Origin of the sequence: Paenibacillus sp. BGI2013, assembly GCF_002843485.1 — a bacterium.
GTDB classification, from domain to species: domain Bacteria; phylum Bacillota; class Bacilli; order Paenibacillales; family Paenibacillaceae; genus Paenibacillus; species Paenibacillus amylolyticus.
This window is the reverse complement of sequence record NZ_PJFA01000014.1, coordinates 1-57,671: the sequence shown is the minus strand read 5'-3', so window position 1 is coordinate 57,671 and position 57,671 is coordinate 1. Positions and strand designations below refer to the sequence as shown.

The following is a 57,671-nucleotide window of genomic DNA, read 5'->3' as shown; positions in this document are numbered from 1 at the left end:
CATCCAGGATGGCCACCTGAAATGAATCCGGTGCAGACAGGTTGGCATAGGCCTGAGCGATTGATTTGCCTTTGATGTTCATGACCAGAAATCCAAGCGGAGACGTATCATCCAAATCCCGAATGAGGCGAATAAACGACACCACCTCTTGCCCATCATTCTCCCCCGTCGCCGAGACTCCGCTGTCGTTGTTGCCACCATTCAGCCTGAGCAGATATCTTCCGTTATGCTTCAGTGCCTGTTCGTACCACGGCGCTTCCTTCACATTCGCTTCCATAAACGTGGGCCATTCCTGTGTACCAACCGAGAATCGGTGCCCCGAATTATCGTAAATATATACTGAATCGATAATTGGAACCGCTTGCATAAGATTGGTCAAATACGCGCTGACCTTGGACTGTGTCTGTAAATTGGAGTACACGTTGCCCTGCCGCAGCAGGTTCTGCAAGTTGGGATCGGAGAAAATCATTTTCGAATAATTGTTCACGTTCTCGATCATCAGATTAACGTTGGTTTCAATGGATGTAATCGTCTGTAGTGATGCTTCATTGATCTTTCGTTGCGCGTCATTCTCCGAGATTCGATTTAAAACCAACGCACTAAACGCCACCGTTAGCAGAATAATGACAAAGTAGGCAAACGGGATTTTAAAAGCCAGCGTCTTGGGCTTGCGTTGGATAAACTCTTTGAAACGGGGCGTCCAATTGTTCTTCATTGCACTGGTGTTCGCTTTTGCATTTGCGTTTACTTTTGCATCGGTCTCAATATCTGATTGGGTCGTTGCTTTCACTTCTATTTTTCATCTCCCTCTGTTACTGCTCCTTCATCTGTTGTTGCATCTTTTGCTCTTTGATTCACTGTGACCCTCCTTTGTTTCCGAGGTGTGATGGGTTTATCGGCTGGGATCGGATGACCTGTTGTGATATCCACCACTCTCTCGGATTTTATACAATTGTATATTATAGGACTGTGTATGGAGGAGGCTCAACTCTTTTTATCGCTTGGGGATGGCTTGACTGAGTGAAGTAGAATGAGGCTTTGGGAAGACGATTGTTGTGAACGCTGTGAATGCTGTGGGTGGGGGCCCCGTAATTGGAGCCGCAAGGAGCACTGCTTTATAAAATTTTGGAGGTACAGATAATAAGTTGTGGTTTTGCCGGATGGAGAGTGAAGCGGGGGGGAGGGGCAGAGGATCTGAATACACAAAAGACGATGATAAACGTCTACCTTGATATGGCATACTTTTGAGCAAGATTACGATATCTACGGGCATCATTCTTACTACTTACAGAGTGTTGATCGAGTGGTTAAGGTTGGGAAAATCCAATTATCGTTTTCTCGTATGATGAATTTAAGTAGGGAAAGTGTCGGGGGAAAACTGCCCTCGGGCAGGACAAGTAAAGAGTTCATTATGGTAAGAAACAGCGAATCGTGATCAAAGCGAGAATTCGGTAACGCCTTTTTTGGAGGCATATTTCAGCGTGTAGCTTCCTTCTGTGCCATATGGCATCGTAGCGATTTGGATGCGGGTATAATCCAACCGACTCTCTCTCAGCACTTTTTTAACTAGCGCTATGCTCCGATCTTCGTCCGCTACCACACAGAAAATGTTCATTACATATTCCTTCGGATCAGCCACACGGCTGCCCAGGTCACATCCATCCACCTCTCCCAACTCCGCCTGGGTCAGAACAGTTTCCAGATATTCCATCACCTTTTCCTTCAACCAATGATCTCGTTTGCCGCCCTGCGCGCTCTTCAGTGGATATTGCACCACAAGCCAGTATTTTTCACTCATTTAGCTTCACCAACCAATCTTTATATGATAGGACATTACATTATGTGTAGGGCATTTGAACGATAAAAATGCATATGTTAGCCTTACATTCCTCCAGTTCAAAATGGGCTAGATCATTGACCTTACTGCTTTTTGGAATTGTACTGCCCTTCCATTTGCAGGATGAGGAACATGGTGATGTTTAATGAGATGGGAGCTTAACATGTCTGCTGACTTTCTGCCAATAGCCACGATCTGAGCATCAGGATTCAGTTGCATAAGCTGTCTGGCGAATACCACACCATCCTCCAACTCTGCCAAAGTCGGCGTTCGATTCGTCATCTTTTTTTCAGAAGATTGATAAGGATGAAAGGGATAGATGTTCCAAAATATAAAGTCCGTTGGTTTCCACCTTGAACTGGATAACACTTCGCCCCATATGATGGATGCTGTCGGTTCTGCAAATCCATACAGTGCCTGACTCCGGTTAGATTTGACGATATTGGGCAGGCTTGTTCGGACACCCGGCTCACCTGAAAAAATCATCTGGTGATTCACCAGCGAGTGATTCCCGGTAACCATTCGCTCGGACGTCAAGGGTACGCCGGAGAACCTCGCCCCTTGATATCCCACAGCTTCAGCAATAAAAATGTACCGAGCCTTGGACATTCTCGGTTCCAAATACCTGACCAAATGTTCCGAACGAATTTTCACCGCTTCGGGGCCGATATCATAGCCCGTCACATAATCTCTCCAGGGATTAATCACATTTACTGGCGACGCATATGCTTGTATCCCTGCAACAAACTCGCGGATCTGTTGCTGCGTTTGGCTCATGTTTTTTTGCCTCCTTTGGGAGATTACGGAGTAAATTGGGCTTGCTTCAGCTTATTTTACAAAGATTATATCATAAACAGAAAAACCACCAACCAGAACGCTGGTTGATGGTGGATAGAAACTGTAGAAAACTATTGTGGTATAACTTCTTCCCACTGACCATTGGTGGTTTCTTTGTAGGTAAAAATGTTTCCATCATACTTTCCCTGAATAAAGTTAGAACCCGCTTCTTTCCATTCCTTAGTAACAGATAGGACAACTTTAGAATTCTGTGAATTTATTAAAACGTATTTCCCTCTTGATAAATTAATCTCAAAGGCTACTGGATAAAAATCGTACCAGAATAGATTGTCTGATTTCTCTCCCAGTATACCCGCATCACCAACTTTAGAGAAATGAGGACTGATGACTCGAAACCTGAACTCCAACCACTTTCTGGGATCTAAAGGAAATTCGTAATGACTATTGGGCTCCACTATAATATATGACTTTTCAGGAACCGGGTGTTGAACTTGAACTTTGTGCTCGATTATTTCTTTGGATATTACTCGAAAAACTAAATATACCACTATAAATAGTATCGAAATAATTACGGGTAATTTAGGCTTGTTCCTCAAAAAAATACTCAATCCAAGACCAATAATTAACGGAAACCAAATCCATGGATCTCCCAATGTAATGGCCCCCATAATATATGATTTATCGCTAAAGGGATAGAATGCTGGTAAATCATGTCCCATATAGTCTAAAAATAAGTGTCCAAACAAGACAGACAAAATAGAAGATCCCCAGATTAATTTGAAACTTGTCTTTTTATAGAACAGTTTTGTCAAATATGCTATTCCTAAAGCTAAAAGGGGTGTAAACAATATAGAATGGGACCACGGAGCTACACTTCTATCCCCAAAAATATCAGGAATTATTCCACACAGAGCACCCGAACATATACATATTATAAGATTTTTCCATGTATCCCTTGGCAAAAAGCAGTATGCAATTACCGCCCCAAGAAGAGCATGTGATAGAAGATGAAACAACAAATATAAGTACGGATCCAAAATACCTACTCCTTTACTCTATTATTATAAATATTGTATTTAATGTTAAATATTATAAATTATTTTTTCATATAAAAGACCCTGAGAGTCGAACCTTTTCCAAAGGTCTGCAGGGAGTAGTCTCCGTTTGGATGTATCCAATCTACTTTCTTAGATCTAAATTCGCGTACCAAGCCAGCATCTGCTCCACAAAAGTGGGATCCACAAGCTATTAAAAATCCTTATAACAATGGATGGTCCGTATGTATTTTCTATTATCATAATCTGGTCTAGCTAAAGCAGGCTATAGATACCTATATACGTTTCAGAACCTAAATGTACCTGATATACTTTCTGGAAGCTGCTTTCGACCTATATATACCTCTATTTCCTCCATTTATATAATTTAGGTTATTATATCATAAAATAAAAATCCACCAACCAGAACAATGGTTGGTGGATTTTGCTTACTTTAATGGAGGTGAGGGGGTATCGAGCCTTTGACCCGAAGATAACGGCACAAGAGCTTCTACGGGTATAGTCACAGTTTTGATGTCACCCGAGTGTCAGTAACCCACAAGAACAGGATTAGCCCAAGCAGGTATGGACTCAACACAGTAGATCAAATCACCCTGTATGATTTCTGCAACAATTAAAGGCTCGTATGTATTATCAATGATGATAACCCGATCTGCGATGGCTAGAGCCGGTTTAAGGTTCTTCAATGACTGACCATATCGATAACGAATGTCTTCTTCTGCGATCCAATGTCCGCCTTGTTCAACACGAGAGGCTACACGATCTATATGCATTTGAACATCCTCAAGGCCGATATAGTATACGACGATTTCGCAACTTTTTTCTTTAGCAATTTCCATATGTTTTAAAACAAATGATCCGGACAATGTCGTTTCAATAGCGAAGTTTACACCACTTTTAATGAGAGTTCTGATTCTTTTCACAGCTTCCCTGCCAGCAGACAGATCAGCACTGCGCGGATTCTCTGGCTTCAACTCTCTTGCAATTTGATCCGGATCAACCAGTTCACCAAGCCACTCTCTCATTTGCATACTGAGTGTACTTTTCCCTGCTCCATTGGTTCCAGCAAACACAGTCATAACTGGTCTGATTTCACTCATGATACTCAAACTCCTGGCGTTTCCCAGTAGCATCAAATATAATTTCAAATTTATTTCCTTCAGCATCCTCACGAACGCGTTTGTTGTTCTTTATATAATAAATAGAGGCACCTGATTCTTTAGCTTGTTTCCGTGCATGTTGATTGGCTTTATTTAAAATTTCTTGGAGCTGTTCTCGATTTTCCAACATCTTGAGTCCCCCAATCTAAATTTATGCTTATTATATCATAAACATAGAAACCACCAACCAGATTACTGGTTGATGGTTTCTTGACTCTAATGGAGGCGAGGGGAGTCGAACCCCTGTCCGAAGATAACGGCACATAAGCTTCTACGGGTGTAGTCACAGTTTTGATGTCACCCGAGTATCGCCCCGTAACCGGCTATACGTTGGGTCAGCCTGATTGTCTTCTTCAGCACACCCCAGGCGGAGATGTGACAGCGTATCCCACTACTAGTTAGCCCCTATCCCTGTCACATGGGCGATGCAGGGTAGAAGCACGCACACAGTTTCTTAGGCTGCGAAAGCGTAGTTTGTTTGTTGTTTGCCGTTTAATAGGCTTTAGCGTTGATAAAGCGGACGCGTCCCCACTACCCGCTACCCATGCTCGAACTATCCCCGTCGAATCCATAAACGCCCCCTCAATGAAGAAGGGCTCCAGGATTAATCCGTGAATACGGAGCAAAGGTGCTGCACATCTTTTTCCTCCAAGGTAAAAAGATGCTTCTTTCAAACTCGGCATTCCAGTCTGCTACATGAGTAATCATAACACAGGACACATCACCGAAATAGTACAGATTGCTGGAAGACATTCCAGCAGGCTGAGCATGTGTACAAGGTTATCCAATACAACAGGCTCAATCGTCTACATATTATACCGCGTCGCCAATCGGAAGTAAAGTTTACCCAGATCGGCTCACGAACAACTGTACCTTAGTATTTTACCCACGCGCCTGATAAACTACGCAACAGCTGATAATTTAAATTCATCACCGCACTCTCCATGCTCCTGGCAATTTTCTTAGTCACACACAACAAAAATCAGCCAACTGCACACTTCGGCTATTCACATCAAATCACCTTCCCCAAACACAAATAAAAAAAGCCTCAATCTTGCCCATTGCAGGACAAACCTTGAGACTCCTTAACTCATACATCAATCTTCCTAGCTTCATCATAAAAAACTATCTTATACACTTAAAAGTAAAGCATTTACGCCCAGCGCTCCACTTAACGCGCAACCTTCTGCTTCTCGCGCAGTACCCGTTGGATATCACGTTGTGCATCGCGCTTCGCGGCAGTTTCACGTTTATCATACTGCTTCTTACCTTTACCCAGTCCGAGCAAAAGCTTTGCATAACCATTGCGGATATAGATTTTCAGCGGAACAATGCTGTACCCATCCTGTTTCGACAGCCCGAGCAGCTTGTGAATCTGCACTTTATGCATCAACAACTTGCGCGTACGTGTTGGATCAAGCGGATTATTTCGGTTCCCTTGTTCAAAAGGACTAATATGCATATTGTGAATATGAATCTCACCGTTCCGAATCGTGGCAAATGCATCACCAATATTCGCACGGCCGTTACGAAGAGATTTGATCTCCGTTCCGGTAAGCACCATGCCCGCTTCATACGTATCTTCAATGAAGTAGTCATGGGAAGCCTTTTTATTCTGTGCGAGCACTTTACTCTGTCCATCATTCTTACCCATGTCCTCACTCCTTCTCCGTAAAATAAGCCGGTACCATGCTCTATAGCAGCGCACCCAATGTTGCACCAAGGTACCACGTGCCAGACCCTAATTGTAGCAAGTACGGCTGTTAAAATCAAGAAAGAGGCGACCTCTGCCGCCCCTCCTCATTACACCACTTTCAGACTGTGCGAAACAACACACCGGCTAAAGTGACTATTTTCTCCAACGCTTAACCTGGAGGAACGACTTGTAATCCGTTTCTCCAAGTTACGTTAGCTTTATTTTTTCTTTTTCCGTACAAAAGCTGCCGTGCCGTTACCAGCTGCACCTTTGCTCTTCTTCCGCTTGCGTCGTGGTGCTCCGCCTTCCTGAGCGCCACCAGGAGTTGCATTCTCTCCAATAAATACGCCGCTTGGCGAAGTGTTTTTGCGTCCACTTCCGCCTTTGCCACCTTTATTGCCGCCCTTGCCGGATTTAAAGCTTCCTTCACCGCGACCGCTGCCGCTGTTCAGGCCACTTCCTTGTCCATCGGTTGAACTACTGTCCGATCCACCCGATGTAGAGCTATATCCGCCTTTACCTGAGCCAAAACCAAAGCTCACCGCACCTTTGCCTCGGCCAGTTGATCCTCCAGCATCACCAGCACGACGCTCACCTTTTGGTTTGCCGCCGCCTTTACCTGCGTAGCCACCAGATGAGCCTGCGCCCGCGCCTGCACTCGCTGCTCCACCGCGACCGCCACGTCCACCTTTGCTGCTTTCTTCCGTTGATCTGCCACCACGGCTGGCTCCAGCAGCGGATGAGCCTCCTTTGCCGCCACGTGAACCGCTGAAACCACCCGGTCCACCCTTGACACCGCCGCGACCGCCACCACTTGCTGGGCGTCCACCTTTACCGCCACGTCCGCCACCGAAGCCGCCAGGACGTTCACCGCGAGGTTTCATATCTACCATTTCAAAATCAATCGTATACTCTTCCATGCTTACACGTGCCACACGGATCTTCACTTCATCACCGATGCGGAAGACTTTCGAGGTACGTTCACCAATCAGAGCCATATGCTGATCGTCAAAATGGTAATAGTCGTCCGTAAGCGCGCTCAGGCGAATCAGACCTTCAACGGTGTTCTCCAGTTCAATGAACATACCGAAGCTGGTCACGCTGCTGATCATGCCTTCGAACTCTTCGCCTACTTTATCGAGCATGTACTCGGCTTTCTTCATCTTCTCTGTATCCCGCTCAGCTTCTACCGCCACACGTTCACGTTCCGAAGATTGCTGCGCAATATCGGCCATGCGTCCAGCCAGGTACTCCTGACGGTTCTCCGGCAAAGCGCCTTTGTTCTCGATCACTTCGCGAATCACTCGGTGAATGACGAGATCGGGATAACGACGAATTGGAGACGTAAAGTGACTATAGAATTCTGCCGCCAGGCCAAAGTGACCCGACATTTCGGAATCATACTTCGCCTGTTTCATGGAACGCAGCATCATCGTACTGATCACGGTCTGTTCCTTCGTACCGCTAATATCCTCAAGCAACGATTGCAGTGCACGTGGATGAATTGCGTTGCCACGTCCTTTGACTTGGTGTCCGAAATTCGCCGCAAAGGCGAGGAAATTTTGCAGTTTTTCCTGATCCGGGTCTTCGTGCACACGATAAATGAACGGAACCTTCAACCAATGGAAATGCTCTGCCACTGTCTCGTTCGCTGCCAACATGAACTCCTCAATGATTTGCTCCGCTATAGAACGCTCCCGTTTCACGATATCTACCGGTTTACATTCTGCGTCCACAATGATTTTGGATTCTTCAAAGTCAAAGTCAACCGCACCACGGCGCATACGCATGGCACGCAGCTTCAAGGCGATCTCTTTCATCAAATGGAAATCATCCACCAGATCCTTATAACGCTCGAGCAATTCCGGCTCTTCACCTTCAAGGATTTTGCGAACGTTGGAATACGTCATCCGCTCTTTGGTTTTGATTACACTCGTGAAAATGTCATGTTTCACAACCTTCATCTGGTCGTTAAACTCCATCTCACAAGACAAAGTCAAGCGGTCTACCTGCGGGTTCAAACTACAGATCCCGTTGGACAGACGCTGTGGCAACATCGGAATAACCCGGTCCACCAGATACACACTGCATCCACGGTTGTAGGCTTCCTGATCCAGCTTGGAATTTTCCTGCACATAATAGCCAACGTCGGCAATATGAACACCCAGACGATAGTTACCGTTAGGCAGCTTCTCTACATTTACAGCATCATCCAGATCCTTTGCATCTTCGCCATCAATCGTAACAATGTTAAGTCCACGCAGATCACGACGACCCTGTTGTACAATCTCTTCATCCGTGATGGAGTCTGGTGCTTTCTCCGCCTCTTCTACTACTTCATCCGGGAAAGCTTCAGGCAGCTGATGCTTGCGAATAACGGACAAAATATCAATACCCGGCTCATCCTTATGACCGAGAATCTCGATCACTTCACCTTCAGCTGCAGCACGACCCTCTGGGTAGCTGACGATCTTTGCTACGACCTTCTGTCCATCAACAGCCCCTGCAAAGTTGGTACGCGGGATGAAAATATCGCGATTAATCCGTTTGTCATCGGGAATGACGAAGCCGTACACTTCATGGCTTTGGAATACACCAACCACTTGTGTCACAGCGCGATTAACAATACGAACAATCTCACCCTCCAGGCGACCGCCAGATGGTCCTTGCGATGTTACTTTAACGAATACCGTGTCACCATTCATCGCACTCTTCATATCATTGGCATGAATGTACACATCCGGGTGCTCCCGATCCTCAGGAATGAGGAAAGCAAACCCTTTGGCGTGAGCTTGTAAACGTCCGCGTACCAAATCCATGCGCTCTGGCATGCCATAGCGATTGTTACGGGTCAACAAAACTTTGCCGGATTCCTCCAGCGTATTAAGCATAATCAAAAAGGCTTTGAAATCAGCTGCATCTTCGATCGCGAAGTGCTGTTCCAACTCCTGATAAGTCATTGGTTTATAAGCGGTTTCCCGCATAAAGTCGAGCAATTGTTGTTCTGTTATCATTAATATATTCACCTCGGGAAACATAAAAGTGTAATCAAGTCTCATCTCTTTATGTATCGGAATACTTACCATTTTCATGCAATACCATGTCACTGTCGTGAAGAGTGTAGTAGTGCATCCCTACTATCTCATACCCTAGTATACACGAATTCAATCCGGCCCATCCGTACCTCGCAAAAAAACCACAGTTGCCGGGCGCTCCTCTAAAATCACGCTTTCACGTATCTCTACAGCATTTTATGCGATACACGTGCTGTGCGCATCTGGAAAAGGACTACATCCGAAAATTTTCTGTACACATGACATTCATTATAGGGAGTGAGTTCGCGTAACGAATAAGCGAGGGACATACCATACATGATAGGGGTGTGTTGCATGTTAAGGAAGGAAAACCAAACAGAAGTGAGAAGAAGACCGAAAATCATGGAGTCTATAGATTAAATTGTTGGAAAAGTTTGGACGCGTAAGAATTTATTAAAAAACCCCCGTTTCTTCACGAAACGAAGGTTCATCAATTAAGCCATTAGCTTAAGCTATTCATTGAACAGCAGTTCCGAATCTTACTTGGAAACCACCGTAACAACAATAGACAAAATCATAAATCCTGCACCCAGTACCACCGTTGCACGTTGCAGGAAGAGATCCAATCCGCGCGCTTTCGTTTTACCGAAAAGATGTTCCGCACCACCGGAGATGGCACCCGCCAAACCAGCGCTTTTCCCGTGCTGCAGCAATACTACAGTGATTAGACCGATCGAGAAAACAACGAGCAGCAATTTCAAAGCAATATCCATTCTTTCCACCTCCTACCCATGTGGGCATACATCTCACCATAAAAACAGTTACTTTAATTGTAACATAGCTATGGTTGTACTACAAGTAGTACAGTTTATACAATGCCCTAAATTTCACCATCTGCGTGATCCTTACGTTATACCATTACTTCGTTGCAATAAAAAAGACAAGCCGGTTACCCGGCTTGCCCGTAAAAGCTGGATATCCAGCTTATTTTTTAAGGTTGTAGAATCCTTTAAGACCATTGTATTGAGCCAGTTCACCCAGTTGATCCTCAATGCGGAGCAATTGGTTGTACTTCGCGATACGGTCAGTACGGGAAGGAGCACCCGTTTTGATTTGACCAGCGTTAGTTGCAACAGCGATATCAGCAATTGTGCTGTCTTCGGACTCACCGGAACGGTGAGAGATTACAGCTGTGTATCCTGCGCGTTTAGCCATTTCGATTGCATCAAATGTTTCAGTCAATGTACCGATTTGGTTAACTTTGATCAGGATGGAGTTACCGATACCTTCGTTGATACCTCTGCCCAGACGCTCAGTGTTTGTTACGAACAGGTCATCACCAACGAGTTGTACTTTGTCTCCCAATTTCTCAGTGAGCAATTTCCAACCATCCCAGTCATCTTCGGACATACCGTCTTCGATTGTGATGATTGGGTATTTCTCAACCCATGAAGCCAGAAGGTCAACATACTCAGCGGAAGTGTAAGATTTACCTTCGCCAGCAAGTGTGTACTTACCATCTTTGTAGAACTCAGTGGAAGCAACGTCCATACCCAAGAATACGTCAACGCCTGGTTTGTAACCAGCTTTTTCAATTGCTTCGATGATTGTAGTGATTGCTTCTTCGTTCGAACCAAGGTTCGGTGCGAAACCACCTTCGTCACCTACAGCTGTGTTCAAGCCTTTGGAGCTCAATACGGATTTCAAGTTGTGGAAGATCTCTGCACCTACGCGAAGAGCTTCTTTGAAGCTTGGTGCTCCAACTGGAAGAACCATGAACTCTTGAACGTCGATGTTGTTGTCAGCATGCTCACCACCGTTGATGATGTTCATCATTGGTACTGGCAATGCTTTAGCGTTGAATCCGCCCAGGTAAACGTACAATGGCAGGTCCAGAGCGTCAGCAGCTGCGCGAGCTACTGCCATGGATACAGCCAGGATTGCGTTAGCGCCCAGTTTACCTTTGTTTGGCGTACCATCCAAAGTGATCATCAATTTGTCGATACCCAGTTGATCCAATGCATCCATACCGATAACTTCTGGAGCGATTGTTTCGTTTACGTTTTTAACAGCTTGCAGAACGCCTTTACCGAGGTAACGGGATTTGTCACCATCGCGAAGCTCAACTGCTTCGTGGGCACCAGTGGATGCACCAGATGGAACGATTGCGCGTCCGATTGCGCCGGACTCCAGGTATACTTCAACTTCTACTGTAGGGTTACCGCGGGAGTCGAGGACTTCGCGAGCGTACACGTCAGAAATAATAGTCATTTGTGATAATCTCCTTTATAGTTGGGATTTAATTTTGGGACCAACTTGTGTTTGCCCTTATTTCACTACGTCAGCAGAATCGTCTTCTGATCGCTGTTATCCCCTGATTTCTATGAACTTACTTTCATAAGTTGAAATCATGTGATAAAGGCGAGCGCTTTGCTTCTTCAGACTATTTCTGCTGTCTTCGTTCAATGTGCAAACGCCAAACCGTCCAATTATATATGTTGTTGCGCAACTTATTTACGGGTAGAGATAACGGATGTACCTGTCATCTCAGCCGGTTTAGGCAATTGCATCAGGTCAAGGATCGTTGGCGCGATATCTGCCAGGATTCCGCCTTCACGCAGCGTTACATTTGCATCAGTAACGATGAATGGAACCGGGTTCGTTGTATGAGCTGTGAACGGACGTCCTTTCTCATCGAACACCATATCCGCGTTACCATGATCCGCCGTGATCAGTACAACGCCGCCTTTGGCAAGTACTGCATCCACAACACGGCCCATGCACTCATCTGTTACTTCAACCGCTTTGATGGTAGGCTCCAGCATGCCGGAGTGTCCAACCATATCAGGGTTAGCAAAGTTCAGAATGATGGCGTCATGTTTGTCTGCTTCGATCTCGCGAACACATGCGTCAGCTACTTCATAAGCGCTCATCTCTGGTTGCAGATCATACGTTGCAACTTTTGGTGAGTTGATCAGTACACGAGTTTCGCCCGGAAGCTCCACATCACGACCGCCGCTGAAGAAGAAGGTAACGTGCGGGTATTTCTCAGTTTCTGCAATACGCAGTTGTTTTTTATTGTTCTGTACCAGAACTTCACCCAGGGTGTTGTCGAGGTTCTTCGGCGAATAAGCCACATAACCTTCAACCGTCTCGCTGAACAAAGTCAAGCATACAAAGTGCAAGCCCACAGGGAACTTCGGACCACGCTCGAAACCGCGGAAATCCTGGTTCGTGAATACTTGCGACAACTGGATCGCACGGTCAGGACGGAAGTTGAGGAAGATAACGGAATCGCCGCTCTCAACCAAACCTACCGGCTCACCATCCGCTTTGACGATAACCGTTGGTTCAACGAATTCATCAAATACGGATTTCTCATACGATTCTTCAACCGCTTTGAGTGGGTCAGTGTATTTTGGTCCATCTCCATAAACGATGGCACGGTATGATTTCTCAACCCGTTCCCAACGTTTGTCACGGTCCATCGCGTAATAGCGACCTTGAACCGTAGCGATTTTACCTACACCGACTTCTTCAATCTTGGCGATCAGTTTCTGCATGAAGTCTTTACCACTGTCTGGCATAACATCACGGCCATCCATGAAAGCATGAATATATACATCATTCATTCCTTCTTTTTTGGCCAGATCTAGCATAGCAAACAGGTGGTCGATGTGACTATGTACGCCGCCATCAGACAACAAGCCGTAGAGATGAAGTTTTTTGCCGCTTTGTTTCGCTTCGCGAACGGCTTTGACAAGTGTTTCATTGTCGTAGAACTCGCCGTCACGAATGGATTTGGAGATACGGGTCAAATCCTGGTATACGATCCGGCCGGCACCAATGTTCAGGTGACCTACCTCGGAATTTCCCATTTGCCCTTCTGGCAAACCTACAGCTTCACCGCAAGCAGTGAGCGTTGTATGTGGGAATTGGCTCATGAAACGGTCGTAGTTCGGTTTCTTGGCTTGCGCTACCGCATTGCCTTCCACCGTGTTACGCAGACCAAAGCCATCCATGATGATCAGTGCTACAGGTTTTGGAGCTGTCATCTTACTTCGCCCCCTCAACAAGCGCGATGAACGAAGCCGGCTGCAAGCTGGCACCGCCAACAAGTGCGCCGTCGATGTCGCTTTGTCCGAGGTATTCTGTTACGTTCTCTGGTTTAACACTGCCGCCGTATTGAATACGAACTGCATTCGCAACCGTCTCGTTGTACAGATCCTTCACCAGCGTACGAATGTAAGCAATAACTTCATTCGCATCTTGGGAAGTGGAGGATTTGCCTGTACCAATCGCCCAGATTGGCTCATAAGCGATAACAACTTGTGCCGCTTGCTCTGCAGACAGACCTGCAAAAGCAGCTACTGTTTGCACTTTGCATACATCTTTTGTTTGGTTCGCTTCACGCTCTTCAAGCGTCTCACCAAGGCAGAAGATTGGAGTCAATCCGTGACGGAATGCTGCATGCAACTTTTTATTGACAGTCTCATCGGTTTCCGCAAAATATTGACGGCGCTCCGAGTGACCAATAATGACATAATCCACACCCAGGTCTTTCAGCATCACGCCGCTGATTTCACCTGTGAATGCACCGTTATCTTCAAAATGAAGATTTTGTGCACCAATTTTGATGTTTGTGCCTTTAACAGCTTCTACCAGGGATGGCAGATTTGTAAACGGTGCGCAGATTACAGTTTCCACGCCTTCAACTTCCGCTTTTCCTTTAACTTCCTGAATGAAGTCATTGGATTCGGAAACCGTTTTGAACATTTTCCAGTTACCTGCGATAATCGGTGTTCTCATGGGTTTCAACTCCTTCATGCTATAGACTACTAAAACTTACTTGTCGTTCAATGCCACTACGCCTGGAAGTACTTTACCTTCCATGAACTCGAGCGATGCACCGCCACCTGTAGAGATGTGGTTCATTTTGTCAGCCAATTTGAACTTCTCAGCTGCTGCTGCGGAGTCACCGCCACCAATTACAGTGTAAGCTTCTGTCTCAGCGCAAGCTTCCGCTACTGCACGAGTACCGTGGGAGAATGGCTCGATTTCAAATACGCCCATTGGTCCGTTCCACACAACCAATTTGGAGTTTTTGATTACATCAGCATAGATCTCACGTGTTTTAGGACCGATGTCGATACCTTCCCAATCTGCTGGGATACCATCGATGTCAACGATTTGTGTGTTTGCTTTCGCACTGAAATCGTCAGACACTACGATATCTACCGGCAGGTAGAAGTTTTTGCCCAATTTTTTCGCTTTTTCGATAAAACCGAGAGCAACATCAAGTTTGGAATCATCCAGCAAGGATTGTCCAATTTCATGTCCTTGTGCTTTGAAGAACGTGTAAGTCAGACCGCCACCGATGATTACGTTGTCTGCAATGTTCAGCAGGTTGTCGATTACATCGATTTTGTCCTTAACTTTGGATCCACCAATGATAGCTGTGAAAGGACGCTCAGGGTTGGAAATTGCTTTACCCAACACTTCAAGTTCTTTCTCCATCAACAAACCGGACACTGCTGGAAGCAAGTGAGCGATTCCTTCAGTCGAAGCGTGTGCTCTGTGAGCCGCGCCAAACGCATCGTTAACGAAAACGTCAGCCAGTTCAGCAAATTGTTTTGCCAGTTCCGGATCGTTTTTCTCTTCGCCTGCGTGGAAACGAACGTTTTCAAGCAACAATACGTCGCCGTTGTTCAGTTCAGCGATTTGAGCTTTAACAGCGTCACCAACAGAACCGTCAGCTTTAACAACTGTTTTACCAAGCAATTCAGACAAACGCTCAGCTGCTGGAGTCAAACGCAAAGATTCAACCACTTCGCCGTTAGGACGACCCATGTGGCTTGCCAAAATGACTTTAGCGCCTTTTTCAATCAAGAAGTTGATTGTAGGAAGCGTTGCACGAATACGTTTGTCATCTGTAATTTTACCATCTTCGAGCGGCACATTGAAATCTACACGGACAAAAGCCCGTTTCCCTGTCAATTCGATATCGCGTACACTTTTTTTGTTCATCTGTATTTCCTCCGCACCCATGTATTTGGTGGACCAATCAAGAGCTAAAATCCCTCGTCAATCCTGGTGTTTTTGAGAAATTTGCAAAATGTAGATATATAAAGAGCGGAAACAATATAGCATCTGTTTCCGCTCTATGTTATTACAGATATTACTTAATCATTTTTGCAAAGTGCTCCAAAGTGCGAACCAATTGTGCAGTGTAGGACATTTCATTGTCATACCAAGCTACAGTTTTAACCAATTGTTGGTCGCCAACAGTCAGAACTTTAGTTTGAGTTGCATCAAACAGGGAACCGAAAGTGATTCCTTGGATATCGGAAGATACGATTTCGTCTTCTGTGTATCCGAAAGTTTCTGGATCGGAAGCTTCTTGCATAGCTGCGTTAACTTCTTCAGCAGTTACTTTTTTGTTCAGAACAGTTACGAGCTCAGTCAGGGAACCAGTAGCTACTGGTACACGTTGAGCTGCACCATCAAGGATGCCTTGCAGTTCTGGGATTACCAGACCGATTGCTTTAGCAGCACCAGTTGTGTTAGGGATGATGTTTTCAGCTGCTGCGCGAGCACGACGGAAGTCACCTTTAGGGTGTGGAGCATCCAACGTGTTTTGGTCGCCAGTGTAAGCGTGAATTGTAGTCATCAAACCTTGAACGATTCCGAATTTGTCTTGCAGTGTTTTTGCCATAGGTGCCAGGCAGTTTGTTGTGCAAGATGCGCCGGAGATTACAGTTTCAGTACCGTCGAGGATTTCATGGTTTACGTTGTAAACGATGGTTTTCATGTCGCCAGTAGCTGGTGCGGAGATAACAACTTTCTTAGCTCCACCTTTCAAGTGTTTCTCAGCTGCTTCTTTAGTTGTGAAGAAACCAGTACATTCCAGAACGATATCTACGCCCAGGTCGCCCCAAGGAAGTTCTTCCGGGTTACGGTTAGCCAATACTTTAACTTCTTTGCCGTTCACTTTGAAGAAGCCATCGTGTACTTCAACATCGCCATCGAAGCGACCTTGAGTTGTATCATATTTGAGCAAATGAGCGAGCATTTTAGCGTCAGTCAAGTCGTTGATTGCTACTACCTCGATGCCTGCTACATTTTGAATACGGCGGAATGCCAAGCGTCCAATACGTCCAAAACCGTTAATACCTACTTTAATCATGAGTAAGTTCCTCCCAAGTTTTGATTAATTTTTTATGAAACTTATATATTCAAGACAGACGGTGAAGTCCGTCAAGACAACAATAGTTGTGATACAAAGTAAAACCTTATTCCATTTCAGCAACGATGACTTCGGCAGCAGCCTCATCAATAATCAGAATATCTTCCTGACCAAATCGTAACACGGAATGTATAGCAGCAGCTTTGCTTTTGCCACCTGCAATTCCAATCACAACATCGGTTCGTTCAATATCCTGAAGTCGCATACCCAGTGTAAGCATGGTATGTACCACCTTACCCTGATCATTAAAGTAATAACCGAAAGATTCAGATACGGCCCCTTGCTCCTGAAGTTCATCTATAATCTCCGTCGCAAGTTTGCGTCTTTTGGCCATCTCTACGGCATCACCAATTCCATGAATAACAATCCGTGATTGCCTGATCAGCTGCAGAATCTCCTGAACACTAGGGTCCTGGATTAATGATTCATAGGCATGATCACTGAGCAAATCCGGTACATGCAGGAGTTTGTATTGCGCCCCTACCCGTTTTGCCATTGTGGATGCGATCGTATTAGCCTGAATTTCAAGGCTTTCTCCAAGTCCACCGCGTGCCGGTACGAACCAGACACCTTTGAGCGATGTTGGCGGATTTAGTTGTTCTGCGACTTCGGCCGTTGTTGAACCGCCAGTAACGGCGACAACGTCGTTGTCACTCATGATATTGCCGAGAGCCTTCGCTCCGGCTCTGCCCAGTTCCCTTTTGGCAAATGGAGAAACGTCCGAATCGCCAGGAACCACAACTACCTTTTGCAGACCGTAGGCTTGCTTGATGCGCTCTTCCAGCTCGGATAATCCGAACAGCTCTTTGGCTACGGGCTCTAACTGCTGCAGCAAATCATACCCTGCCTCGCTGATCTTCATTCCTGCACTGTCAATTTCAATAAGTCCCTGAGCCTTTAACAGATCGGTCTCAGCCCTCAGAACCCGCTCGGTCATCTGCATGGAATTAGCTAACGTTCTCCGTCCGATCACATCCGATAACATGATCTGTTGCAGAATCGTATACCTCTTTTTCAAGATATCCATGAGATCAGGCAGAAGCTGCTTTTGTACTTCTAAAATCGTTCGCATGCTTTCCACTCCCGCAAGTTCTCGTTCTAAGCTCTCTTTCGTGGCCCTAAAACGTCCCGGGTTAACTTTTTAAGTCCCACGTCTATTCTACCTAAAACTGACGCGACATGCAAGTGTTTCAACGTGTTATTTCGACACGCATTCAGCGTTTGTACGCGCCTATTTTCACAATCTTAGACTTCCATGATCTAGGACTAGCTCACGCATACCATATATAGAAGAAACAAATGAATTCAATCTACATATCGCTCAGAATCACATTTCATACGGCATGTCCAAAACCTCTAATAGCATTTACTTAAATGTACTCTTTATCCACTCTTCTTCATCATGATCATTTTTAGGTTAATCCAAACCAATACCACAACGAACTGCTTGCAATTAAATATTTCATGAGCTATAATCATTATTGCTGTCACATAATGTGCGCCCGTGGTCCAATGGATATGACGTAGGCCTCCGAAGCCTGAGATCCAAGTTCGATTCTTGGCGGGCGCGCCATTTTTATTTAACAGCTCATAACCCATTTAACCAATGAAACCGGAAAGGTTTCTTTTTTTTGCAAGTTAGTTTGACTTTCTTTGACTTTTTGTTTGGAATTGTTTATTATGTGGGTAATACGGTAACAGTTTAAGTATAAACACCAATAACATTTACATTCCAAGGAGGTTTTTCACGTGAGTTTTATTCCAATGGTCGTTGAACAGAGCAACCGGGGTGAGCGCGCCTACGACATCTACTCCAGATTGCTGAAGGATCGTATTATTTTCCTTGGTAGCGATGTTAATGACGTAGTGGCTAATGCCATTATGGCACAGATGTTGTTCCTGGCTGCGGAAGATCCGGAGAAAGACATTCACTTATACATCAACAGCCCAGGCGGATCGATTACAGCCGGTATGGCGATTTACGATACAATGCAATTCATCAAACCGGATGTATCTACCATCTGTGTAGGTATGGCGGCTTCCATGGGTGCATTCTTGTTGAATGCCGGTGCAAAAGGTAAACGTTTTGCATTACCAAACAGTGAAATTATGATTCACCAACCACTTGGTGGTGCACAAGGTCAGGCTTCTGACATCGAAATCCGTGCTCGTCGCATTTTGAAAATGCGTGATACGTTGAACCGCATCATCTCTGAGCGTTCAGGTCAACCGCTGGAGCGGATTGAGAAAGATACAGATCGTGACTACTTCATGAGTGCTGCTGAAGCCGCCGATTACGGTATCATTGATAAAGTTATCGAAAACGTAGGATCACAAGGCATCTAAGTGTGACGTAGACCACGGTCTACGCGTTAACATAATCAACACCTAACGTAATCAGCAACATATAATTGTGTTGTCTATACGAGAAGAAGCCCTCATCATAATTATGATGGGGGCTTCTTTTTTCATTTTATAAGGAAGAAAACTTAAGAGTGCATAATAATGATTTCTTTATTTGGTTCCAGATACATTACTGAAAGGTTCTGTACCTTTAGGGAGAAGCTCTTTATACGTAAATGGCATTTCAGGGAATCCCTCTGCGTACGCCGTATATTCATACAACTGGAAGAACACAACTACACCCGTTGGTGTCACATAGAAATCTTGATCTTTATTCAACCCTTTATAACCGTCGAGGTATCCACCGCGGGCTTTCAGTTGCTCACCCACTTTTTTACTCAACGTCTCGCGCATCGTTTTGTTATTTTGCAGCACATCATCTAACGTAAGCTCCTTGCCTGTGTCCAGTGCAAAGGTGTGTCCCGTACGGTATGTCATGCCATGAGCGCCAGCATAATCCTCATATCGTTGTGTAATGAGTCCCAGCACGCCTTTTTCGTTGTACGTCACTACATAGGAGCTCTCAAATGCATATGGACGGTTGGCTGTTGCACCGCCGAATTCAGATGTCTGTTTCTTGAAGTCAGCTACATAAGCATCCACTTCGTCTTTCAGCACTTTGTTGATCGCCGCTTCAGCTTCTTTGCTGGCAAGTCCACTCACTTGCGGATATTGAACATCTACTTCAGCATTTTTTACAGTAACATTAACTGTTGCCGCTTTAATTTTAACGTTATTTTGTTTCACCTTGCTGAGTGTCAACGTTTTGGTTTTGCCATCCCAATTCCCCTGTACACCCAGATAATCTCTCATTGCCGAGAATGGGATATATAATCGACCCTGAATCAATTTTGCTTCCACTTGAGGATAATAGTTGTTAATTCGAACACTCGGCTCGCCATCCAATAGGCTGATCGTCATTGTGTTATTGGCTGCTGTCAAAGCGTACTCTTTGGTTTTCGCATCATATTTCAGCGTTCCACCTGCCACATCTTTAACTGCCGTAAGAGATACCCAAGTTGAACCACCTTGAAGAAGTCCTTTTTGAGTCAGTGTTTTTCCACCCGACTTCAGGGTCACCTCAGCTGTGGTTGTCACTTTCGAGGATACCGATGCCGCCTGAACCGAACTGTCCTGCCACACCGAACCGCTACCTACAATAATTCCTGCTGCGAGCAATGCACTTGTCCATTTTTTCCATGATGTCATATATAAAACTCCTCTCCGAATTCACAATTAGGGATCATTGCGTATGTAATCCTGACCTGATCGCATATCTCATACGCTCACCTCTCTATTATAATTAACCCGATTTCGGAAAGGTTTACAGCTCGAGTTACAATGTTGATGAATATCAGTAGGAAAATATATGGGGATATGACCTTTTTGTCACGAACAACTATACAAAAAAGATACCAATATACAACATTTCATGTTGCTTCGAATAAAGTTCCCTCCTATCTAACTTCATCAAAGTTTGCTTTTCCAACAAAAAAAGACTCTGTCCACAGGACAAAGTCTTTGTCATTATTTCGTTGTACCCTTCAAATGACACTTATAAAGGTTACTTGAGCTTACAATCCTTAGTTCACTCTTGTTTATTTCATTTCATACGTGATATTCAGGATTGTGCTTACTTTAACCTGGCCTGTTTCAATCTCAGTGCCACCTGCTGTATCTTGTGCTTTGGACATCAACGCCTCGCTTGCATAGAATACAGGCACATTGGCATCACCTTGGCTCACGGAAAGAACAGCACCCAGTTGACGTTTAACTGCTTTTGCAATGGCGCCCGCTTTCACATCTGCATTGGCAACAGCTTTTTCAATCACTTGGGACTCATAACTTTCCGGATTTTCTACAGTAAAGCGCACGTTTTCAATATTGTTGGCACCCGCACCCGAAGCAGCATCGAGCAACTCGCCAATCTTATCCATCTGACGATATGTGACTGTCAGCGTATGATGCGCTGTATATCCTTTAATTTGTTGTCCGTCTTTTTCGCTATACGTATAGTTGGGTTGTACAGAGAACTGACTCGTTTGAATGTCGTCTGCACTGATCTTCCACGTATTCTTCAGCAAGTTGGATACCTTTTGAACCTTGGCAGCATTCGCTTTTTGAGCAGATGCTGCTGTCTCTGCAGTACTGTTCACACCAATGGACAGATACGCGATATCAGGCTTCACCTGAATCTCACCTTTACCCACAACATTAATCACATTCTGCTGTACTCCCTGAACCTCTGCAGCGTAAGCATAGTTACCTGGTGCAACCCATGCTGTTCCTCCAACAAGCAACGTACTTGCCACCAGCACCGCACCAAACGGTTTCATCCATTGTTTACCCATCACGATAGCCTCCTTATGTGTTAACATCTCAAACTTTAAACGATTTGATACCTTAACAGACGGGACAAATTCCATAATGTTGCACTTGACGATAGCATAAACTTGAAAAACGCAAAAAAGCCCCTTTCGGGACTTCTTCATTGGATTGATCATATCTTATTGGTTTTCGAGCTCTTCCTTGCTTACCAGACTAACTAAAGCGTTTACAGCCTGTTCGGCATCCGCGCCTTCTGCACTAATCTGGATTTCCGTACCTGTGCTAATTGCAAGGCTCATGATCCCCATGATACTTTTTGCATTAACTTTTTTGTCGTCCTTCTCGACGAACACTTCAGACGAGTACTTATTCGCTTCTTGAACGAACAGTGCCGCAGGTCTGGCATGGAGACCCGTTTTCAAACGGACAACTACCGGGTGCTTTGTCATGGAAACTTACCCCCTATTATGAAATCTGGACATTAAATACACAATTATATTTAAACAACATTATACCATTAACCCGTGCAGGACACTAGAAGAAAAAACTCAGGGTGCTTTGACGGGCATTATCTTGCCCTATTTCATCTTTTGCACAGCGCGCATCCAATGACCTAAGTAAGTCCCCTAGATCCTTAACGGTTGACTTTCCCGACCTTGTTACTTTACCCTACTCCGTCTTAACCATAACGTTCCGTGCGTACTTTCTCAGCCAGCTCATCAATTTTACGAAGCCGATGGTTCACTCCCGACTTGCTGACTGTACCTTTAAGGAGCTCGCCAACTTCCTTCAAGTTGATATCCGGATGAGCGAGTCGAACCTCCGCCACTTCGCGAAGTTTCTCAGGCAAAGATTCCAGACCAACTTCCTTTTGTAACAACCGAATATTATCGATTTGTCTTACCGCCGCTCCAATCGTTTTGTTCAGGTTGGCGGTCTCACAATTGACAATCCGATTAACGGAGTTACGCATGTCGCGCATAATTCGTACATCTTCAAACTTGAACAAGGCCTGATGAGCACCAATGATGCTGAGCAGCTCAATGATTTTCTCGCCTTCCTTAATGTATAGGATGAATCCTTTTTTCCGTTCTATACACCGGGCATTCAGATGAAATTCATTGGCCAGATCAACCAGTGCCTGACAGTGCTCTTCATACATAGACGAAATCTCCAGATGGTACGAGGAACCTTCCGGATTATTAACCGATCCACCTGCGAGAAATGCACCGCGAAGATAGGCTCGTTTACAACAGTTTTGCTGAAACAATTCCGTACTAATCCCTGGGGTAAAGAGAAAGCCCTCAGATACAATATGAAGACTATTGAGAATCTCCTGTACCATGGTTGGAATACGAACAATATATACATTGTTCTTTTTCAGCCGCATTTTTTTGCGGACCAGTAATTCCGTATGCACTTGAAAATGCTTTTTAAGCAGAGAGTATGCCCGTCTTGCAATCGCGGCATTCTCCGTCGAAATATCCAAGATCACTTTTTTATTCGATAACTGCACTGCACCAAGCATACGGATGAGGGCTGAAAGTTCCGCCTTTTCGCAGCACGGTTCGCTCTCGATCATGGTTAATTCTTTTTTGGTCTGTGCTGCAAACGACATGGGACTTCACCTCTTCCGTAACATCCAATTTTGTACCAGTTGGTAGATGTGATGACTTAACTTGTCAGCATCATGACGCAGATAGGTTTTGAACAGAACAAGGGTATCTGCAACCACCTGATAACCGGCACTTTCGAGTACATTCATATCCAGTACAACCGGTTTTGCTCCTTTTTCCGCATACTTATTTTGCACTTGCAGCGGAATATCACCATTATTTACGATAACATAGTCGAAGAGCTGATGACCTATATGCTCGTGTACCGCCTTAAGGTGGTCACTTACCGTATAGTTATCTGTTTCTCCCGGCTGTGTCATCACATTACAGATAAACATCTTCACCGCATCAGCCTCTACCACAGCTTCTGCAAGCTTAGGTACGAGTAAATTGGGAAGGATGCTTGTATAGAGGCTGCCTGGCCCGATCAGAATAGCATCAGCTTGACGAATGGCCTCTACTGCCTCTGGCAACGGCTCCACGTGATCCGGTTCAAGGAAAACACGTTTGATGCGTCCACCCGCCTCAGGGATTTTGGACTCACCTGTAATAATTGTCCCATCTTCCATCTCGGCATGCAACACAACGGCCTGGCCTGCGGCTGGCAATACCTCACCTCGAACGGCAAACACGCGGCTAAGCTCCCGCACTGCGGTCACAAAGTCGCCCGAAATATCCGTCATTGCAGCCAAAATCAAATTTCCCAAGCTGTGGCCTGCAAGCCCCGCGCCTGTATTGAAACGGTACTTCAACATATCTGAAAGCAATGGTTCTACATCAGCCAGTGCCGTAAGCACGTTGCGAATGTCGCCCGGAGGCGGCATCTGTAGCTCATTGCGCAGGATGCCTGAACTTCCACCGTCATCTGCAACTGTGACGATGGCCGTGATATCCAGCGGCTTCTCTTTCAAACCGCGCAGCATCACGGATAATCCGGTTCCGCCGCCCATTACAACTATTCTCGGACGTTCTCTTCGTGGTCCGGCCTCTTTCATCCCTTCACCCTCTTCAATGACGGTCCCGGTCAGCGTCGCGATGGCTCACGGTAACAGCTTCTGTCTCGCTGCTTCCCAACATCTTGCCCAAATATTCCGATATTGCTACCGAACGATGCTTGCCTCCGGTACAGCCGATTCCAATAATAACCTGGCTTTTGCCTTCCTTCCGGTATTGCGGAATCAGGAAATGCAGCATATCCAGCAGCTTGGTCAGAAACGCCTGTGTCTCTGGCCACTTCATAACATATTCGTACACATCACTATTCTGTCCCGTATTCGGTCGCAAATGATCAATATAATGTGGATTCGGTAAAAAACGTACATCAAACACCAGATCAGCATCAATCGGAATCCCATACTTGAATCCAAACGACGTAATATTCACCGACAGCATTTGGCTCTCGAGATGAGAAAAACGGGATATGATACGTTCTTTCAGTTGAGCAGGCTTCATTGTACTTGTATTCAGTACCTGAGTCGCAGAGTTTTTGAGTTCCTCCAACATCTTGCGTTCCAGTCGGATGCCATCCAGCGGCATGCCCTCAGGAGCCAGAGGATGTCTGCGCCTGCTTTCTTTGTAACGCTGAACAAGTACAGAATCTGTAGCATCCAGGAATAAAATCTCGCAATGAATGGTAAAATGATCTTTAATATAGTTCAAAGACTCGGACAGAGCCGTAAAGAATTCACGCCCGCGCAGATCGATAACCAATGCAACCTTACCAATCTTGCCGTTTGACTGTTCAATTAGTTCCGCAAATTTTGGAATCAATACCGGCGGCAGATTATCCACACAGAAGAAACCCAGATCCTCCAGGCTTTGTACTGCAATGGTTTTACCTGCTCCGGACATGCCCGTAATGATAATGAGCGTGGCGCCTGTGCCTGGTGATCCTTCACCTTCAAGCATAAATGTCCCCTCCTTATCATATTGCTGTCTTCATATATTGTTACGAGGATACTAGGAACGCAAGAGAAGACCTGCTGCACCCACAATACCTGCATTATTACCAAGTGTAGCTTCCAGAATCTGAACCCCATCTTGCAACGGTTCTGGCGTCAGCTTAGCAAACACAGTACGGATTTCATCAAACAAGAAATTGCCCGCTTTGGATACGCCGCCACCGATGATGAACATCTCCGGGTTAATGACAGCTGCTACAGTAGCCATGGACTTGCCCAGGTAAAAGGCCGCACGATTCACAATGCGCTGTGCCACTTCATCGCCTGCCTTGGCAGCATCAAATACTTCTTTGGCTGCAATCTTGTCGACGAGTGCCAGTGACGTATGATCCCCGCGCTCTACGGCATCCTTTGCCATACGGATAATACCCGTTGCAGACGATACTGTTTCTACACATCCCATTTTACCACAACCGCATTTGATGGCTTCCAGATCAGGTACAACACTGATATGACCCAGTTCTCCCGCCATACCGGAGAAACCCTGATAAATGTTACCATTCAGGATCAAGCCTCCGCCAACACCCGTACCGAGTGTATAACATACGCAGTTGTCTACGCCTTTACCCGCACCTGCCCAGACTTCACCCAGTGCAGCCACGTTTGCATCGTTATCTATTTTGATTGGCTTGCCCAGACGTTCTTCCAGAATCGAACGAATGGCCACATTCCGAAATCCGATGTTAGGGGCATGAACGATAATTCCCTCGCGTACATTCGTGAAACCGGCCACTCCAGCACCTACACCCTCAAGCTGTTCCCAACTGTACGGTGATTCGGCTACGATATGTCGGACATACTTCTCGATGTTGGCGATGACCGTGTCTACGCCCTTATCCACTTCAGTCGGTCCTTCATACGTATGCATTAGCTGACCTTGTTCATCGCATATACCGACCTTGATTGCTGTTCCGCCGAGATCGACCCCAACGTAGATTTTCTCAGACATGCTGCAAGCCACCTTTATCTATCTAAAATAGTTTAAGTCCTACGTACCAACTATAATTGAAGGATACGCCTGGGTCAAGACGAGAAGACCTCTAGTACCTCCTGCTCCGCCGGGGTTGTGAACCACATCACGCACCGTTTTTGAATACGTATACATCCTCATTACCTTCATTTATAAACGCACGCTTTATTCCTTCCTCCCCATAACAGAGGAAGCCTCAACTCATGATATTGCATCTTCACTCGTTCCATTCATAAAAGATCAACATCGTCCCCTCATATAGGTGACTCATCTTATGCACCCCGCCACCTGTCATTTTTACGCAGAAAGCTATCTAATGACGGTATTGCCAACAAAAAAAGAGCCTTCCATCCACAGGAAGGCTCCCTTACTTTTATGAAAATCTAAAATTGTAGAAATTGGGCTGACTCAGTTGATTTTTCTACGTTATAACTTCGTTTCCACACGTACCGGCTCTTCCGTCTTCTCCATCTTGTTCACATCCAGAATATCGAGCAGGAAGACAAAGATCGGAATACCAATGATCAGTCCCCAGATCCCCAGAAAGTGTTGCGACAGAATTAGTACGATAAAGGTGTAGAACATTGGCAATTTGGTCTTGTGTGCCATCAGTTTTGGATTCAGGAAGTACGTCTCCAAAGCATGAATAACAATAATCATGATGATCACAATAATGCTTAATTTCAGTCCACCCATCTGATACCCAATCAGACAGAGCGGTACAAGTGAGATGATAACCCCCGCAACGGGAACCAGACTGAGCATGAACACCAGAATGGTCAGAGCGAACAGATACGGGAAACCCAGAATCCATAAGCCCAGTATCGTCAGTACCGTATTAAACACCGCAATAAGAAGCTGTGCCTCAATGACTTTACCAAAAGAAGATACGAACTTGTCTCCCAGATAAGCAACTTCATTGTAGAACCATCCAATTTTACTTGTTTTGAACTTGGACGTGAACTTGGATATCTCCTGCTTCTGCAACAAGAAGAACAGACTCAGAATGATGACGAGCAGAATAAACTCCAGCCATTTGCTCAAAGCGAAAATATATTTCAATGCATCATTGGTGTAATTTTTAATATCGAAGGATTGAAGATAACCCGCAATTTTGGACGCAAAATTATCACCGTCTGCACTATCCAGAAATTTCATAATCTCGTTTGTCAACTGGACGACCTGATCCACGATCCGTGGTGAATATCTGGAAATGCCAAGCACAATGACTGCAATCACAATCATATAGAGTAGGATGACTACAACTTTATAATTGATTGGAAACAACCGATTTAAACCACCTGTAATGAAATGCTGTAACCTGTTCATGACATACGTCACCAGGAACAACAGCAGAATCATGTGCAGCATACTCCCCATACTGAACAAAATTAAACAGAACAAGAGCAGGATTAAAAATCGTCTCACTGTCGCATTCTGTAACCAATCTTTTATCATTTCCCCCAAAATCTTCACCTCACAGCTAATATGCCCTATATGTATACGATCTCATGCCCACTGTAGTTTCAAAAAAAGAGAAGCCTTCCGGCTTCTCTCATTTCATGAGACTTCCCGTTGTCTCTTATTCCCAGCATATGCCTAACCTCACGCATGTAATGCTTATTTATCCAACGTTTCGCTCCAATCATGGACAATGCTTCCTTCAAGGAACTTCTCACAATCCATTGCCGCCATACATCCTGATCCTGCAGCCGTAATAGCTTGACGATACTTCGTATCTTGAACATCGCCACAGGCAAATACACCTGGAATATTGGTCTCCGTTGTTCCGGGTTTAACGACAACATAGCCATGTTCGTCCAGTGCAATCGCATTACCCAGGAATCCGGTATTCGGTGTGTGACCAATGGCAACGAATACGCCATCTGCTTCAAGCAACTCTTCCTGCCCCGTCTCGTTGTTGCGCACTTTCAGCCCTTTGACACCCAAAGCTTCTGGTACGACTTCGAGTGGAGTACGGTTCAGCGCCCACTTCACCTTTTCATTGCTGCGAGCCCGATCCTGCATAATCTTGGATGCACGTAATTCATCCCGGCGGTGAACCAATGTCACGTCTGTTGCAAAACGAGTCAGGAAACTCGCTTCCTCCATCGCGGAGTCTCCACCGCCCACGACCACGATTTTTTTGCCACGGAAGAAGAAACCGTCACATGTCGCGCATGTACTTACACCACGTCCCACATTTTCCTGCTCGCCCGGAATACCGAGATAACGAGCGGAAGCACCTGTGGAGATAATGATCGATTCAGCTTCCAGTTCACCGATTCCTCCAACTTTGACCTTGAAGGGCGGTTTGCTGAAATCAACCTCTTCCACCCAACCGTTTTTGAATTCCGCTCCAAAACGTTCAGCTTGCTTACGCATGTTGTCCATCAGTTCCGGACCCATGATACCTTGCGGGAAACCGGGGAAATTCTCAACTTCCGTTGTCGTCGTCAATTGACCACCCGGCTGAAGACCTTCGATAACCAGTGGTTTCAGATTAGCACGAGCCAGATATATCGCTGCTGTCAGACCCGCAGGTCCCGTTCCGATCACAATCGTTCTGTATTTAGACATATAGATACAGCCTCCTTAATTAAGGTGAGAATGTGTTGTACTAGCGATGAACTTGCCAAGATGATATCCTACAGGCGTTTACGAAGCCCATTCGTTAAGTTTACCCGTTTTCCCGGTTGTTGTATCCTTCACCTGATGATGTCTTTCTGAAAACGAGTTGAAGCGAACTTTCTATACTAGTGGTGGCTTGCTGTTACAAACCGAATGAATCTGTTTAGCATACTTGCTAACCGTTGATGCCGATATCCCATACCGCTCAGCAATGCTTTGATAGGTAACGGGCCGACTGTGATTCTTCGCTGCCAAATATTCAAGTCCTGCAGCCCAACCCTCAATCTGCTTCGTACCCGGAACTTCCGGATGTACCCGGGATACATAATCCGTCCAGAGCCGTTCCATCTCTTGCTGCAACTCAGCCTTTGCTTCAGACATCTGTAACGCACGATCAACAACCGCCTGCCAATGGGAGGTTGAACCAGTGTCCGATTGTTCTGATGTGGATTGAACCTTCCCAATAGACTTCAAGGCTACAGGAGAAAAGGGTCGAACCACCTGAGTATTCCGATCCTCATGTTCAGCCGATTTCAATCCGTTCAGTACAGTTTGTGCTGCCTCAAGCAGATCCTGTTCTTCTCCAGGCTCTTCAATAAAGGATTGCAGAGCCTGTTGCACCTCATAGTCACCAATCATCCCAAGCGCATGAATAACCTGTAGCTTGGTTGCCCGATCACCATGACGCAATGCCCAGAAGAAGGATGAGCGAATCAGTGGATCATTCTTCATTTCTTCAGGTATGCCACTACCGTAGTTCTCCCACTGTCTGAATTGCTCATCAAATGGCAGATGATAGTGATAGCTCAGCTTCTCTGGCTCTTGCTCGCCTTGTTTTACAGCCTCAAGACCTGACAGATAATACCGGGATACTTCGGAACCTGGATCAAGCTTGGACACATGATGCCATAAACGCTCAGCAGCATCATAACGTTCTGTATTATAAGCCGCCACTGCTGCATAGTGAGCAAGTGCCGGATCAGCAGCTGTCTCTTCGTCCTTGAGCAAACGCCGGAAGTGAACATAAGCCGTATCGTGTTGGCCCAGAATTCCCATCGTTGTCGCCAGTTTGTAGACTTGTTCGTGCTGGAAGGGCACGATGACCCGCAATTTTTTGATCAGAAGCAGCACTTGATCAGCCCGGTTCTCATTTTGATGGAAAATGGCCAAATTACAGAGTGCATGCAGATTACCTGGTTCCTGTTCAAGCACTTCGGCAATGGTCTCTTTTGCTTTGGGAAACAGACCCATATAATAGTAGGCGAGTGCCAGATTGTTACGGGCAGCCAAGTAATCAGGATAATCAGAAGACATGCCTTCGAGCAATTCAGCAGCCTGTGCAAATTTTCCTTCTTCCAGCAGTTCCCGTGCCTGATCGTGCTCCACTACACCTTTGCGTGATTTGATTCGATTCAGTTTAGTCGGACGATCCAGCTCATAATACAGAAGCTCCATCATCTCTTCGGCTTCCGTCATGAACTGACCTTGAGTGTCCTCCTCCAGATAGGTAACAAGTGCTTGCTCGGCTTCCTCAAACCGATCCATATTTGCATAATTGTTCGCCATATAAAAATAACATTCCGTCATCGACGGATCTACCACTTCCAGCACGTTAGCCAGAATGGCATTGGAGGCTTCGTAATCCCCCTTCTCCGATAATATACCCGCCATATTACAATGATTTACCGGATTTTCCGGTTCGTATTCAACAGCTTTGCGAAAATATTTTAATGCCTTGTCGACATGATTACGGTCCAGCGAGCGGACAGCTCTTTCAAAGAAGAAAGAAGCATCCAAGTGAATCGGTATAATATTGGCAAGGTGTCCCTCAGCCCGCACTAGCTTGCCCTTCATCTTCCAAGGCACCTCCTCTTTGCATTTCATTCATACTCTTCAGTATACCACATCTTAAGGCCCACTTCTCAATATGTAGTTTCATGTCGTTTATGAAAAAAATGCAAAAGAAGATGATATTCCATTTTGCGGAAACCTATCACCTTGGAGCGTTGTTTATTCAAAGGAAAACCATGTTTACCTAGAGACTCCTACACTCACTTACCATAGGCTCTCTTTGCAGTATTGCATTAGTCTATTCTTGTCGGTTACGCGGCATCTAACTGGATTCGGTCCGGTTATACTAATACGAGTGTAGTATATGGTATTATTATCCTTATTGTCCTTTTTAGTGGTTTATCTCCATTAAAAATTAAACAACGTATATTAGCTCTGTCTCTCAGCCTCTTTTTCGCGTATGTAATAAAAAATAAATATTTTAAGGGGATGTTATATTGAGGATCTCAAAGATAAAACCACTTATATTCATCTTAATATGCTTGTTTGCTTTGAATGGATGTTCAAAAGATATAGAAAACATAGAAAATAAGTTCACATTAGAGGATGTACTGAGCGCGCTCGAGTCTCAAGAACTGGATTTAGTGTCCTTTGGTATCACCGGGTATCCTTTGAAATTAAATGATGTTGTACCTGAGGTGTACTCCGTTGAAGTGCCCGTGGAAGAAGAACCATATAGCCCTGAATTTATACATTTTTATATTTTCAATTCAGAAAAGGGTCGCATCAACGGGACAAAAGAATTCAATAAACACATGGAAAGCGCCCAATTTACAACATTCCCTTTTCTATATGAGAAAGGAAATGTTCTTATCGTTTACTGGAGCAAAACCAAAGATGATCCTCTGTTCACTAAACCCATCGAAACTGCGTTAGAGCAACTGAAATGATCATAGTTCATACATTACTGGACTGAGCTGGACAGTGGGAATATCATTTTAGAACGTTAATTGCAGTCATTCGTCGTTCGTAAAAAAAGAAGACCGAGCATTTGGGCTCGGTCTTCTAACTATTATGGCTTAAATATTTAATAAATCTAGATCTTCGACGCCATCGAAGGTGAAAGTGAAATATGAACGGTTTTATCAAACGGTGTCATGAAATTGACCAGCACAACCTTACACTTGTCCGGCAGTTTTGCCTCACGTACCGTTGCCGCCAGATGCCCCAGCTCGCCTCCGGTGATCTCCAGCCAGTCTTCTCCGCAGGTATAGCGTAATGTACCGCCTTTCCACAAATAATGACCCTCACTCGTTTCAATCGCGTCCTCACAGGTCAGCTCACCTTCGCTTCCGAATACAAAGGATAACTGCATCATAATGTCCTCCGGTTCCTGTCCAGATAGATGCATGTTCCATCCGTTTTCCGTTGGCTGTAATTTTGCTCCTACACGGAATGTCTGCTCATGAGTAAGCTGACGACTCTGATGAGGTAACAAATACCATGGACTTATATCTGATGCAGCCGATTCTGGCAGCAGGTTCGCAGGGATTGGGCCGTAATAACCTTTTTTCTGCTCACCAGTTAGTCGATAGCCTTCGGACAGCCTCGTCATTTGCTGCATAGGTACATACCCTGGATTAAAGTAAGAGGCCAGTTGCACAGCCAGCAGGCGCACCTTGCCATGACGAAGAGCGAAGAAAGAAGGAACTTCTGTCATCACAGTCACACTTGTAGCGCCATCCCGAATTCGGGCTACTGGAGCACCAAAATCCGTATGCATCCGACTGTGAGAGATCCGTCCGTGATGCCCTACTGAGTCCATCTGCTCCAGATATTCTCCCCGTACAAAATGTTCATTCAGCATGACCTCATACTGTTCCGGTAATGCATCACGTGTATCATTCGTCTGCTGAAGCTCCGGCTCAAGCATTAATCGAATGAGCGTATTCACCGAACATACTCCCGGATCTGTCAATGTATCTCCAGCCCAGGCTGCCATACCGGCTAAGAGTGGATCACCGTCCAGCCGAGCCAAAATGGCATAAGGCAGATAATAAGGTGACAGATCATGAACACTGCCCAGATCCTGTCGCCCTGAATAATCCGTAACAATTTCACCCGTTGGATGGACCAGATACACCATCATGCGGAGATTAAGCCTCACTGGTTCCAGCAATTCAGGACGATTGAGCAGGCGCGCAGCATGAATTAACATGATGTCGCTAACTGCGCTGTATATCCCATTGCTCCGTTCTGTCCACTCCCCATCGGGTGTAATATCCATGCCTTCATCCATCCACTGCTCTGCGCGCTGCACAGCTTCCTCCAGATCAAATATTTCATGCAGGAAACCAAGCGCCGCGCATAGCACCCAGCGATGATTAGGCGTATGACAACCTCCTGTAAGCATGGTTGGGATTGTACGTTCCAGAAACAGCCTCATATTGTTCAATACAGGTTGAAGCGGCTCCCATTCTTGCTGCTGAAGAAGCTGATACAACTGTGAATACCCTACAACGACAAATGCAGTATCCGGAGGGGAATGGTAATTGGTCCAGCCAGGCGATATTGAACCATCTTCATGCTGGAAGCGGAGTACAAATTCCGTAGCTAACAGCAGTCGATTTAACAACGATTCATCCCGGTAATAGATAGAGTCCGGATTGGAGAGCGCAGCTCCCCAGTAACACATATCCGTGGGCGTTCCAGTCGTATGGTTGACCCAGGCAACACCTGTGAAGGGATCAATTGTCCCTCCATAGTAACGGCTTTCCGGGTCAAGCATCTGCCGGGATATGCCTCTTTCTACCGCTCTGTCATTACTGTCCACCAGTTGTTTGTACATGTGCAGTCCCCTCCATACCAATGCATTCTCCCGATGTGCGGAGTATGTTGCTTCAGTGCCTTCAATTCAGACCGGAAGCCTACTCATACCGCCCGTAGGTGAGTTCATTTTTCTCGTCAGTATATATCATATTTCTACAAAAGTCGCCAGAAAATCTGTGCTTGTTTTACTAAATACTCATGTGTCTCCGTCACTGAGGAAACAGTCGTTGAACACAGGCTGTGAACATGCAAACTGTTCCCCACTTCACCGCGCCTACTCTGTCACTCCAAGCTTCTTCATTAGCAAGTCATGACTCTCATGAATCTCTTCTGCCTTACAGGCAGACTTCAACTCATACACCTTCACCTGTGCGCGACGAATCATCGGCAGATAGGCATCATAGAAGTTCATATCCTTACTGTGTACATACGGGCACCAGTGATCCGAGAGACCAAGTGTCTCATGGATATGGACCCCTACGATATCATCCATCAGGCCTTGCATTTCTCCCACACTGTCATAAAGGCCCATTCGGTCCATCATGATGGCATGACCGGTATCGTACCAGATACCAACCGGAGCCCCTTTGAGAGCTGTGATGATGGTCTTGGCTTCGGAAAGGGTAGGAATCTGTTGTGGTCGGGATCTCGTCTCGATACCAAAACGAACATCCAGACCTTTAGCTGCCGCCCGATTGCATACCTCATCGAGACTGGCGATAATTTTCTCTACATACCCTGAACTGAGAGCTTCCCGCCGCTCCATCAATTCAGCCCATTTGCTGTGATACTTCGGTGAATCCGGACCTTCCTCGTTATAGATCTTTCCAAGGTCTTTGCTGATATCCTCAGGAAAAGGTACCTCTCCCGGGTGTACAACAACAGCTTCTCCCCCATAACGTTGGGCATATTCAGCCGACTCTACCAGCAGTTCGATCGCCCGCTTGCGTTTCACTTCATCTTCGAAGCCGAGCAAGATGGAATCCGTACCGTAGTCTGGATCAGGGTCATGTGGAAAGGTGTTGTGGACACTAGAAATTCCGATCTCTCCACGCTCAATCATGGGCTCAATCGTCGTGAGCATCTCCTTCGTCACATTATAATTGAGCTCCACCCGACGAAAGCCGAGATCCGCAATCTCCCGAATCATATCTTCCCCTATGGGATGTTTCCTGATGTTCCAACATGTTGAGAATGAGTATTCGCCCTTGTCTATGTGCTGCATCTGTTTTCCTTCTCCTCCCTCTGGCTAAACTTTTTACATCAGCCTTAACTCAACCTTTTACCGCGCCAAGCATCGCACCACTGACAAAATACTTTTGCAGCCACGGATAAACGAGTAGAATCGGAACGGTTGCGAAAATAACGGTTGCGGCCTTGAGACTCTCGGGAGTCAATGGCGTACGGTTAGCACCCTCCATCTGGGTAAGCTCGCTGACCATATTGTTCTGTACCATTTGGAATAACTTCAGTTGAAGCGGGTACAGCTTCGGATCATTAATATACATCAGGGAATCCTGGAATCCATTCCAGCGTCCAACCGCATAGAATAGCGCTAGTGTAGCCAGTACTGGCATGGATAGTGGCAATATAATTTTGAAGAGCGTGTGTACATGGGAACTGCCGTCAATCTCAGCGGATTCTTCCAGACTTTCAGGAATACCTCTGAAGAAGGAAATCAGGATAATCAGGTTAAACGGACTGACCAGTCCTGGCAGAATCAGTGCCCACACGGAATTAAGCAAGTTCAAGTCACGAATGAGCAAGTACTCGGGAATGATCCCGCCACTGAAGAACATCGTAATGATGATGACATACATGAAGAGCTTGCGCCCTTTCAATTTTTTCTTAGTTAACGGGTATGCAGCTGCCAGTGTGAACACCATGCACAGCACAGTAGTAGCAATGGTCAGAACTGTCGTGTAACCCAGTGAATAGATCATCGACTGATCAGAGAACACCTGGATATACGCATCCCAATTGAATTCTTTCGGGAATATGGTCACTTCTCCTGACGTAATCGCACGGTTAGAACTGAATGAGATCGCGATCGTGTGCAGAAATGGAGCCAGGCAGAATATAACAAACAAGGTGATAAAGGAGATATTAACGATATCAAAAATCCGGTTTGAGGTGCGTTCACTCATATGCGCACAGCTCCTTTACTGATGGTCTATACAAACAAGCCGATTGGCGTCTCTTCCGTTCATCCACAACCTACAAAATACCTTCACCGGTTGCTTTCTTCGAAATATAGTTAGATCCTAGCACGAATATGAGTCCCACCACTGCCTGGAACAGTCCGACGACAGTTGCCAGCGTGTATTGTCCTGATTCAAGACCAACTCTGTATACAAAGGTACTGAGTACATCGGAATATTCACGCACGGCCGTATTACCAATGATATAAGGCCGATCAAAACCGATGCTGACCATATGTCCAAGATTGAGAATAAGCAAGGTCACGATGGTTGGTTTAATACTTGGCAATGTAATATGCCAGATTCTCTTCAGCCGCGATGCTCCATCGATCTCAGCTGCTTCAAACAATTCCTTGTTGACGCCGGTTAATGCGGCCAGATATAGAATGGTTCCCCATCCTGCACTTTGCCAGACACCTGTGAAGAGATACGTCACAAGCCATGGATTTTTTTCTGTCAAAAATGGTATTGAATTTAAGCCCATGCTTTCCAGTACACCGTTAACCATACCGGATTGATTACCGAACAATTGGTACACAATTCCCCCGATGATTACCCATGAGATAAAGTGAGGAATGTACAATATCGTTTGTGAGATTTTTTTGAACCATTTGAATCGAACTTCATAAAGCATGATCGCCAGAATAATAGGAGCTGGAAATGAAACGACCAGATCAAGAAAATTCAGCATAAAGGTGTTGCGCAATGTCGTGTAGAAGTCCCGCATTCCAAATACTTCGCGAAAAGCATCAAAACCGATCCACTCACTGCCGCTGATTCCCTGAAACAGGTTAAAGTCCTTAAAGGCGATCTGTACACCGTACATCGGTCCATAACGAAAGATTAAAAAGTAGATAATGGGCAGTGAAATCAGAGCGTATAATTGCCAATACCTCTTCAAGTATGTGGTGGTCAAGTCGGTTTCCTCCTATCAACAAGGAAACGGCTGTGCCGCCAGTCCGGCGGCACACGTTCCTTTCTAGTTAAGCAGTAGTATGGGTATCTGTCTTGGAGATTGAAATGTGGAGCTACTTAATTTGCAGGAAGTGCCTGAACTGCTTCTTCAAGTTCTTTTTTCAGTTCAGTACCACCCAGAGACATGAAATCAGCCATTTCTTTTTCATATACCGCATCGAATTCTGCTGGCTTAGCCATCGCTGTTTTTACGATAATGACATTTAATTTGTCTTTGAGAGCTGTGCTGTACTTCATCTCTGCTTCAATCGGTTTGTCGAAAATGATTGGTCCTACCGTATCGGTGTTAGCAATATCAATGGATTGTTTCAGCATCTCCTGATTATTTTGCGGGAAGCCCATAATCCATGCCTTTTCATTCGTCGCTTGATCACCAATGTTTTTACCGTTCGAGATAATGGCTGTATCCCCTGCGTTAAACAGACGATCCTGCGCTTCCTGGGATGCATCCTCTTTCACTACTGGAATGCCGTCTACCAAATCATAGTTCTCGCCTTCCACACCACTGTAGATATCAATCAGATTGTTGTCAGATGCCATCCAGTCGAGATATTTGATCGCTTCGACAGAACGTTTGCTGCTCTTCGGAATCATAATGTACATACCATTTGTTCCGTAGCGTGACTTGATGTGTTTGTTGTCTGCATTTGGATTGGTGTACACATCAACCGGCAACACTTCACTGCCACTCACATTTTTATGCAAATTATCCAGTGTGCCATCTCCGTAGAACATGGCATCCACATCTTCAGACCAGTAACCTACGTTACCGTTTTGAATGTCTTTCCCTAACTGCGTTTTGTCTTCATCCAAACTGAAGTCTTTGCTGATCAGACCTTCGTTGTACAGTTTGTTCAGGAACTGCATCGATTCTTTGAATCCTTCATGCAGTGGCAATTCATACCGTTGACCATAGGTCAGGTCGCCACTAACTGGCTTGATGAATGAGTAGATGAGCGTTTCGAATTGAGCTGGTGCAAGAGCCATACCCATTGGGATGTTTTTGCTTCCGAGACCACCAGGATCTTTATCCTTGAACGCTTTCAAAGTTGTATATAATTCATCCGTGGTCTTCGGCGCTGGCAATCCCAGCTTATCGAGCCAATCCTGACGGATGTAAGAACTGTATCGGCCTGTGATAGCACGTTTACCCGGAACAGCAAACTGTTGTCCTTCCACTTGCCCAAACTTCAAAGTATCTTCACCCAGGAACTTCTTCAGGTTCGGACCGTGCTGATCAATCAACTCTCCAACATCAGTCAAACCACCCTGCTGGGCATACCGATAAAACACGCTTGAGTCATAAACAAAGACAATATCAGGGACATCCGTATTGCTAGCCATCAGGACGTTCAGCTTGGTAACTTCCTCAGAACGCTGAACGGGTACAAACTGTACGTCAATATTGTTGGGATCACCGAACTTCTCCTGAATCATTTTAGATAGATAGTTGTTCGTAATTGTGTACGGTGAAGGACTGTTACCACGGTCAAAAATCTCCACCTTTAAGGTAACGCGCTCGCCATTGCCTGATGTTCCGCCTTCAGCTGATTCTTCTGATGCTGATGAGCATCCCGCAAGTAAAGAAACGCCCATTACCATCGTAAGCGCCAAACCCATCCATTTCTTTAGACTCCCTTTGGTTGCTTTGCTTCTCATTTTGTCATCCCCTTTGGCTTTGCGTGAATGTTTAAAGCTTGCCCAGAGTATTTCACATTTTTCCGTCATCCTGCAATAAACCTCTTTCGGAAGCGCTTACAAACGGATTATGGTTTATATGTTAAGCCTATTTTCGCAGACTGATTCTTTTCCCAAAGCTGCGCTGCTCTAGGCTTTGACGGCACTCTTCGCCTCAAGGATCAGAACTGCCTGTCCCAAGTCGGATAAACCATTTTCACACACTGCCTATATTCGTAAACGGGAAAAAAACAGGAATATTAGCTTGTTATCCTGCGAAAACAGTTGCATCCGATTTAGTATAAGAGTATTGTTCAACGAAAACAGGGCGAACCTCTGCAAGCCTCTCTCCTAAGTGGAAAGTGACTACATGAAATTCACCCTGTGTTATCCTGATGTACAGATCTCAGAATAGGATCACTTTTGCTTTACTCTTCGGGTTCTCGATGTTCACGTTTCAAACGACGATAATCTCCTGGTGTAATACCCGTTACCCGCTTAAATACACGTCCCAACGTAATTCCATTTGCATACCCCACCTTCAGGGCAATATCCTGCAAAGAGTAATCGGTATTGAGCAGAAGCTGCTCCGTCTCCTTCATGCGAAGCTCTGTAACAAAATCAACAAACTTCATGTTGAATTCTGTCTTGAACAAATAACTCGCATGTTTGCCCGTAATCTGGAATCGATCGCTCAGATGTTTCAATGAAAGATCAGGATTCGCAAACTGTTCTTCGATATAATTTTTCATTTCGTTGACCATGGCTTTGTAGCTCTTGGTTTCCGTTACCGCTACATACGTTCTGAACAAGTCCGTCAGACCATCAAACAAAAGACTTTTCACATCCGCAAGCGTCTCTGCCTCTTCTACAGCACTCAACCATCTGTTGATGTTTTCTTCGGACAGCTCTTCCTGGAGTCCTTCCGACATCATGGCCACCTCTCGGCTGAGCATCTGTAACATGGCCTGAATCAGAGAACGAATCTCATCATCCGGCAGTTTGTTCTGTTCAAACGCTGTAAAGATCTCCTCCAACTGTTCCCGCCACTGTCCACTCGACATCCGGAACCGCTTAACAAAGTCCGCAATCATCTGCAGATAGGTATAGGTATCCAGCAAAGGATGCTGCGTTTCACCGCAGTCGGCTTGGCCGACATCTCCAGTCATCAACAGTTTACGTTGCATTACCGCTTCTGCGGCCGCATAGGAATCTCGTATTGTACCGATTCCCTGAGCGATAGGTCCAATGCCAAAGCTTAAGGAAATGCGTAGATTTTGTTCTACCCAAGATTTGCATTCCTCAGCTACAACACGAATCTGCCCAGACATATCCAAGTTGTTATCATTCTGTTCTTTGAACACAAAAAGGATTGCAATTCGATCCACACTAATCCATTCCGTCCAGCATTGGACTCCCGTATTACGTGACAGCTCTTGCAAAACGTTCATCAAGGCAAATTTCAGCGTATTTTGTTCACCTCTCGTGTACCTCTCCTGAAATCCCTTCTCATAACGGTTAATCTCTCCAACAACAACGACAAAACGCGACGAGTCATGCACGTCATTCAATGGAGAAAGCTCTTTTAATTGCTCTGCTGCATTTTCCATGTGTTCACCATGCAACAGGGCATTGAACAACTTGCTGCGCTGCATAAGTACATTTTCCCTGCTTTTCTTGTCATAATCCATCATATGATTAATCAGATTCTCAAGCACACCGTCAATCATCTTCATCTCATCCGTGCGAGCACCTGAGTGTTCGAACGCCCGAATCTGATGAGACTCAATCCGGTTCATGATGATCTGAATGGGTTTATAGTTACGGCGAGTAATATACACGATATATACAATCGCACAGATGACAGTCACAATAGCAATGATCACCCATACATAAGATATGACCGATACCCAGCCAAATAAGTTGCCAGCCTTAATTCCACTGGATATTGTCCAGCCCAGTCTTTCTAGCGCTAGCCTATTCAGTTCCTGACCGTCTATCGAGCCCTCTTGGTCCGAATGTGCGTTATACACAACCTTACCGTCCCGATCCGTAATCGTCAGGAATGAGAGCTGACCATTAACCATACTATCTACACTCTGTTCAATGCTGCTCATCTTGATATTAATGACCAATGTGCCCTGAGAGCCAAAAGGCAAAGGCATGTCCTTGTTCACGGTTAATACGCGAATAGGGGTACGTTGAACAGAGTCCGCATCGAATTCCCGGACCGGCTGCCAGCCTGAACCGATCGACCCGGTACCCATCTGATCAATCCATGCCTTATCCGAGAAACCTTCCACTTCTCTGGAACCACTTACGGTCAGAACATGTTTATTTCGCTTGTCATATAGATAGATGGACTGAATCCATGAGGACGAATTGGATAGCTCACGTAAATTCTGCGCAATTGCATACACCGTGTCCGAGCTGGTCAGGTTTGTGTTATTAAAATAGAGTTTGTATGCCTGCTGACTCTGTACCGTTTCCAGGATGGATAGTTCAATATCCCTGATTGTGCGATCCACCGTGTCTATCATATAACTGGAGGAAATCCGGTCTGCTTTTTTTGTTTCCTCTTTAGAGATGTCATTGATGAAAACAAACGCGATGAAAATGAGTATGGTCACCGTAAGAAAAAAAATTGGGAAGTACGAGAACAATAACCGATAGTACCAATTACGAGACAATAGACCCCACTCCTCACTCCACGATGCCAATGTTCTCAGCCGTGGTTCTACTGTTCAGCATCCATCTCACCTTAGGGGCTGAATACTATATGATAACGCTATCATAACTGATTTTATGTTATTATAGCACAAGCCTCTGAGCAGCAAAGCAAGAATTGAATTCAAAGAGCCAAAACAAAAAAAACCGTGCTGAGCAGATAACAACTCAGACACGGAACAATTCATCTGGCAGCACACCGTTATATCTTCGATGCTCTAAATGCCAGAATCCTTAAACAATGTGGCCATGGAGCCACCATCCACAATAATGCGTACAGCGCGGGCCAGCATTGGCGCAACAGGTAACACTTTGAAGCATTCAGGGTGGTCATCTGGCAGTGCGATCGAGTCCGTAACGACCACCTCTTCAATTGACGGGTGATTCAATTTACTTACTGCCCCATCCGAGAACAATCCGTGTGTTGCACATACATATACATTTTTGGAGCCACGTTCCTTCAACCCTTCCACGACATTCAGAATGGTTGTTCCAGTGTCGATCAGATCCTCAATAATAATAGGTGTCCGTCCTTCTACATCACCAATGACATGGGTAATCACCGATTCATTATGGCTTGGACGTTTCTTGATCATAATGGCAAATGGAGAATCCAGACGGTTCGCCAGCTTCTCTGCCATCGATGCTCGTCCCGCATCCGGGGAGACGACAACAGGGTTCTCGATTCCTTTGCTTAACAGATAATCACTAATCAGATCCAGTGATGTCATATGGTCAACCGGAATGTTGAAAAATCCCTGAATGGCCGCTGCGTGCAGGTCAATCGTTACCACTCGATTGGCGCCAGCCGTAGTTAATACATCTGCTACCATCTTGGCCGAGATCGGTTCCCGTGGTGCGGATTTGCGCTCTTGACGAGCATAACCGTAATACGGAACAATGATGTTAACAGTGCGCGCTGAAGCCCTCTTTGCAGCATCAATCATCACAAGCAACTCGACAAACAGCTCGTTGATCGGATGAGACAACGACTGTACCAGAAACACATCACAATTACGAATCGTTTCTTCATAATGAACGTATATTTCTCCGCTCTTGAACCTGGACAGCTTGATCTTGCCCAGTTGTACACCCAGCTTGTCACATACCTGTTCTGCCAGCTTAGGGTTCGATGAACCGGAAAAAATACGTAACGAATGCTGCATAATGCCCTCCCGAGGGTTGAAGTCCCTATATAATCCCTTATCTAAAAGCGAGTGTTCAAAAAGACCGGTTTTCAGTACCGAGAAGATGGGATAAAGCTAGAAATGGAGTAGCGGAGCGTAGGCAAAACTACGTGAGCAACGGACATTTCGGCTGAATTCCAGCTTCGATGCTGAAGATGCCATTAGGCATCCTTCGTAATCAAAGGCGGAATTTTTGAACTACCTCTAAAAGGTTATTTCCTACCCTCATTATACTCCAATGGCTTATACATTTAAAGGAATGAACGAGCGATGACGGCCTTCAAAAACAGCGACTTCCGTACAGCCCAACTCATGTAAAAGTGCTTCAGCTTCAGGCAAATAATCGCCCAGCTTCAGTGGGTCATGTGCATCAGAGCCCATGGTTAATGGAATACCCAAGCGAATGGCTTCTGTCAGCATTCTGCGACTAGGGAACATCTCGGCACAAGGCTTCGATATCCCGGAAGCATTCAGCTCCATGGCGCAACCACTTTTGGCAATAGCCTGCAGCGCTGCGTTCTCCAGTGAGATACGTTCTTCTGTCTGCTCCGTTGAAGGAACAAAGCCAAACCGTTTAATGACATCCGTATGACCCATAATATCGTACATGCCCGTGGCGGCTGCCTTGCTTACGGCATCGTAGTACTGACGATATACCTCAAGGATGTCTTTGCCCTCCCAGTGATGGGTCTGGCGGAAATCCGTAATGTCCCATTCCCCGAGGAAATGAACAGAGCCAATCACATAATCCCATGGATAACGCTCAATGATCGCACGGATCTCTGTTTCCCAGCCTTCAATATAGTCACCTTCCAGACCAACACGTACGTCAATCTGCCCGCGGTAACGTTCTTTCAGGGAGAAACACTCCTCTACGTAACGCGGCAGCTCATCCATAGGCATCGCCATTTCCGGATAATATTGAGCCGGATCGACATGCAACAATGGTATGTGATCGGACAATCCAATCTGGGATAGTCCGATCTCCACACCACGCTGTACGTACTCTTCCAGTTTGCCAACGGCATGTCCACACCGCTCATGGTGTGTATGATAGTCTATACGCACGAAACTCGCCTCCTAATCGCGGCGAGGCCGTTCATGACGGCGGCTCAGCTCTGACATAATGTCGTCCAGCGGTAGCTTGCGCTCTTGTAACAGGACGAGCAGGTGATACATCAGGTCACTGACTTCCAGACGAAGCTCGTCATTATCTTTATTTTTGGCGGCGATGATCGTCTCGGACGCTTCTTCACCGATTTTTTTCAGTATTTTGTCTACACCTTTATCAAACAGATACGTTGTATATGCACCCTCAGGACGCTCACGTTCACGCTCTGCAATAACGGATTCCAGTTCAGCCAATACCTCAAAGCGACTTTCGGAACCGGAATTTGCAGAAGCAGATGCCGCACCCGCTTCATCCGAAGCCTTGTCTGCCGATTTCTCTGGCAAACCAATGATTTCATTATGGAAACAAGTTACTGCCCCTGTATGGCAAGCCGGACCGTTCGGTTTCACCTCAACCAACAAGGTATCGCCGTCACAATCATATTTTAGGGAAGTAATCGTCTGCACGTTGCCAGATGTTGCCCCTTTATGCCACAACTCCTGACGCGAGCGTGACCAGAACCACGTCTCACCGGATTCAAGCGACAACTTCAGAGATTCGCGATTCATATAAGCCATCATCAAGACTTCCCGAGTATCTACATCCTGCACAATGGCAGGAACCAATCCTTCACTCCAACGAATGTGCTCCACAACCTGTTCCAAGGACAACTGTTCCTTGATTTCATCACTTACTTTAGTCACGGATCTCCACCCCTTGTTCTCTCAAATGTTGTTTTAACGCCGGTACGGCGATTTCTTTGTAATGGAAAATCGTTGCGGCCAGCCCTGCGTCCGCTTTGCCTGTGGTAAATACATCATAGAAATGAGATTCCTTACCCGCACCGCCCGATGCGATGACTGGAATACGCACAGATTCGGATACCGCTGCCGTCAGCTTCAGATCAAAGCCATCTTTTGTTCCGTCCGCGTCCATACTTGTGAGAAGAATCTCCCCCGCGCCCAAGCTCTCAGCCTGTTTAACCCATTCCAGCGCCTTGATCCCGGAGGGTTTCCGTCCACCATGGGTATAGACTTCCCATTCGCCCCAAGCTTCGTTATACTTGGCATCGATCGCTACCACGATACACTGCGAGCCAAAGCGACGTGCACCATCTGCAATCAACTGCGGATTAAGTACCGCGGCTGTATTCACTGCAATTTTATCCGCTCCTGCACGGAGAATCCGCTTCATGTCCTCTACCTTGGAGATGCCACCACCTACCGTAAAGGGAATAGCGATCTCGCCTGCTGTCTGCCGCACGACTTCTTCCATCGTTTCGCGACCTTCCACTGAAGCGGAGATATCGAGAAAGACCAATTCGTCCGCGCCCTCGCGGTCATATAGCGCCGCCAGCTCTACCGGATCACCCGCATCGCGGAGATTAACGAAGTTGACGCCTTTGACGACCCGGCCGTCCTTCACGTCCAGACAGGGGATGATTCTTTTTGCCAGCATGCTACCTCTTCCTCTCTACCCGAATATCCTTTACTTGTTTACCGCACGTACTGCTTCAGACAGATCGATACTCCCAGTATACAGCGCTTTACCCACGATCGCTCCACCAACACCATCATCTGCATGACGACTCAGACGAAGCAGATCATCCATCACACTTACACCACCGGAAGCAATAACCGTCCGTCCGCTCGCCTTGGCAAGAGATACAATCGCTTCTACGTTAGGACCCTGCATCATGCCATCACGGGATATATCCGTAAAGATAAACGTTTCTGCGCCATATGCCGCCAGTTCCTTCGCGAGCACCTCTGCCTGTACTTCCGATGTTTCAAGCCATCCGCGGGTTGCCACGTAACCATTACGAGCGTCGATGCCAATTGCCACTTTGTCGCCGTAACGTCCCAGTACTTCCTCTGTAAAAGCACGATCCTCAATCGCTGCTGTTCCAATGATCAGCCGGCTAACACCCAGACCCAGCAAACGTTCTACATCCGCTACCGTACGAAGTCCGCCGCCCACCTGAACAGGTACGTTCACAGCCGAGGCAATCCGCCCGATCAGCTCATCGTTAACAGGGTGCCCTGCTTTCGCACCATCCAGATCCACCAGATGAACGTATGTACCGCCTTGCTTCTCCCAGGATAGAGCCACTTGAACCGGGTCATCGTTATACACGGTCTCCTGATTATAATCTCCCTGCACCAGTCTTACACATTTGCCGTCCCGGATATCAATCGCCGGATATAGGATAAAAGATGACATACAAGGCCTCCTGAATATGAATTAGATTTGTACGCTTTCTATAGTTAAGAAGAGATGATGTTTTACCTTTGTACAGGTGCTCCTGTCAGAGCCAAAAAGTTACCGAGCAGCTTTATACCAAGCTCTCCACTTTTCTCCGGGTGGAATTGCATGCCGAAGTTGGATCCTCTGCCTACAATGGCTGTCACCGGATGTCCGTAATCCGTTACCGCCAGCAGATCGTCCCTGTTTTCAGTAAGCGCATGATAGGAATGGACAAAATAGACGTGACCTGCTTCAAGCCCCGTAAATAGCGGGTTTTCCGCGTGCAGGAATTCCAAACGGTTCCATCCCATATGAGGAACTTTCAACTCTCCTGGTGCGAATCGCACCACTTTACCTGGCAAAATATCCAGTCCTTCATGCTCGCCATGCTCTTCACTTGAGCTGAACAACAATTGCATGCCCAAACAGATACCGAGCAGTGGCTTGGACCCGGCAGCGGCTTCCTTCACCACCGTATCCAGTCCACTCTCCCGCAGATGAACCATCGCATCACCAAAAGCACCTACGCCTGGCAGAATGACACCATCTGCGCCAAGAATCTCTTCCCGGTCACCCGTGACCAGCGCTTCGTAGCCAAGACGTTCGACCGCTTTGCCGACGCTGTGCAGGTTACCCATACCGTAATCGACAATTGCAATCGCCATCGTCTACAGCACTCCCTTCGTAGAAGGCACACCCGTTACACGTGGATCAATCATCGTTGCTTCATCCAGTGCACGTCCCAGTGCCTTAAAGATCGCTTCAATCATGTGGTGGGTGTTCTGACCATAGTGCACAATAACATGTAACGTAATCCGAGCTTCCAGCGCCAATTTCCACAGGAATTCATGTACCAGCTCCGTGGAGAAACTGCCTACCTGTTGGGATGGGTATTCTGCACGGTATTCAAAGTGAGGTCGGTTACTCACATCAATAATGACCTGGGCGAGCGCCTCGTCCATCGGTACAAAAACACTGGCGTAACGCTTAATACCGCGTTTGTCACCCAACGCTTCTCGCAACGTCTGTCCCAGACAGATTCCGATGTCTTCAACCGTGTGATGATCGTCGATATCAATATCTCCACGGGCCTGCACGTTCAGATCGAATTGTCCGTGCTTGGTGAACAGATCCAGCATATGGTTCAGGAAGGGTACATCCGTTTCAATCGTGGATTGTCCTGTTCCATCTACATTAAAGGCCAATTGGATATTGGTCTCGTTTGTTTTGCGGTCAACCTCTGCTTGGCGCACTGCACCTTTGTTTTCAAGTTCCACACCATTATTTTGCTTATCCATTTTCCGATTCCGCCTTTCCTTCCTGTTCTAACCGTACAGCAATTGCACGGGCATGCCCTTCAAGACCCTCATGGCGGGCCAACTCTATAATAGCCGCTCCGTTCTGCAGCAGCGCTTCTTTACTATAATAGATCAGACTCGATTTCTTGATAAAATCATCCACATCCACCGGTGAACTGAATCGCGCGGTTCCATTGGTTGGAATAATATGATTCGGTCCGGCAAAGTAATCCCCTACCGGCTCCGAGCTGTATGGGCCGAGGAAGATCGCACCGGCATTTTCGATCCGGCCAGCGTAAGCCATCGGCTCCTGCACCATGATCTCCAGATGCTCCGGTGCAAGCCGGTTCACCACGTCGATCCCTTCATCGATGGAATCGACCACAATAATCGCGCCATACTGCTCCACGGAAGCAGCAGCGATATCCCGCCGCGGCAGCACTTCAAGCTGCCGCTGCACTTCGCCCTGCACGGCTTCCGCAAGCGTGGCCGAATTCGTGACGAGAATGGCCGATGCCATCTCGTCATGTTCCGCCTGCGACAACAGGTCGGCGGCGACGTACACCGGATTCGCCGTATCATCGGCGAGCACCACAATCTCACTCGGCCCGGCGATACTATCGATATCGACCGCCCCGTACACCTCGCGCTTCGCGAGCGCCACGTAAATATTGCCCGGTCCACAGATCTTGTCGACCGGTGCAATACTCTCCGTGCCGTAAGCCAGGGCGGCGATAGCTTGAGCGCCGCCAACCCGGTACATCTCGCTCACGCCTGCTTCCGCAGCAGCAACGAGGATGTACGGGTTAATACCTTCGCCACCGTTCGTTGACGGCGGCGTCACAAGAACAATCTCCGGCACGCCTGCCACCTGTGCCGGAATCACATTCATCAGCACAGACGATGGATACGCTGCTTTGCCGCCAGGTACATAAACGCCGACCCGCTTCAGCGGTCGGATGACCTGGCCCAGCAGGCTGCCGTCAGGCTGCCAATCCATCCACGAGTTGCGTTTCTGTTTCTCATGAAACGCACGAATGTTGGCGGCGGCTTGCCGGATCGCCGTCACAAAGGATGGCTCCACGGCTGCATAAGCCGCCTGCAGCTCTTCCTGCGGCACGCGCAATTCTGCGGCCGTCAGCTTCGTGCGGTCCAGCTGCTCCGTGTAACGCAACAGTGCCGTATCACCCTCACGGCGAATGTCGCTGACAATACGCCGTACCGTTTCATTTTGCTCCGGCGTGCCATACTCCACTTCCCGCTTCAGATCAAACTCCCATGCAGGTACAATTTTCATACGTACAACCTCCTCATCCTCTGTAATACCTGCCTTCTTGTGGCCGATTTGCTTCTTTATTTTGTCTCTTACTCTTAATTTTGCTTCTGCTTCTGCTTCTGCTTTACATGTTTCTCATCTATATTTCTGACGCAGTAGTTTATCCCCGAAGGCTTCCCGCAGAAATCTCATTCGATGCCGGTATGACCTGCTGAAGTGCATCACACAAAGCCTGGATTCGTGCATTTTTCATCCGATAACTTACCCGATTGGCGATAAGACGGCTGGTGATGTCCAAAATGCTTGTCATCTCCACCAATCCGTTCTCGCGCAGTGTCTGACCTGTCTCCACCAGATCGACAATCCGGTCTGCCAGACCAATCAGGGGCGCTAGCTCAATGGAACCATTCAGCTTGATCACCTCGACCTGCTGCCCCTGCTCCCGGAAATACTGTGAAGCAATCCTTGGATACTTCGTTGCAACACGTTGCTGGATGCCTGGCTTCCAGTCTGGAAGTCCGATCACAGACATACGGCACTGGGCGATTCCCAGATTCAATAGTTCGTACACGTCCCGATCTTCCTCCAGCAGCACGTCTTTACCAACAATTCCGATATCAGCAACACCGTACTCCACATACGTTGGAACATCTACTGGCTTCGCCATAATGAATTCCATTCCCGCTTCCGGTACTTCAATGACCAATCTGCGTGTATCGTCCACGTCTTCTGGAATATCCAGCCCCGCTTCACGGAACAATTTGGAGGCTTTTTTATAGATTCGGCCCTTCGGCATGGCCACCTTCAGAATATCCGACATCTCAGCGTCCTCCTTCTTCAGATCCGTAAGTAATAACCTGCTCCGCTTGAACGGTTCTTGCTTCAACCGATACGGCACTTGCCCCACCTTCAGGAAGAAGGAGTGTCACTACATTTTGTCCCATACTGCGTAATCTTGCCGCTTCTGTTAGTGCCTCGGCCCGACGCTTCGGGGTATATTGGATAAGTACCGGTTTTTTCTCTTCAATGGTAATGCCATGAACACCATCAATAATACGGTTCGTTTTCAGTGCAAATCCTGTAGCTGGCAATGAACGACCAAACTGTTGTAACAGATTATCATACCGTCCGCCGCTACATACCGGAGATCCCAGTTCGGCTGCATACCCTTCAAAGGTCATGCCCGTATAATAGGAGAAATCACCGATCATCGTCAGATCAATCAGCACATGCTCGGATACACCGTACGCTTCCAACACTTCGAATACAGCACACAGATGTGCAATCGACTGTGCTGCTTCAGCACTTGAACTTAGCTCTACCGCATGTGTGCATACTTCCTTACCACCACGCAGACGCAGGATCGCTTCAAGCTGTTCTTTCAACTTCGGCTCCAGATTCAATGCTTCAATTGACTGGCGATAGCCGACATAATCACGTCCGAGCAACCCTTCCTTCAATTGCTCCTGCTCAGCGGTCTGGCCTGGAATCACTTCCTCCAGTAATCCGTTCAGGAATCCCATATGACCCATTGCTATTTTAAAAGAAGACACTCCCGCTGCCTGCAAAGAGGCGATCGCAAGCGCAACAACTTCTGCATCCGCTTCAGGCGAGTCGTCCCCAACCAGTTCCACGCCCGTCTGAAAGAATTCAGCCTCACGCCCAGCTTCCTCTTCAATAGAACGGAATACGTTCGCATGATAGGACAGACGCAGTGGCAACTGCTCATCTTTGAGCATGGATGAAACTACGCGTGCAATCGGAGCCGTTAGATCCGATCTAAGTACCAGTGTAGTTCCCCTGCTGTTTAGCAATTTAAATAATTTACGATCTGATGTAGAGCTTGCCACACCTACCGTATCGTAATATTCAATCGTTGGTGTGATGATCTGACGGTAACCCCAGCGTTCCATACATTCCAGTACATTGCGTTCAATCGTCCGCAGCTTGGATACTACATGTGGTGTATAGTCGCGGAATCCGGTCGGTTTTTCAAAACCTTTTGGTTTGGACATTGGTAATATTCACCCCGAGTCAGTAATTTAAGAGTTGCACTCGTTCTATTTCAACAGGATTTATGTAGTGTAAATCCCCATTCTATCTTATAAACCTGAATCACAGTATTATCGCATAAGCCTTCAACTATTGGTTTAGTTCAATCTTTATCATGCTTCATTTCTCCAAGAATACTTTCACATGGTAAAGTGCTAACAAACTAAAGGATATGGGATATGATAACATGAAATCCGCACTACCGTCAACAATACCAAAGCTTGATTGCCCTTGGATCGACATATCGTTTTATATGCACACCATTACGCTCGCCAATCGGTATTTATATACGAAAAAAGCTGCCATAAGCAGCTTTTTACTTCAACCCATCTTCATTCATTACTTTATTGACTCAATGCACACTACCCTGAGAAGAATCATCCGTGTTAAAGACTGTTTCTTCCGTAGAAGCTGCCGCGCGGGATAAATCACGAAGTGGATTGCCTCCAACAAAAGCTCCTGGTGCAACATCCTTATGTACGACTGCTCCAGCAGCTACAACGGCTCCATCCCCTATGGTTACCCCGGGCAGAATCGTTGTGTTAGCACCAATCAGTACATTTTCCCCGATAATCACCTCACCGAGTCTGTACTCCTTAATAAGATACTCATGAGCGAGAATCGTTGTGTTGTAACCGATGACCGAGTTTTCGCCGACCGTTATTTTCTCCGGAAAAAACACATCCACCATCACCATCAGGCCAAAGGCTGTGTGTTTTCCCACCTTCATACCGAGCATTCGGCGGTAAATCCAGTTCTTCACCGATAGGATTGGACAATAACGTGACAACTGGATCCAGATAAAATTACGAACGCCCTTCCACGGACTCACTGTCTTGTAGATATGCCAAAGTGCATTCTGGTCCTCTACCGGATAGCGGGTTACTTTTCTCATGAACGTCCCGTTTCAATACGGATGAGTTTCAACAAGTCTCTCATGTCATGCAACATATAGTCGGGTCCATATCCGTTCAGGATTGTTTCTCCTTTAAGAGACCATGCAACCCCCGCCGAGAGTGCGCCCGCATTTTGTGCCGATTGGATATCCACTGGACTGTCACCCACCATTAACGTTTTGGCAGGATCTGCACCCAGTTCCGTCATCGCTTTCAGTACCGGTTCAGCGTGCGGCTTCGGATTCGTCACATCGGTCACTGTTACAATCGTCTTCATATACTTCAATAGGTCAAAACGCTCCAACACCTTTAATGTAGATGGACGAATCTTGGTTGTGACCACACCCATAACAATGCCAGCCTGATGCAGCGCCTCTACTACCTCAATAACATGTGGAAATGGTCTAACCATCGCTTCATGATGGATATCATTATAAGCACGGTAACCTTTCACGTACTCGGAGACTTCCTCCTGGCCAGAGAAAGTGCGCATTTGCTGCTCCAGTGTGCCACCCATATGTGGAATGATCTGTTCCCGTGTCCATGGAGCTGAATGCTCCCATCCCCCCATGACATGCTGGAATGAGCTGATAATCAACTCATTGGTATCAATAATCGTTCCATCAAGATCAAACAATACCGTGTCAATCATGTTGCATTACTCCTTTTTATCATCAACTTGCTTGGATTCATCTTTGGCTGGAGGTGTTACCTTATTCTCTTTGCCAGCAACTGTTCCCGTATGCTCCATATCATCTGAGGTAACTTTGGACGATACAATCGGATCACTATAACGAACATCTGCTTTACCTGTCACTCTTCTCACCACAATGAATACAACAGCAACAATAATGATGCCAATCGCGAGCAGTTGCGAGATTCTTACGTTACCGTAAGCAGGATCAAGATATCCTTGTTCAAAGCCCATTGCAGTCATTGGAGACCACAACCCGTTCACTAGTGAAGCAACCCACTGCGGAGCCTGGAAGCCCAGACTGTCCGTACGCAAAGCTTCAATAAAGAAGCGACCGATAGAGTACCAAATGAAATAAGACATGAACAGTTCACCTGAACGCAGAAACTTCTGACGACGCAGAACCAGCAGCAAGACCAGACCAACGAGACTCCACATCGATTCATACAAAAACGCAGGGTGGTGGAATACGCCTTCTACGTTCATTTGATTCACAATAAAGTCCGGCAGATGAAGCTTGTCTGTCAAAAATGATTCTTCTACAGGACCGCCGTAGGCTTCCTGATTCACAAAGTTCCCCCAGCGTCCGATCAACTGTCCAACGAGCAGTCCAGGCGCACAGATATCGGCCATACGCCAGAAGTTATATCCTTTACGACGGAAGAAAATAACTGCACAGATAATAGCACCAATAAGTGCACCATAGATGGCTATACCGCCATTCCATATTTTAAAGACATCCCAGAAATTATCCTTATAATCTTCCCATTTAAATGCTACGTAGTAGATGCGGGCACCAATGATGGCAGAAGGCACACCCAGCAGGACCATGTCCATGAACACTTCCTGTGGAATATTGTATCGTTTGCCCTCCCGGATCACGAGCAGGAGTCCTATAAGTGCCGCAGCACCAAGAATAAGCCCGTACCAGTGAACCTTTAACGCTCCAATAGAGAACGCAATCGGGTTCAACAGTAATAATGTATCCATTCATTCACACTCCTATTTATTCAATCAATCGCACGCATGACGAATGGTTGGCATACACTGCGCCTTAAGAGAAGCAGTACATGTCAACCATTTATCTTCATTTCCTTGTATAAAATGTTTCTTAATCCATGTCTTCCATATCTTCCGAGATGGTTGCTGTCAGCTTGTTCGTGAATTGCAGCGCAGCATTCAGACCCATCTGTTTCAGACGATAGTTCATACCTGCCACTTCAATAATAACCGCCAAGTTCCGTCCCGGACGAACAGGGATTGTAACAAGAGGTACATCCGTATCAATGATACGTGTAGTCTCTTCATCCAGACCCAGACGATCATATTGTTTATCCTGCTGCCATGCTTCCAGACGCACAACCAAAGTAATCCGTTTGTTATTCCGAACCGCACCGGCTCCGAACAATGTCATGACGTTGATAATACCGACACCTCGAATTTCGAGCAAGTGGCGGATCAATTCAGGTGCAGTACCGTGCAGCTGAAAATCTGACGTTTGGCGGATCTCTACCGCATCATCGGCAATCAGTCGGTGTCCACGTTTCACCAGTTCAAGCGCTGTTTCACTCTTACCAATACCGCTGCTACCTGTGATCAGCATACCTACGCCATAGACATCACAAAGTACACCGTGAATGGTTGCTGTTGGTGCCAATTTCTTTTCCAGGAATCCTGTGATCCGGCTGGATAGAATCGTAGTAGCCATATTGCTGCGAAGTACAGCCAGATTCTGCTCTTCACTGATATCAATCAGCTCTTGCGGAACTTCCAGTCCACGCGTGACAACGATACAAGGTGTCTCTTCCGTACAAAGACGTTGCATACGATCACGCCGCTCTTGCTCAGGTAACATTGCAAAGAAAGCTAACTCCGTTCTTCCAAGCAGCTGTACCCGTTCTTGTGGATGGTATTCAAAATAACCGGCCATTTCCAAACCAGGACGGTTCAGGTCATCTACCGTAATGACTCTTTTCAATCCGTGAGATCCAGAAACAACCTCCAACTGAAATTGCTGCACCAGTTCAGATACTTTCACTTTTTTCGCCATTTGTCTCTTCCTTTCAGCATTAGCTGTCCCTCTATGTACATCAGATCGTGTATCAGTTATTTCCATTATTAGCGCATTCACAACATGGGGTACAGAATGCATACCCTTCCAACAGTCGATTCTCTCAAATATATGAAGACAGACCTTCAAATAATCTTAAATGAATTCCGGGATGAATGCAATCGCAGCCTCCGACAACCATTAGTAAGAAAAGTCTTCTGATCGAAGCACCTTCTAGGATACTACATTCGTAGTTTAAGGGGTGTTTTTCTTACGATTATTAATCCTTCAACTCTGTCGAAACTTATAAATTCATTAATCTTAAAAAAGCCCCTTCCAGCAATAACGGAAGGGGCTCTCATTACAATGTATAATTGCGTTAACTGTCAGGTTCCATCGTCACCGAGGAATCCCAGTATTATTTGTCTTGAAGAAGTACGTTCACTTCAGTCTCTTTGTCAAAGATATGAACTTTGTTCATGTCGATGGCCATTTTAACTGTGGAACCATCACGAGTGTTAGAACGTCCGTCTACACGTGCGATCGTTGTATCATTACCAACACCGCTCAAGTAGAGGAGCATTTCGTGACCCAGGTTCTCTGTAACATCTACGTGTGTAGAGAATACAGAGTTCGGGGATGCTTCCAGGAATACTGGCTCTTCGTGAATGTCTTCTGGACGAACACCCAGAATCACTTCTTTACCAATGTATCCTCTAGATTTCAACACTTGTGCTTTACCTTGCGGGATTTCAACATCCACACCAGGAGCTATGAAATGCATGCTAGTACCTTGCTCAGCGAGTTTACCCGAGATAAAGTTCATTGTCGGGGAACCGATGAAACCAGCTACGAACAGGTTAGCCGGCAGGTTGTACAACTCTTCCGGAGAAGCTGCTTGTTGGATGATACCATCCTTCATAACAACGATCCGATCACCCATCGTCATAGCTTCGATCTGGTCATGCGTTACGTAGATAACAGTTGTTTCCAAACGTTTCGCAAGTTTAGTGATCTCAGCACGCATTTGACCACGCAGTTTGGCATCCAAGTTGGAGAGAGGCTCATCCATCAAGAACACTTGTGGATCACGGACAATCGCACGTCCCAAAGCGACACGTTGACGTTGACCACCGGACAATGCCTTAGGTTTACGCTCAAGCAAATGTTCGATATCCAGGATTTTAGCTGCTTCACGTACACGTTTGTCGATCTCATCTTTTTTAACCTTACGCAATTTCAAACCAAACGCCATGTTTTGATATACGCTCATATGCGGATACAAGGCATAGGATTGGAATACCATCGCGATATCGCGGTCTTTAGGTGCAACATCATTAACGACACGGTCACCGATATAGAGTTTACCTTCAGAAATTTCCTCAAGGCCTGCGATCATACGAAGTGTTGTTGATTTACCACAACCGGACGGACCTACCAGTACCAGAAATTCTTTATCTTTAATGTCCAGGTTAATGTCAACTACAGTTGCTTTATCAGAACCCGGGTATTTTTTGAAAATATGCTCTAAACGTACTCCAGCCATGATTGTTGCCTCCTCAGAGATCATTTTGTAATCGAATACAATTTGTATTTTTATAATACCCTATCAACGTGAGGTTTGACTATTCGCAAACTGCACAAAAATATCAATGCTTTTTCGTCACTTTGTACATTAGTAGTAAAAACTGCACTAGAACAGCACTTTCGAAGTGCCTCACATCGTAACCAATCTCCTGTTTTATCTTGTCCAGACGATAAACCAACGTATTACGATGAATGAAAAGTCGTTTCGCTGTCTCGCTGACATTACAGTCCAGGCTAAAAAAGGTCTCCAGCGTAGCAAGTGTCTCACTGTCATTGAAGATTACCGTGTCTTTACCAGTTTCCTTTATAAAACGTATACGTTGATCATCTGGAATGCTCGCTACCAACCTCTCCAGGTGAAGATCCCATGAGAGATGAATATGCTGCGTAACATGGAATGCTCTCCCTAAGTGAACACTTTCTTTAAGAAGAACTGTGACCGATACAAGTTGTTGCGCAGGAATGCATGGCAGAGATGCAGACAGATGGAACACCCCAGCCCACTCACTGGCAACCAATTCATGTAACCCCAGACAAAAAGCGTTCAGTGAATCCTTTTTGGCTTCCGTTGTATCTTCCTCGGCTTCTTCTGTAACAATTTCTTTATCACCCATGAAAATCCACTCTTGCTCCCCCAAAGGAATCAAGACTATCTCCTCGCCAAAGTAACTCTCAAGCAACTTGTTGAGTTCCTTGGATCGTAAACGATGTGCATCCGGTGTATCCCCTTGCAGCAAGAAGAGAATCTTCTCAGCATTTAATCCTGCGGGCACCACAAAGCGATCAGGAACCACTTCAGATTCCTGCTTGGTTGGTTCTTCGATCTGCTCTTTAAGCCAGAGACCCAATTCAGTCAAATACTGCTCCCTATCATTCTCATATACAACAGGTTGTACCTCATCGGGTAGAGCCGTGTTAGTACGGATCAAAAGCTCAATCAATTGTCGTGTCTCCACGGTAATAGATTTTGCAGGGCATCCCCAACACACGACAGTCTCTTCTTGCTCATTCATCCGAACCTTAAAAAATATACGCTTTCCCGTATTCAAACTGATCACATCGGATGAAATTGGAGATGCAGATTGATCAGATAACTCCTGATGCTCACCCTCATCACCAAAGATCTCTGAATTTTCATGTCGACCAACCAGATTCGCAACGGATTGCATCCATTCTTCTATTGTAATTTCATATTCGTCCAAATTTGTGCCTATAATGACTTCAATTTGCTGTTTTAGATCAGGTATGAGCTTCATATAATGAACGTCACCACTCTGCATGTTTTCTATTAGTTTATCATATCTTGCCCAGCATTAATAAATATCCATATTGAGCTAAAATTACATAACAAAAAAAGAGCAACTAATCAAATTAATGATTAATCACTCTTTTCTTAAAGATGAGTCATGAAGGGCTCGAACCTTCGACACCCTGATTAAAAGTCAGGTGCTCTACCAACTGAGCTAATGACTCATAAAACTGGTGGAGGATGATGGATTCGAACCACCGAACCCGTACGGGAGCAGATTTACAGTCTGATGCGTTTGGCCACTTCGCTAATCCTCCAGGGATTAAAGGTGGCTCGGGACGGAATCGAACCGCCGACACGAGGATTTTCAGTCCTCTGCTCTACCGACTGAGCTACCGAGCCATATTTAATTTTTAGGATTAATGGCGGAACCGACGGGATTCGAACCCGCGATCTCCTGCGTGACAGGCAGGCATGTTAGGCCAACTACACCACGGTTCCAGGCATTAATGGTGCCGGCGAGAGGACTTGAACCCCCAACCTACTGATTACAAGTCAGTTGCTCTACCAGTTGAGCTACACCGGCGTATATGGTGGAGGCTGAGGGGATCGAACCCCCGACCCTCTGCTTGTAAGGCAGATGCTCTCCCAGCTGAGCTAAGCCTCCTGGGTAATATGGTAGCGGCGGAGGGGATCGAACCCCCGACCTTACGGGTATGAACCGTACGCTCTAGCCAGCTGAGCTACACCGCCATATTAATTGTGTCTTGATTGCTTGTCCATCTTTAGGTAAAGATGGCGGAGAGAGAGGGATTCGAACCCTCGCACCGCTTACGCAGTCTAACCCCTTAGCAGAGGGTCCCCTTATAGCCACTTGGGTATCTCTCCAAATAACAATCATCAACATCATTCAAGGATTGCTCCCTGAAAACTAGATTCGAAACGAAACACGCGAATTACAACTTGCTATTGGATAAGCCCTCGACCGATTAGTACTGGTCAGCTCCATGCATTGCTGCACTTCCACCCCCAGCCTATCTACCTCGTCGTCTTCAAGGGGTCTTACATACTGGGAAATCTCATCTTGA

Annotated in this window: 49 protein-coding genes, 9 tRNA genes, 1 rRNA gene and 1 other RNA gene (1 of these 60 running past the window's edge); 3 read left to right on the top strand and 57 right to left on the bottom strand. The window is 46.1% G+C overall.

Translation table 11 applies throughout. The features are described 5' to 3' along the window. From CXK86_RS26105 to CXK86_RS26030, 16 genes are all read right to left on the bottom strand, one after another. On the bottom strand, positions 1–790 hold the start of the coding sequence (locus CXK86_RS26105) for a cache domain-containing sensor histidine kinase (RefSeq protein ID WP_101314815.1). Its footprint begins 1,241 nt before the window's first position; 790 of the gene's 2,031 nt are visible here — the first part of the coding sequence; it begins with the start codon at positions 788–790; the stop codon falls past the left edge of the window. A gap of 645 nt (positions 791–1,435) precedes the next feature. After that, the gene (locus CXK86_RS26100; protein ID WP_101314814.1) at positions 1,436–1,798 is read right to left on the bottom strand and encodes a hypothetical protein; all 363 of its coding nucleotides are present in this window, start codon (positions 1,796–1,798) and stop codon (positions 1,436–1,438) included. A 108-nt stretch (positions 1,799–1,906) separates the two neighbouring features. Then, positions 1,907–2,614, bottom strand: a complete 708-nt coding sequence (locus tag CXK86_RS26095) for a uracil-DNA glycosylase (protein WP_101314813.1) — start codon at positions 2,612–2,614, stop codon at positions 1,907–1,909. Positions 2,615–2,745: 131 nt separating this feature from the next. Further along, on the bottom strand, positions 2,746–3,672 hold the full coding sequence (locus CXK86_RS26090; protein ID WP_180361872.1) for a metal-dependent hydrolase: 927 nt from the start codon (positions 3,670–3,672) through the stop codon (positions 2,746–2,748). A gap of 545 nt (positions 3,673–4,217) precedes the next feature. Further along, complete coding sequence (locus CXK86_RS26085; RefSeq protein ID WP_101314811.1) at positions 4,218–4,790, bottom strand: ATPase; 573 nt, start codon at positions 4,788–4,790, stop codon at positions 4,218–4,220. Beyond that, positions 4,783–4,980, bottom strand: a complete 198-nt coding sequence (locus CXK86_RS26080) for a hypothetical protein (RefSeq protein ID WP_101314810.1) — start codon at positions 4,978–4,980, stop codon at positions 4,783–4,785. The genes CXK86_RS26085 and CXK86_RS26080 overlap by 8 nt, the downstream gene beginning before the upstream one ends. A gap of 87 nt (positions 4,981–5,067) precedes the next feature. Further along, positions 5,068–5,432, bottom strand: a transfer-messenger RNA (tmRNA) gene (ssrA, locus tag CXK86_RS26075). A gap of 589 nt (positions 5,433–6,021) precedes the next feature. Next, positions 6,022–6,504, bottom strand: coding sequence for an SsrA-binding protein SmpB (gene smpB, locus CXK86_RS26070; protein WP_036674736.1), 483 nt, complete (start codon positions 6,502–6,504; stop codon positions 6,022–6,024). A 260-nt stretch (positions 6,505–6,764) separates the two neighbouring features. Further along, positions 6,765–9,560 carry a ribonuclease R gene (gene rnr / locus CXK86_RS26065; protein WP_101314809.1) on the bottom strand — a complete coding sequence of 932 codons (2,796 nt, stop codon included), beginning with the start codon at positions 9,558–9,560 and terminating at the stop codon, positions 6,765–6,767. A 560-nt stretch (positions 9,561–10,120) separates the two neighbouring features. Then, entirely contained in the window at positions 10,121–10,354 is a 234-nt protein-coding gene (secG, locus tag CXK86_RS26060) for a preprotein translocase subunit SecG (RefSeq protein WP_036616231.1), read from the bottom strand. A 211-nt stretch (positions 10,355–10,565) separates the two neighbouring features. Continuing rightward, positions 10,566–11,852: a phosphopyruvate hydratase gene (eno, locus tag CXK86_RS26055; RefSeq protein WP_036616228.1), complete on the bottom strand. Its 1,287-nt coding sequence runs from the start codon at positions 11,850–11,852 to the stop codon at positions 10,566–10,568. A gap of 239 nt (positions 11,853–12,091) precedes the next feature. Then, positions 12,092–13,636 (bottom strand): 2,3-bisphosphoglycerate-independent phosphoglycerate mutase, encoded by a 1,545-nt coding sequence (gene gpmI / locus CXK86_RS26050; protein ID WP_101314808.1) that lies wholly within the window; start codon positions 13,634–13,636, stop codon positions 12,092–12,094. 1 nt (position 13,637) lies between these two features. Then, positions 13,638–14,390 carry a triose-phosphate isomerase gene (tpiA, locus tag CXK86_RS26045; protein WP_036616221.1) on the bottom strand — a complete coding sequence of 251 codons (753 nt, stop codon included), beginning with the start codon at positions 14,388–14,390 and terminating at the stop codon, positions 13,638–13,640. A 36-nt stretch (positions 14,391–14,426) separates the two neighbouring features. Then, entirely contained in the window at positions 14,427–15,608 is a 1,182-nt protein-coding gene (locus CXK86_RS26040; protein ID WP_036616219.1) for a phosphoglycerate kinase, read from the bottom strand. 151 nt (positions 15,609–15,759) lie between these two features. After that, the gene (gene gap, locus CXK86_RS26035) at positions 15,760–16,767 is read right to left on the bottom strand and encodes a type I glyceraldehyde-3-phosphate dehydrogenase (RefSeq protein WP_017691243.1); all 1,008 of its coding nucleotides are present in this window, start codon (positions 16,765–16,767) and stop codon (positions 15,760–15,762) included. A 106-nt stretch (positions 16,768–16,873) separates the two neighbouring features. Further along, complete coding sequence (locus tag CXK86_RS26030; RefSeq protein ID WP_036616216.1) at positions 16,874–17,899, bottom strand: sugar-binding transcriptional regulator; 1,026 nt, start codon at positions 17,897–17,899, stop codon at positions 16,874–16,876. A 426-nt stretch (positions 17,900–18,325) separates the two neighbouring features. On the opposite strand from CXK86_RS26030, the gene CXK86_RS26025 reads away from it, so the two are divergent. After that, positions 18,326–18,400 (top strand) — tRNA-Arg (locus tag CXK86_RS26025). A 176-nt stretch (positions 18,401–18,576) separates the two neighbouring features. Then, positions 18,577–19,173 carry an ATP-dependent Clp endopeptidase proteolytic subunit ClpP gene (gene clpP, locus CXK86_RS26020; protein ID WP_017691245.1) on the top strand — a complete coding sequence of 199 codons (597 nt, stop codon included), beginning with the start codon at positions 18,577–18,579 and terminating at the stop codon, positions 19,171–19,173. A gap of 168 nt (positions 19,174–19,341) precedes the next feature. Here clpP and CXK86_RS26015 read toward each other — a convergent pair whose 3' ends face one another. From CXK86_RS26015 to CXK86_RS25970, 10 genes are all read right to left on the bottom strand, one after another. Further along, positions 19,342–20,439, bottom strand: coding sequence for a stalk domain-containing protein (locus CXK86_RS26015; RefSeq protein ID WP_101314807.1), 1,098 nt, complete (start codon positions 20,437–20,439; stop codon positions 19,342–19,344). Positions 20,440–20,828: 389 nt separating this feature from the next. Then, the gene (locus CXK86_RS26010) at positions 20,829–21,581 is read right to left on the bottom strand and encodes an SIMPL domain-containing protein (RefSeq protein WP_047841458.1); all 753 of its coding nucleotides are present in this window, start codon (positions 21,579–21,581) and stop codon (positions 20,829–20,831) included. 156 nt (positions 21,582–21,737) lie between these two features. After that, on the bottom strand, positions 21,738–22,007 hold the full coding sequence (locus CXK86_RS26005; protein ID WP_017691248.1) for an HPr family phosphocarrier protein: 270 nt from the start codon (positions 22,005–22,007) through the stop codon (positions 21,738–21,740). Positions 22,008–22,237: 230 nt separating this feature from the next. After that, positions 22,238–23,176, bottom strand: coding sequence for a DNA-binding protein WhiA (gene whiA / locus CXK86_RS26000; protein WP_101314806.1), 939 nt, complete (start codon positions 23,174–23,176; stop codon positions 22,238–22,240). A gap of 6 nt (positions 23,177–23,182) precedes the next feature. After that, positions 23,183–24,169 (bottom strand): gluconeogenesis factor YvcK family protein, encoded by a 987-nt coding sequence (locus CXK86_RS25995; protein ID WP_017691250.1) that lies wholly within the window; start codon positions 24,167–24,169, stop codon positions 23,183–23,185. Positions 24,170–24,182: 13 nt separating this feature from the next. Next, complete coding sequence (gene rapZ / locus CXK86_RS25990) at positions 24,183–25,082, bottom strand: RNase adapter RapZ (protein WP_017691251.1); 900 nt, start codon at positions 25,080–25,082, stop codon at positions 24,183–24,185. A 51-nt stretch (positions 25,083–25,133) separates the two neighbouring features. Next, a complete protein-coding gene (locus CXK86_RS25985) occupies positions 25,134–26,084 on the bottom strand; it encodes an ROK family glucokinase (RefSeq protein WP_017691252.1) in 951 nt (316 codons plus the stop codon). Between the two features lie 447 nt (positions 26,085–26,531). Further along, positions 26,532–27,563, bottom strand: a complete 1,032-nt coding sequence (locus tag CXK86_RS25980; protein WP_036616412.1) for an AI-2E family transporter — start codon at positions 27,561–27,563, stop codon at positions 26,532–26,534. Between the two features lie 162 nt (positions 27,564–27,725). Continuing rightward, positions 27,726–28,685, bottom strand: a complete 960-nt coding sequence (trxB, locus tag CXK86_RS25975; protein WP_036674745.1) for a thioredoxin-disulfide reductase — start codon at positions 28,683–28,685, stop codon at positions 27,726–27,728. A 171-nt stretch (positions 28,686–28,856) separates the two neighbouring features. After that, complete coding sequence (locus CXK86_RS25970; RefSeq protein WP_101314805.1) at positions 28,857–30,590, bottom strand: tetratricopeptide repeat protein; 1,734 nt, start codon at positions 30,588–30,590, stop codon at positions 28,857–28,859. Positions 30,591–31,198: 608 nt separating this feature from the next. Between CXK86_RS25970 and CXK86_RS32305 the strand changes: the two genes are divergently transcribed. Continuing rightward, positions 31,199–31,477 carry a hypothetical protein gene (locus CXK86_RS32305; RefSeq protein ID WP_180361871.1) on the top strand — a complete coding sequence of 93 codons (279 nt, stop codon included), beginning with the start codon at positions 31,199–31,201 and terminating at the stop codon, positions 31,475–31,477. A gap of 146 nt (positions 31,478–31,623) precedes the next feature. On the opposite strand, the gene CXK86_RS25960 is transcribed toward CXK86_RS32305, so the two are convergent. From CXK86_RS25960 to CXK86_RS25810, 31 genes are all read right to left on the bottom strand, one after another. Continuing rightward, positions 31,624–33,375 carry a hypothetical protein gene (locus tag CXK86_RS25960; RefSeq protein ID WP_101314803.1) on the bottom strand — a complete coding sequence of 584 codons (1,752 nt, stop codon included), beginning with the start codon at positions 33,373–33,375 and terminating at the stop codon, positions 31,624–31,626. 255 nt (positions 33,376–33,630) lie between these two features. Beyond that, positions 33,631–34,581, bottom strand: a complete 951-nt coding sequence (locus tag CXK86_RS25955) for a sugar phosphate isomerase/epimerase family protein (RefSeq protein WP_036616197.1) — start codon at positions 34,579–34,581, stop codon at positions 33,631–33,633. A gap of 49 nt (positions 34,582–34,630) precedes the next feature. Then, on the bottom strand, positions 34,631–35,503 hold the full coding sequence (locus CXK86_RS25950; protein WP_036616194.1) for a carbohydrate ABC transporter permease: 873 nt from the start codon (positions 35,501–35,503) through the stop codon (positions 34,631–34,633). 70 nt (positions 35,504–35,573) lie between these two features. Further along, entirely contained in the window at positions 35,574–36,473 is a 900-nt protein-coding gene (locus CXK86_RS25945) for an ABC transporter permease (protein ID WP_036616191.1), read from the bottom strand. 116 nt (positions 36,474–36,589) lie between these two features. After that, on the bottom strand, positions 36,590–38,191 hold the full coding sequence (locus CXK86_RS25940) for an extracellular solute-binding protein (protein ID WP_036674794.1): 1,602 nt from the start codon (positions 38,189–38,191) through the stop codon (positions 36,590–36,592). Between the two features lie 446 nt (positions 38,192–38,637). Next, on the bottom strand, positions 38,638–40,899 hold the full coding sequence (locus CXK86_RS25935) for a helix-turn-helix domain-containing protein (protein ID WP_036616187.1): 2,262 nt from the start codon (positions 40,897–40,899) through the stop codon (positions 38,638–38,640). A 255-nt stretch (positions 40,900–41,154) separates the two neighbouring features. Beyond that, positions 41,155–42,102: a ribose-phosphate diphosphokinase gene (locus CXK86_RS25930; protein WP_036616184.1), complete on the bottom strand. Its 948-nt coding sequence runs from the start codon at positions 42,100–42,102 to the stop codon at positions 41,155–41,157. A gap of 264 nt (positions 42,103–42,366) precedes the next feature. Next, complete coding sequence (gene hisJ / locus CXK86_RS25925; protein WP_101314802.1) at positions 42,367–43,191, bottom strand: histidinol-phosphatase HisJ; 825 nt, start codon at positions 43,189–43,191, stop codon at positions 42,367–42,369. A gap of 12 nt (positions 43,192–43,203) precedes the next feature. Beyond that, positions 43,204–43,938, bottom strand: a complete 735-nt coding sequence (hisIE, locus tag CXK86_RS25920; RefSeq protein ID WP_101314801.1) for a bifunctional phosphoribosyl-AMP cyclohydrolase/phosphoribosyl-ATP diphosphatase HisIE — start codon at positions 43,936–43,938, stop codon at positions 43,204–43,206. Further along, positions 43,931–44,692 carry an imidazole glycerol phosphate synthase subunit HisF gene (gene hisF, locus CXK86_RS25915; protein ID WP_017691268.1) on the bottom strand — a complete coding sequence of 254 codons (762 nt, stop codon included), beginning with the start codon at positions 44,690–44,692 and terminating at the stop codon, positions 43,931–43,933. The genes hisIE and hisF overlap by 8 nt, the downstream gene beginning before the upstream one ends. Positions 44,693–44,722: 30 nt before the next feature. Then, on the bottom strand, positions 44,723–45,457 hold the full coding sequence (gene hisA, locus CXK86_RS25910; RefSeq protein ID WP_047841450.1) for a 1-(5-phosphoribosyl)-5-[(5-phosphoribosylamino)methylideneamino]imidazole-4-carboxamide isomerase: 735 nt from the start codon (positions 45,455–45,457) through the stop codon (positions 44,723–44,725). Positions 45,458–45,519: 62 nt separating this feature from the next. Then, on the bottom strand, positions 45,520–46,146 hold the full coding sequence (gene hisH / locus CXK86_RS25905) for an imidazole glycerol phosphate synthase subunit HisH (protein ID WP_076216872.1): 627 nt from the start codon (positions 46,144–46,146) through the stop codon (positions 45,520–45,522). Between the two features lie 3 nt (positions 46,147–46,149). Beyond that, a complete protein-coding gene (gene hisB / locus CXK86_RS25900) occupies positions 46,150–46,779 on the bottom strand; it encodes an imidazoleglycerol-phosphate dehydratase HisB (protein ID WP_036674766.1) in 630 nt (209 codons plus the stop codon). Beyond that, positions 46,772–48,076, bottom strand: coding sequence for a histidinol dehydrogenase (gene hisD, locus CXK86_RS25895; protein WP_101314800.1), 1,305 nt, complete (start codon positions 48,074–48,076; stop codon positions 46,772–46,774). Before hisD ends, hisB begins: the two co-directional genes overlap by 8 nt. A gap of 139 nt (positions 48,077–48,215) precedes the next feature. After that, the gene (gene hisG / locus CXK86_RS25890) at positions 48,216–48,875 is read right to left on the bottom strand and encodes an ATP phosphoribosyltransferase (protein WP_101314799.1); all 660 of its coding nucleotides are present in this window, start codon (positions 48,873–48,875) and stop codon (positions 48,216–48,218) included. 1 nt (position 48,876) lies between these two features. Next, a complete protein-coding gene (locus CXK86_RS25885; RefSeq protein ID WP_100526426.1) occupies positions 48,877–50,070 on the bottom strand; it encodes an ATP phosphoribosyltransferase regulatory subunit in 1,194 nt (397 codons plus the stop codon). A 389-nt stretch (positions 50,071–50,459) separates the two neighbouring features. Continuing rightward, complete coding sequence (locus tag CXK86_RS25880) at positions 50,460–51,002, bottom strand: acyltransferase (protein WP_036616162.1); 543 nt, start codon at positions 51,000–51,002, stop codon at positions 50,460–50,462. Further along, entirely contained in the window at positions 50,999–51,655 is a 657-nt protein-coding gene (gene ppaX / locus CXK86_RS25875) for a pyrophosphatase PpaX (protein WP_100526425.1), read from the bottom strand. Before ppaX ends, CXK86_RS25880 begins: the two co-directional genes overlap by 4 nt. 6 nt (positions 51,656–51,661) lie before the next feature. Then, complete coding sequence (gene lgt / locus CXK86_RS25870) at positions 51,662–52,687, bottom strand: prolipoprotein diacylglyceryl transferase (protein ID WP_100526424.1); 1,026 nt, start codon at positions 52,685–52,687, stop codon at positions 51,662–51,664. 121 nt (positions 52,688–52,808) lie between these two features. Then, complete coding sequence (gene hprK / locus CXK86_RS25865; protein ID WP_017691278.1) at positions 52,809–53,747, bottom strand: HPr(Ser) kinase/phosphatase; 939 nt, start codon at positions 53,745–53,747, stop codon at positions 52,809–52,811. Between the two features lie 418 nt (positions 53,748–54,165). Further along, on the bottom strand, positions 54,166–55,293 hold the full coding sequence (locus tag CXK86_RS25860; protein ID WP_017691279.1) for an ABC transporter ATP-binding protein: 1,128 nt from the start codon (positions 55,291–55,293) through the stop codon (positions 54,166–54,168). A 103-nt stretch (positions 55,294–55,396) separates the two neighbouring features. Beyond that, a complete protein-coding gene (locus tag CXK86_RS25855; protein WP_101314798.1) occupies positions 55,397–56,614 on the bottom strand; it encodes a PucR family transcriptional regulator in 1,218 nt (405 codons plus the stop codon). A 120-nt stretch (positions 56,615–56,734) separates the two neighbouring features. Beyond that, positions 56,735–56,807 (bottom strand) — tRNA-Lys (locus CXK86_RS25850). Between the two features lie 7 nt (positions 56,808–56,814). Beyond that, a tRNA-Tyr gene (locus tag CXK86_RS25845) sits at positions 56,815–56,900 on the bottom strand. A gap of 12 nt (positions 56,901–56,912) precedes the next feature. Then, positions 56,913–56,985, bottom strand: a tRNA-Phe gene (locus CXK86_RS25840). A 21-nt stretch (positions 56,986–57,006) separates the two neighbouring features. Continuing rightward, a tRNA-Asp gene (locus tag CXK86_RS25835) sits at positions 57,007–57,084 on the bottom strand. Positions 57,085–57,093: 9 nt separating this feature from the next. After that, positions 57,094–57,169 (bottom strand) — tRNA-Thr (locus tag CXK86_RS25830). Between the two features lie 5 nt (positions 57,170–57,174). After that, positions 57,175–57,250 (bottom strand) — tRNA-Val (locus CXK86_RS25825). Between the two features lie 9 nt (positions 57,251–57,259). Continuing rightward, a tRNA-Met gene (locus CXK86_RS25820) sits at positions 57,260–57,336 on the bottom strand. 43 nt (positions 57,337–57,379) lie between these two features. Then, positions 57,380–57,471: transfer RNA gene (locus tag CXK86_RS25815), tRNA-Ser, on the bottom strand. Positions 57,472–57,552: 81 nt separating this feature from the next. Beyond that, a 23S ribosomal RNA gene (locus tag CXK86_RS25810) occupies positions 57,553–57,671 on the bottom strand; the annotation flags it as partial.

What these genes read in the sequence shown, in the direction of transcription:
- CXK86_RS26100 (WP_101314814.1), bottom strand. Translation starts at nt 1,798, where the DNA reads ATGAGTGAAAAATACTGGCTTGTGGTGCAATATCCACTGAAGAGCGCG.
- CXK86_RS26095 (WP_101314813.1), bottom strand. Translation starts at nt 2,614, where the DNA reads ATGAGCCAAACGCAGCAACAGATCCGCGAGTTTGTTGCAGGGATACAA.
- CXK86_RS26085 (WP_101314811.1), bottom strand. Translation starts at nt 4,790, where the DNA reads ATGAGTGAAATCAGACCAGTTATGACTGTGTTTGCTGGAACCAATGGA.
- CXK86_RS26080 (WP_101314810.1), bottom strand. Translation starts at nt 4,980, where the DNA reads ATGTTGGAAAATCGAGAACAGCTCCAAGAAATTTTAAATAAAGCCAAT.
- smpB (WP_036674736.1), bottom strand. Translation starts at nt 6,504, where the DNA reads ATGGGTAAGAATGATGGACAGAGTAAAGTGCTCGCACAGAATAAAAAG.
- rnr (WP_101314809.1), bottom strand. Translation starts at nt 9,560, where the DNA reads ATGATAACAGAACAACAATTGCTCGACTTTATGCGGGAAACCGCTTAT.
- secG (WP_036616231.1), bottom strand. Translation starts at nt 10,354, where the DNA reads ATGGATATTGCTTTGAAATTGCTGCTCGTTGTTTTCTCGATCGGTCTA.
- eno (WP_036616228.1), bottom strand. Translation starts at nt 11,852, where the DNA reads ATGACTATTATTTCTGACGTGTACGCTCGCGAAGTCCTCGACTCCCGC.
- gpmI (WP_101314808.1), bottom strand. Translation starts at nt 13,636, where the DNA reads ATGACAGCTCCAAAACCTGTAGCACTGATCATCATGGATGGCTTTGGT.
- tpiA (WP_036616221.1), bottom strand. Translation starts at nt 14,390, where the DNA reads ATGAGAACACCGATTATCGCAGGTAACTGGAAAATGTTCAAAACGGTT.
- CXK86_RS26040 (WP_036616219.1), bottom strand. Translation starts at nt 15,608, where the DNA reads ATGAACAAAAAAAGTGTACGCGATATCGAATTGACAGGGAAACGGGCT.
- gap (WP_017691243.1), bottom strand. Translation starts at nt 16,767, where the DNA reads ATGATTAAAGTAGGTATTAACGGTTTTGGACGTATTGGACGCTTGGCA.
- CXK86_RS26030 (WP_036616216.1), bottom strand. Translation starts at nt 17,899, where the DNA reads ATGCGAACGATTTTAGAAGTACAAAAGCAGCTTCTGCCTGATCTCATG.
- CXK86_RS26015 (WP_101314807.1), bottom strand. Translation starts at nt 20,439, where the DNA reads ATGACATCATGGAAAAAATGGACAAGTGCATTGCTCGCAGCAGGAATT.
- CXK86_RS26010 (WP_047841458.1), bottom strand. Translation starts at nt 21,581, where the DNA reads ATGGGTAAACAATGGATGAAACCGTTTGGTGCGGTGCTGGTGGCAAGT.
- CXK86_RS26005 (WP_017691248.1), bottom strand. Translation starts at nt 22,007, where the DNA reads ATGACAAAGCACCCGGTAGTTGTCCGTTTGAAAACGGGTCTCCATGCC.
- whiA (WP_101314806.1), bottom strand. Translation starts at nt 23,176, where the DNA reads ATGTCGTTTGCAGCACAGACCAAAAAAGAATTAACCATGATCGAGAGC.
- CXK86_RS25995 (WP_017691250.1), bottom strand. Translation starts at nt 24,169, where the DNA reads ATGAAAGAGGCCGGACCACGAAGAGAACGTCCGAGAATAGTTGTAATG.
- rapZ (WP_017691251.1), bottom strand. Translation starts at nt 25,082, where the DNA reads ATGCTTGAAGGTGAAGGATCACCAGGCACAGGCGCCACGCTCATTATC.
- CXK86_RS25985 (WP_017691252.1), bottom strand. Translation starts at nt 26,084, where the DNA reads ATGTCTGAGAAAATCTACGTTGGGGTCGATCTCGGCGGAACAGCAATC.
- CXK86_RS25980 (WP_036616412.1), bottom strand. Translation starts at nt 27,563, where the DNA reads ATGATAAAAGATTGGTTACAGAATGCGACAGTGAGACGATTTTTAATC.
- trxB (WP_036674745.1), bottom strand. Translation starts at nt 28,685, where the DNA reads ATGTCTAAATACAGAACGATTGTGATCGGAACGGGACCTGCGGGTCTG.
- CXK86_RS25970 (WP_101314805.1), bottom strand. Translation starts at nt 30,590, where the DNA reads ATGAAGGGCAAGCTAGTGCGGGCTGAGGGACACCTTGCCAATATTATA.
- CXK86_RS25960 (WP_101314803.1), bottom strand. Translation starts at nt 33,375, where the DNA reads ATGTACAAACAACTGGTGGACAGTAATGACAGAGCGGTAGAAAGAGGC.
- CXK86_RS25955 (WP_036616197.1), bottom strand. Translation starts at nt 34,581, where the DNA reads ATGCAGCACATAGACAAGGGCGAATACTCATTCTCAACATGTTGGAAC.
- CXK86_RS25950 (WP_036616194.1), bottom strand. Translation starts at nt 35,503, where the DNA reads ATGAGTGAACGCACCTCAAACCGGATTTTTGATATCGTTAATATCTCC.
- CXK86_RS25940 (WP_036674794.1), bottom strand. Translation starts at nt 38,191, where the DNA reads ATGAGAAGCAAAGCAACCAAAGGGAGTCTAAAGAAATGGATGGGTTTG.
- CXK86_RS25930 (WP_036616184.1), bottom strand. Translation starts at nt 42,102, where the DNA reads ATGCAGCATTCGTTACGTATTTTTTCCGGTTCATCGAACCCTAAGCTG.
- hisF (WP_017691268.1), bottom strand. Translation starts at nt 44,692, where the DNA reads ATGCTGGCAAAAAGAATCATCCCCTGTCTGGACGTGAAGGACGGCCGG.
- hisA (WP_047841450.1), bottom strand. Translation starts at nt 45,457, where the DNA reads ATGTCATCTTTTATCCTATATCCGGCGATTGATATCCGGGACGGCAAA.
- hisH (WP_076216872.1), bottom strand. Translation starts at nt 46,146, where the DNA reads ATGGCGATTGCAATTGTCGATTACGGTATGGGTAACCTGCACAGCGTC.
- hisB (WP_036674766.1), bottom strand. Translation starts at nt 46,779, where the DNA reads ATGGATAAGCAAAATAATGGTGTGGAACTTGAAAACAAAGGTGCAGTG.
- hisD (WP_101314800.1), bottom strand. Translation starts at nt 48,076, where the DNA reads ATGAAAATTGTACCTGCATGGGAGTTTGATCTGAAGCGGGAAGTGGAG.
- hisG (WP_101314799.1), bottom strand. Translation starts at nt 48,875, where the DNA reads ATGTCGGATATTCTGAAGGTGGCCATGCCGAAGGGCCGAATCTATAAA.
- CXK86_RS25885 (WP_100526426.1), bottom strand. Translation starts at nt 50,070, where the DNA reads ATGTCCAAACCAAAAGGTTTTGAAAAACCGACCGGATTCCGCGACTAT.
- CXK86_RS25880 (WP_036616162.1), bottom strand. Translation starts at nt 51,002, where the DNA reads ATGAGAAAAGTAACCCGCTATCCGGTAGAGGACCAGAATGCACTTTGG.
- ppaX (WP_100526425.1), bottom strand. Translation starts at nt 51,655, where the DNA reads ATGATTGACACGGTATTGTTTGATCTTGATGGAACGATTATTGATACC.
- lgt (WP_100526424.1), bottom strand. Translation starts at nt 52,687, where the DNA reads ATGGATACATTATTACTGTTGAACCCGATTGCGTTCTCTATTGGAGCG.
- hprK (WP_017691278.1), bottom strand. Translation starts at nt 53,747, where the DNA reads ATGGCGAAAAAAGTGAAAGTATCTGAACTGGTGCAGCAATTTCAGTTG.
- CXK86_RS25860 (WP_017691279.1), bottom strand. Translation starts at nt 55,293, where the DNA reads ATGGCTGGAGTACGTTTAGAGCATATTTTCAAAAAATACCCGGGTTCT.
- CXK86_RS25855 (WP_101314798.1), bottom strand. Translation starts at nt 56,614, where the DNA reads ATGCAGAGTGGTGACGTTCATTATATGAAGCTCATACCTGATCTAAAA.